48 protein-coding genes (2 of these 48 running past the window's edge) are annotated in these 57,460 nt (G+C 69.8%); 37 read left to right on the top strand and 11 right to left on the bottom strand.

Annotated features, from left to right (window positions below; translation table 11 throughout):
* The 7 genes from pilQ to CURTO8I2_RS07845 form a co-directional block, all read left to right on the top strand.
* On the top strand, positions 1–1,843 hold the 3' portion of the coding sequence (pilQ, locus tag CURTO8I2_RS07875) for a type IV pilus secretin PilQ (RefSeq protein WP_159680120.1). The gene continues 56 nt to the left of window position 1, outside the view; the window shows 1,843 of its 1,899 coding nt (coding positions 57–1,899); the start codon falls outside the window, past its left edge; it ends in the stop codon at positions 1,841–1,843.
* A 144-nt stretch (positions 1,844–1,987) separates the two neighbouring features.
* Positions 1,988–2,986: a MoxR family ATPase gene (locus CURTO8I2_RS07870; protein WP_159680118.1), complete on the top strand. Its 999-nt coding sequence runs from the start codon at positions 1,988–1,990 to the stop codon at positions 2,984–2,986.
* Positions 2,983–3,894 carry a DUF58 domain-containing protein gene (locus CURTO8I2_RS07865; RefSeq protein WP_159680116.1) on the top strand — a complete coding sequence of 304 codons (912 nt, stop codon included), beginning with the start codon at positions 2,983–2,985 and terminating at the stop codon, positions 3,892–3,894. Before CURTO8I2_RS07870 ends, CURTO8I2_RS07865 begins: the two co-directional genes overlap by 4 nt.
* Before the next feature lie 8 nt (positions 3,895–3,902).
* Positions 3,903–4,355, top strand: a complete 453-nt coding sequence (locus tag CURTO8I2_RS07860; protein ID WP_159680114.1) for a DUF4381 family protein — start codon at positions 3,903–3,905, stop codon at positions 4,353–4,355.
* Entirely contained in the window at positions 4,355–5,371 is a 1,017-nt protein-coding gene (locus CURTO8I2_RS07855; protein WP_159680112.1) for a VWA domain-containing protein, read from the top strand. The genes CURTO8I2_RS07860 and CURTO8I2_RS07855 overlap by 1 nt, the downstream gene beginning before the upstream one ends.
* Entirely contained in the window at positions 5,368–7,116 is a 1,749-nt protein-coding gene (locus CURTO8I2_RS07850) for a VWA domain-containing protein (protein ID WP_159680110.1), read from the top strand. Before CURTO8I2_RS07855 ends, CURTO8I2_RS07850 begins: the two co-directional genes overlap by 4 nt.
* Positions 7,113–8,813 (top strand): BatD family protein, encoded by a 1,701-nt coding sequence (locus CURTO8I2_RS07845; protein WP_159680108.1) that lies wholly within the window; start codon positions 7,113–7,115, stop codon positions 8,811–8,813. Before CURTO8I2_RS07850 ends, CURTO8I2_RS07845 begins: the two co-directional genes overlap by 4 nt.
* A gap of 182 nt (positions 8,814–8,995) precedes the next feature.
* Here the strand turns inward: CURTO8I2_RS07845 and CURTO8I2_RS07840 are convergent, their stop codons facing one another.
* Positions 8,996–9,562: a Dps family protein gene (locus CURTO8I2_RS07840; protein ID WP_159680106.1), complete on the bottom strand. Its 567-nt coding sequence runs from the start codon at positions 9,560–9,562 to the stop codon at positions 8,996–8,998.
* Positions 9,563–9,646: 84 nt separating this feature from the next.
* Between CURTO8I2_RS07840 and hrpA the strand changes: the two genes are divergently transcribed.
* The gene (hrpA, locus tag CURTO8I2_RS07835; RefSeq protein WP_159680104.1) at positions 9,647–13,627 is read left to right on the top strand and encodes an ATP-dependent RNA helicase HrpA; all 3,981 of its coding nucleotides are present in this window, start codon (positions 9,647–9,649) and stop codon (positions 13,625–13,627) included.
* Here the strand turns inward: hrpA and CURTO8I2_RS07830 are convergent.
* Positions 13,620–14,117, bottom strand: coding sequence for a hypothetical protein (locus tag CURTO8I2_RS07830; RefSeq protein ID WP_159680102.1), 498 nt, complete (start codon positions 14,115–14,117; stop codon positions 13,620–13,622). The genes hrpA and CURTO8I2_RS07830 overlap by 8 nt on opposite strands.
* Positions 14,118–14,151: 34 nt before the next feature.
* The gene (locus tag CURTO8I2_RS07825; RefSeq protein ID WP_159680100.1) at positions 14,152–14,676 is read right to left on the bottom strand and encodes a hypothetical protein; all 525 of its coding nucleotides are present in this window, start codon (positions 14,674–14,676) and stop codon (positions 14,152–14,154) included.
* 60 nt (positions 14,677–14,736) lie between these two features.
* Here CURTO8I2_RS07825 and CURTO8I2_RS07820 point away from each other — a divergent pair, with 60 nt between their 5' ends.
* The gene (locus tag CURTO8I2_RS07820) at positions 14,737–16,899 is read left to right on the top strand and encodes a bifunctional (p)ppGpp synthetase/guanosine-3',5'-bis(diphosphate) 3'-pyrophosphohydrolase (protein ID WP_159680098.1); all 2,163 of its coding nucleotides are present in this window, start codon (positions 14,737–14,739) and stop codon (positions 16,897–16,899) included.
* A gap of 66 nt (positions 16,900–16,965) precedes the next feature.
* On the top strand, positions 16,966–18,504 hold the full coding sequence (locus CURTO8I2_RS07815) for a hypothetical protein (RefSeq protein ID WP_159680096.1): 1,539 nt from the start codon (positions 16,966–16,968) through the stop codon (positions 18,502–18,504).
* On the opposite strand, the gene CURTO8I2_RS07810 is transcribed toward CURTO8I2_RS07815, so the two are convergent.
* Both CURTO8I2_RS07810 and CURTO8I2_RS07805 read right to left on the bottom strand, forming a co-directional pair.
* A complete protein-coding gene (locus CURTO8I2_RS07810; protein WP_159680094.1) occupies positions 18,491–19,816 on the bottom strand; it encodes a glycosyltransferase in 1,326 nt (441 codons plus the stop codon). The genes CURTO8I2_RS07815 and CURTO8I2_RS07810 overlap by 14 nt on opposite strands.
* Positions 19,816–20,961 (bottom strand): glycosyltransferase, encoded by a 1,146-nt coding sequence (locus tag CURTO8I2_RS07805; RefSeq protein ID WP_159680092.1) that lies wholly within the window; start codon positions 20,959–20,961, stop codon positions 19,816–19,818. The genes CURTO8I2_RS07810 and CURTO8I2_RS07805 overlap by 1 nt, the downstream gene beginning before the upstream one ends.
* 275 nt (positions 20,962–21,236) lie before the next feature.
* Here CURTO8I2_RS07805 and mrcB point away from each other — a divergent pair, with 275 nt between their 5' ends.
* Genes mrcB through lepB form a run of 5 tightly spaced genes read left to right on the top strand, consistent with a single transcriptional unit; the run spans position 21,237 to position 27,763 of the window.
* Positions 21,237–23,717 carry a penicillin-binding protein 1B gene (gene mrcB, locus CURTO8I2_RS07800; RefSeq protein ID WP_159680090.1) on the top strand — a complete coding sequence of 827 codons (2,481 nt, stop codon included), beginning with the start codon at positions 21,237–21,239 and terminating at the stop codon, positions 23,715–23,717.
* Positions 23,717–24,250, top strand: coding sequence for a hypothetical protein (locus CURTO8I2_RS07795; RefSeq protein WP_159680088.1), 534 nt, complete (start codon positions 23,717–23,719; stop codon positions 24,248–24,250). The genes mrcB and CURTO8I2_RS07795 overlap by 1 nt, the downstream gene beginning before the upstream one ends.
* A gap of 20 nt (positions 24,251–24,270) precedes the next feature.
* Positions 24,271–26,358 carry an ATP-dependent DNA helicase gene (locus CURTO8I2_RS07790; protein ID WP_201295554.1) on the top strand — a complete coding sequence of 696 codons (2,088 nt, stop codon included), beginning with the start codon at positions 24,271–24,273 and terminating at the stop codon, positions 26,356–26,358.
* On the top strand, positions 26,355–27,092 hold the full coding sequence (gene tsaB / locus CURTO8I2_RS07785; RefSeq protein WP_159680084.1) for a tRNA (adenosine(37)-N6)-threonylcarbamoyltransferase complex dimerization subunit type 1 TsaB: 738 nt from the start codon (positions 26,355–26,357) through the stop codon (positions 27,090–27,092). Before CURTO8I2_RS07790 ends, tsaB begins: the two co-directional genes overlap by 4 nt.
* Before the next feature lie 26 nt (positions 27,093–27,118).
* A complete protein-coding gene (gene lepB, locus CURTO8I2_RS07780) occupies positions 27,119–27,763 on the top strand; it encodes a signal peptidase I (RefSeq protein ID WP_159680082.1) in 645 nt (214 codons plus the stop codon).
* Positions 27,764–27,784: 21 nt separating this feature from the next.
* On the opposite strand, the gene CURTO8I2_RS07775 is transcribed toward lepB, so the two are convergent.
* Both CURTO8I2_RS07775 and gshB read right to left on the bottom strand, forming a co-directional pair.
* On the bottom strand, positions 27,785–28,660 hold the full coding sequence (locus CURTO8I2_RS07775; protein ID WP_159680080.1) for an energy transducer TonB: 876 nt from the start codon (positions 28,658–28,660) through the stop codon (positions 27,785–27,787).
* 20 nt (positions 28,661–28,680) lie between these two features.
* A complete protein-coding gene (gene gshB, locus CURTO8I2_RS07770) occupies positions 28,681–29,643 on the bottom strand; it encodes a glutathione synthase (RefSeq protein ID WP_159680078.1) in 963 nt (320 codons plus the stop codon).
* Positions 29,644–29,827: 184 nt separating this feature from the next.
* Between gshB and pilG the strand changes: the two genes are divergently transcribed.
* The 7 genes from pilG (at position 29,828) to CURTO8I2_RS07735 (ending at position 41,611) form a co-directional block, all read left to right on the top strand.
* Entirely contained in the window at positions 29,828–30,232 is a 405-nt protein-coding gene (pilG, locus tag CURTO8I2_RS07765; protein ID WP_159680076.1) for a twitching motility response regulator PilG, read from the top strand.
* Positions 30,233–30,249: 17 nt separating this feature from the next.
* Positions 30,250–30,615 carry a response regulator gene (locus tag CURTO8I2_RS07760; protein ID WP_159680074.1) on the top strand — a complete coding sequence of 122 codons (366 nt, stop codon included), beginning with the start codon at positions 30,250–30,252 and terminating at the stop codon, positions 30,613–30,615.
* Positions 30,615–31,172, top strand: coding sequence for a chemotaxis protein CheW (locus tag CURTO8I2_RS07755; RefSeq protein ID WP_159680073.1), 558 nt, complete (start codon positions 30,615–30,617; stop codon positions 31,170–31,172). The genes CURTO8I2_RS07760 and CURTO8I2_RS07755 overlap by 1 nt, the downstream gene beginning before the upstream one ends.
* Positions 31,173–31,212: 40 nt before the next feature.
* Positions 31,213–33,234 carry a methyl-accepting chemotaxis protein gene (locus CURTO8I2_RS07750; RefSeq protein WP_159680071.1) on the top strand — a complete coding sequence of 674 codons (2,022 nt, stop codon included), beginning with the start codon at positions 31,213–31,215 and terminating at the stop codon, positions 33,232–33,234.
* A 73-nt stretch (positions 33,235–33,307) separates the two neighbouring features.
* Entirely contained in the window at positions 33,308–39,628 is a 6,321-nt protein-coding gene (locus tag CURTO8I2_RS07745) for an Hpt domain-containing protein (RefSeq protein ID WP_159680069.1), read from the top strand.
* Positions 39,621–41,147, top strand: coding sequence for a chemotaxis protein CheB (locus CURTO8I2_RS07740; protein WP_159680067.1), 1,527 nt, complete (start codon positions 39,621–39,623; stop codon positions 41,145–41,147). The genes CURTO8I2_RS07745 and CURTO8I2_RS07740 overlap by 8 nt, the downstream gene beginning before the upstream one ends.
* On the top strand, positions 41,144–41,611 hold the full coding sequence (locus tag CURTO8I2_RS07735; RefSeq protein WP_159680065.1) for a chemotaxis protein CheW: 468 nt from the start codon (positions 41,144–41,146) through the stop codon (positions 41,609–41,611). The genes CURTO8I2_RS07740 and CURTO8I2_RS07735 overlap by 4 nt, the downstream gene beginning before the upstream one ends.
* Positions 41,612–41,624: 13 nt before the next feature.
* Here CURTO8I2_RS07735 and CURTO8I2_RS07730 read toward each other — a convergent pair whose 3' ends face one another.
* Entirely contained in the window at positions 41,625–42,362 is a 738-nt protein-coding gene (locus tag CURTO8I2_RS07730; protein WP_159680063.1) for a 16S rRNA (uracil(1498)-N(3))-methyltransferase, read from the bottom strand.
* A complete protein-coding gene (gene bioA, locus CURTO8I2_RS07725) occupies positions 42,353–43,756 on the bottom strand; it encodes an adenosylmethionine--8-amino-7-oxononanoate transaminase (protein WP_159680062.1) in 1,404 nt (467 codons plus the stop codon). Before bioA ends, CURTO8I2_RS07730 begins: the two co-directional genes overlap by 10 nt.
* Positions 43,757–43,809: 53 nt before the next feature.
* Between bioA and nudE the strand changes: the two genes are divergently transcribed.
* From nudE to CURTO8I2_RS07700, 5 genes are all read left to right on the top strand, one after another.
* Entirely contained in the window at positions 43,810–44,361 is a 552-nt protein-coding gene (nudE, locus tag CURTO8I2_RS07720; RefSeq protein WP_159680060.1) for an ADP compounds hydrolase NudE, read from the top strand.
* A complete protein-coding gene (gene cysQ, locus CURTO8I2_RS07715) occupies positions 44,354–45,178 on the top strand; it encodes a 3'(2'),5'-bisphosphate nucleotidase CysQ (protein WP_159680058.1) in 825 nt (274 codons plus the stop codon). Before nudE ends, cysQ begins: the two co-directional genes overlap by 8 nt.
* 118 nt (positions 45,179–45,296) lie before the next feature.
* The gene (gene mazG, locus CURTO8I2_RS07710) at positions 45,297–46,148 is read left to right on the top strand and encodes a nucleoside triphosphate pyrophosphohydrolase (RefSeq protein WP_159680057.1); all 852 of its coding nucleotides are present in this window, start codon (positions 45,297–45,299) and stop codon (positions 46,146–46,148) included.
* Positions 46,145–46,468 carry a YnfA family protein gene (locus tag CURTO8I2_RS07705; protein WP_159680055.1) on the top strand — a complete coding sequence of 108 codons (324 nt, stop codon included), beginning with the start codon at positions 46,145–46,147 and terminating at the stop codon, positions 46,466–46,468. The genes mazG and CURTO8I2_RS07705 overlap by 4 nt, the downstream gene beginning before the upstream one ends.
* Positions 46,469–46,534: 66 nt before the next feature.
* Positions 46,535–46,837 carry a DUF962 domain-containing protein gene (locus CURTO8I2_RS07700; protein ID WP_159680053.1) on the top strand — a complete coding sequence of 101 codons (303 nt, stop codon included), beginning with the start codon at positions 46,535–46,537 and terminating at the stop codon, positions 46,835–46,837.
* A gap of 112 nt (positions 46,838–46,949) precedes the next feature.
* Here CURTO8I2_RS07700 and CURTO8I2_RS07695 read toward each other — a convergent pair whose 3' ends face one another.
* Complete coding sequence (locus CURTO8I2_RS07695; RefSeq protein WP_159680052.1) at positions 46,950–47,294, bottom strand: DMT family protein; 345 nt, start codon at positions 47,292–47,294, stop codon at positions 46,950–46,952.
* Positions 47,295–47,444: 150 nt separating this feature from the next.
* On the opposite strand from CURTO8I2_RS07695, the gene CURTO8I2_RS07690 reads away from it, so the two are divergent.
* The 5 genes from CURTO8I2_RS07690 (at position 47,445) to CURTO8I2_RS07670 (ending at position 53,122) form a co-directional block, all read left to right on the top strand.
* Positions 47,445–48,158 (top strand): response regulator transcription factor, encoded by a 714-nt coding sequence (locus tag CURTO8I2_RS07690; RefSeq protein WP_159680050.1) that lies wholly within the window; start codon positions 47,445–47,447, stop codon positions 48,156–48,158.
* A 22-nt stretch (positions 48,159–48,180) separates the two neighbouring features.
* Positions 48,181–49,494 carry a HAMP domain-containing sensor histidine kinase gene (locus CURTO8I2_RS07685; RefSeq protein WP_159680049.1) on the top strand — a complete coding sequence of 438 codons (1,314 nt, stop codon included), beginning with the start codon at positions 48,181–48,183 and terminating at the stop codon, positions 49,492–49,494.
* A gap of 117 nt (positions 49,495–49,611) precedes the next feature.
* On the top strand, positions 49,612–51,135 hold the full coding sequence (locus CURTO8I2_RS07680) for an efflux RND transporter periplasmic adaptor subunit (RefSeq protein ID WP_159680047.1): 1,524 nt from the start codon (positions 49,612–49,614) through the stop codon (positions 51,133–51,135).
* Positions 51,132–51,890 (top strand): ABC transporter ATP-binding protein, encoded by a 759-nt coding sequence (locus tag CURTO8I2_RS07675; protein WP_159680046.1) that lies wholly within the window; start codon positions 51,132–51,134, stop codon positions 51,888–51,890. The genes CURTO8I2_RS07680 and CURTO8I2_RS07675 overlap by 4 nt, the downstream gene beginning before the upstream one ends.
* Entirely contained in the window at positions 51,887–53,122 is a 1,236-nt protein-coding gene (locus CURTO8I2_RS07670; protein ID WP_159680044.1) for an ABC transporter permease, read from the top strand. The genes CURTO8I2_RS07675 and CURTO8I2_RS07670 overlap by 4 nt, the downstream gene beginning before the upstream one ends.
* Positions 53,123–53,323: 201 nt before the next feature.
* Here CURTO8I2_RS07670 and CURTO8I2_RS07665 read toward each other — a convergent pair whose 3' ends face one another.
* Positions 53,324–54,037, bottom strand: coding sequence for an SGNH/GDSL hydrolase family protein (locus tag CURTO8I2_RS07665; RefSeq protein WP_159680043.1), 714 nt, complete (start codon positions 54,035–54,037; stop codon positions 53,324–53,326).
* 214 nt (positions 54,038–54,251) lie between these two features.
* Here CURTO8I2_RS07665 and CURTO8I2_RS07660 point away from each other — a divergent pair, with 214 nt between their 5' ends.
* The 5 genes in view from CURTO8I2_RS07660 to CURTO8I2_RS07640 are tightly spaced (at most 58 nt apart) and all read left to right on the top strand, a layout consistent with a single transcriptional unit that may run on beyond the window.
* Positions 54,252–54,632, top strand: a complete 381-nt coding sequence (locus tag CURTO8I2_RS07660; RefSeq protein WP_159680041.1) for a diacylglycerol kinase — start codon at positions 54,252–54,254, stop codon at positions 54,630–54,632.
* A 58-nt stretch (positions 54,633–54,690) separates the two neighbouring features.
* Positions 54,691–55,467, top strand: coding sequence for a TerC family protein (locus CURTO8I2_RS07655; RefSeq protein WP_236551032.1), 777 nt, complete (start codon positions 54,691–54,693; stop codon positions 55,465–55,467).
* A gap of 4 nt (positions 55,468–55,471) precedes the next feature.
* The gene (gene lgt, locus CURTO8I2_RS07650) at positions 55,472–56,371 is read left to right on the top strand and encodes a prolipoprotein diacylglyceryl transferase (protein ID WP_159680038.1); all 900 of its coding nucleotides are present in this window, start codon (positions 55,472–55,474) and stop codon (positions 56,369–56,371) included.
* 36 nt (positions 56,372–56,407) lie between these two features.
* A complete protein-coding gene (locus CURTO8I2_RS07645) occupies positions 56,408–57,202 on the top strand; it encodes a thymidylate synthase (protein WP_159680037.1) in 795 nt (264 codons plus the stop codon).
* On the top strand, positions 57,199–57,460 hold the beginning of the coding sequence (locus tag CURTO8I2_RS07640) for a hypothetical protein (RefSeq protein ID WP_159680035.1). The gene runs 293 nt beyond the window's last position; 262 of the gene's 555 nt are visible here — the first part of the coding sequence; its start codon is at positions 57,199–57,201; its stop codon lies off the right edge, out of view. The genes CURTO8I2_RS07645 and CURTO8I2_RS07640 overlap by 4 nt, the downstream gene beginning before the upstream one ends.

The raw sequence follows: 57,460 nt of genomic DNA, 5'->3' as shown, positions 1-57,460 counted from the left end.
CGGCGCGCTCGGTCTTGCGATAGGACTGGTGGCGACGTTCAGCGGCGCCCAGGCGGCGCAGGGACCGACATCTGCGTCAGCGCTGCCGCTGCTGCAGGCATCTGTCGCGGCGACGCAGCCGGCGGGCGCGGTTGCGGTGACGGACATCGATTTCCGGCGCGGCGATGGCGGTTCCGGCAAGCTCGTGCTGCGCTTCGATGGAGACGGGGCTGCCCCCGATCTGCGGACGCAGGGTGGCAACGTGGTCATCAACCTCGGTGGCGCCACGCTTCCCGCCTCGTTGCAGCGTCCGCTCAACGTGACGGATTTCGCCACCCCGGTGCAGCGCATCGATGCCCGTCAGGGTGCCGATGGCTCGCAGGTCGTGCTCAGTGCGCGCGGCGAGTTCGAGCCGATGGCCTACCAGAGCGGTCGCGACTACATCGTCGAGATCATTCCGCGGACCACGGCAGGCGCCGAGCGTGCGGTCGGCGCGGCCACGGCGGCTGCGACGATGGGTCAGGCCGCGTCCGCCACCGTCTCCGACGTCCGCGCCTACAGTGGTGCGCCCGTCACGTTCAACTTCCAGGACGTGCCGGTGCGCACGGTCCTGCAGCTGATCGCCGACGAGTCGAACCTCAACATCGTGGCCAGCGACAGCGTGACCGGCAACGTGACCCTGCGCCTGCAGAACGTGCCGTGGGACCAGGCCCTGGACATCGTCCTGCAGGCCAAGTCGCTCGACAAGCGTCGCAGCGGCAACGTGGTCTGGGTCGCGCCGCAGAGCGAGATCGCGGCGTTCGAGCAGGCCAAGGAAGACGCGCGCCTTGCGATCGAGGAACGCGCGGAGATGACCACGGAGTACATCCCGATCAGCTACGGCAATGCGGAGGACATCGCTAAGCTGCTGACGGAGGAGAGCAAGAGTGGCTCGGGCAGTGGTGGTGGCGCCAGTGCGGCGGGCGGTGCCTCGCAGCAGCGCGGATTTCTATCGTCGCGCGGCAGCCTCAGCTTTGATCGCCGGACCAACACACTCCTCGTCATCGACATCCCGAACCGCGTGGCGGAGGTGAAGCGGCTCGTCAACATGCTTGATAAGCCTGTCGACCAAGTCGTGATCGAAGCGCGGATCGTGATCGCGAACGAGTCGTTCGCGCGTGATCTTGGCGCCCGGTTCGGGGTTAGCGCCAGCAAGCAGCGCGTCAATATCGGTGGCGCCCTGGGTACGACGGAGGACGGTGGGCCGCTCGCGCCGCTTGGTTTGAACGTTGATCTGCCGATCGAATCGGGCCCTTCGCTCGCGTTCACGATTCTCGGCAATACGATCAACTGGGCTGTCGAGCTTCAGGCCTTGCAAACCGAACAGCGCGGTGAGGTGATCTCCAATCCTCGCGTCGTGACCAGCAATCAGCGCGAAGCCGTGATCAGCCAGGGGCAGGAGATCGGCTATCTGACTATTACCGGCGGACAGAGCAACAGCATCCCGACGGTAGAGTTCAAGGATGTCCTGCTCGAACTCAAGGTGACCCCGACGATCACCAATGATGGACGTGTGTTCCTGGCGATGGACATCAAGAAGGATGAAGTGACGGGTGAGGTCAACTACCCTGGCATCGGGACCGTGCCGCTGATCAGCAAGCGTAACGTCACCACAGCTGTTCTGATCGATGATGGTCAGACCGTTGCAATCGGCGGCGTGTATGAGTTCGCCGATCGCGCTTCGTTGTCCAAGGTGCCCTTCCTGGGCGATCTGCCCATCATTGGTAATCTGTTCAAGAGCCGTGGCCGATCCAGGGAAAAGGCGGAGTTGCTGATTTTCGTAACGCCGAAGGTCATGCGGGTGGCGCAGCGTCCAATCAACTGACCAGCGCGGTCAGCGATGCAAGTAGCGACGGGGCCTTCGGGCCCCGTTCGCGTTTCCGGATCTCCGGTTTGGCTGGCGTTGTGAACTGACGGCGCGGGTTCCGGTCAAACTGGGTCTCTGCGCGATAGGCGTTGGCGACCGAGGATGGCGATGGACCTGGAGGATGGAGCTGCGGGTGACCTGCATGCGCGGTTCGTGGCGCTGCGTGATGCGTTGTCGGACGAGATCATCGGGCAGGCGGCTCTGGTCGAGCGGCTGCTGGTCGCATTGCTGGCGGATGGGCATCTGCTCGTCGAAGGCGCGCCGGGGCTTGCGAAGACGACGGCCGTGCGGGCATTGGCGGCGCGGCTGGATGCGGAGTTCGCGCGTGTGCAGTTCACGCCGGACCTGCTGCCTGCGGATCTCACCGGCACCGAAATCTGGCGTCCGCAGGACGGCCGCTTCGAGTTCCAGGCCGGTCCCATCTTCCATCCGCTGCTGCTGGCCGATGAGATCAACCGGGCACCGGCCAAGGTGCAATCCGCGCTGCTGGAAGCGATGGGCGAGCGGCAGGTGACCGTGGGCCGCGAGACCTACCGGTTGCCGGATCTTTTCCTGGTGATGGCGACCCAGAATCCGATCGAGCAGGAAGGCACTTTCCCGCTGCCGGAAGCGCAGCTGGACCGGTTCCTGATGCACGTGCGCGTGGGATACCCCGAGGCAGAGGCGGAGGCCCGCATCCTGCAGCTCGCGCGTGACCGCGCGCTGGCCCGGCTCGACGATGTGTCGACGCAGGTCGAGCGGATGCCGCTCGCGCAGCTGTTCGCGGCGCGTCGGGCGGTGCTGGCGATGCACGTGGCGCCAGCGGTCGAGCGCTATCTCGTCGAACTGGTGCTGGCATCGCGCGATGCGGGACGCTACGACGCCGCGTTGGCGGCACGTATTGCCTGGGGCGCCAGTCCACGCGGCTCGATCGCGTTGGAACGCTGCGCACGTGCGACCGCCTGGCTGGCGGGACGCGACTTTGTGACGCCGGACGACGTGCGCGCCGTGGCGCCCGACGTCCTCCGCCACCGCGTGCTGCCGAGCTACGAGGCGACGGCCGAAGGCTGGGACGGCGAACGCCTCGTGCAGGCGCTGATCGAACGGGTGCCGCTGCCGTGAATCCCGCCGAGCCGGCTTCCGCGCCCGGCATCCGGCCCTCGCTGGCGGAGCTCGTGGCACTGCGTCCGCTCGCCCGTCCACGCGGCGTGGTGCGGCGTGCACGCAGCGGCGTGCGTGCGCTGGCGCCCTCGCCGCAGCGCGGGCAGGGCATGGAGTATGCGGAGTCGCGCGAGTACGTGGCCGGCGACGATGCGCGGCACATCGACTGGCGTGTGACCGCGCGTACCGGGCGCCCCCATACCAAGACCTTCCAGCGCGAACGCGAGCGACTGACCCTGCTCGTCGCCGATACCGCCGCGGCGCTCTACTTCGGCACGCGGGTGCGGTTCAAATCCACCCAGGCCGCACGTGCCGGCGCGATCGCCGCCTGGGTGGCGGCCGCTGACGGCGATCGCATTGCCGCGCTGCGCGGGTCGGTGCTGGAAGCGCCCGTGCCACCCGCGGGCGGCACCCGCGGTGCGCTGCGCGTCCTGCACGCGTTGGCCCGCTGGTACGAGGCGCCGCCCGCTGGCGACGCCGGACTGGGCGTGGCGATCGACCATGCCCGTCGCCTGTTGCGTCCGGGTTCGCGCCTGCTGGTGCTGGCGGATGCAGACAGCGTGGCGGCGGTGCCGGCGCGCGACTGGGCCGCAGTGGGCGCGCACTGCGATGCGCTGGTGCTGTTGCTCGACGATCCGCTGGAACGCGTACCGCCACGCGGACGTCTCGGCTTCGCGCATGCCGGCGGCCGGGTCGATCTCGATCTGGCGGGCGCCGCACAGCGCGAGCGCTGGCATGCCGCGTTCGATGCGCCACGCGATACGGCGATCGCCCATCTCCGACGCGCCGGCATCGGCGTCGAGTCGTTGTCCAGCGATGCGCCGAGCGATGCCTGGCTGCCTGTCTTCGTCCGGGGTCGGCCGGTCTGATGGCCACGATGCCCGACCTCGTCCTGCGCGACATCCATCAGTCGCCCGCGCCGTCGTGGTGGCCGCCCGCACCGGGCTGGTGGTGGCTGGCGGCTGCAATCCTGGCGCTGGTGTGCGCCCTCGTGGGTTGGCGGCTGTTCCGGGCCTGGCAACGGCGGCGATGGCGTCGCCTGTTCGATGCCGAGGTCGCATCCGCGTCCGACGCGGCCGGCCGGATCGCAGCGATGTCGTCGCTGTTGCGCCGCGCGGCGCGGCGTCAGCGCGCTGATGCCGACCGGCTGCGCGGGGACGAGTGGCTGCGGTTCCTCGATGGCGGCGTACCGGATGCCCCGTTCTCGACGGGCGCGGGTAGCCTGCTCCGCGATGCGGCGTTCCGCCGGGATACCGACGCCCTGGACCTCATTGCACTTGCAGCGGTCGCACGTGGGCGGTTCGTCGAGCTGATGCAGGGGCGCCCCTGATGACGGGCGAGCCGGCCGGCTGGTTGCAGGCGCTGCGCGAGGTCTTCGCATGGCCGTGGTGGCTGCTCGCGATCCCGCTGCCGGCGCTCGCGCGACGTGTATTGCCGGCAGCCACGCAGACTGGCGGCGCGCTGCGCGTGCCCTATCGCGGACTGGGCGCGCTGGCGACCGCCGGCCACGCGCGCGGCGCCTCGGGTGCGCCATGGCTGCTGTGGGCGGCATGGTGTCTGCTGTGCATCGCTGCCGCGCGTCCGGTCCAGTGGGGCGAGGTCGAGCAGCCGCCACGCAGTGCCCGTGATCTGATGCTCGCCGTCGACCTGTCGGGCAGCATGAGCGAGGAAGACATGGTCGTCGGGCGACGCCCGGTGGACCGGCTCACTGCCGCGAAGGCGGTCATCGCCGATTTTCTCGAGCGCCGCGCCGGGGACCGCATCGGTCTGATCGTGTTCGGACAGCGTGCCTACGCGATGACTCCCATGACGCTGGATCGCGACAGCGTGCGTCAGCAACTCGATGCGACCGTGGTCGGTCTGGTGGGGCGTGAAACCGCGATCGGCGATGCGGTCGGTCTGGCAGTCAAGCGCCTGCGGGATGCGCCGCGCGGCCAGCGTCTGTTGATCCTGCTTACCGACGGGGTCAGCAATGCGGGTGTGCTGACCCCCGACAAGGCCGCCGAGCTGGCGCGCGATGCCGGGGTACGCGTCCACACGATCGCGTTCGGCAGCGATGCCGGCGCCGGCAGCATGTTCGGCTTCCAGATGCCCGGCAGCGAGCCGGCCATCGACGAGGCCGCGCTGCAGCGCATTGCCGATACCACCGGCGGTCGGGCATTCCGTGCGCGCGACACCGGCGAGCTCGCCGGCATCTACGGCGAGATCGATCGCCTGGAGCCGGTGGACCAGCCCGGGCCGGCGTTGCGGCCGCGCATCGAACGGTATCCGCTGCCACTGGCCGCAGCGTGTGGGTGCCTGCTGTTGAGCCTGCTCGTGCCACTGCGTCGCAGGGCGGTCGCATGAACGTGCTGGATGCCCTGCAGTTCGCGCGGCCTGCCTGGCTGTGGGCGGGGCTGGTCCTGCCGCTGCTGGCGGGGATCTGGTGGCGACGCCGACGGACCGCGGAGGCCTGGCGCGAGGCGGTGGATCCGCATCTGCTCGCCCATCTGCTCGAGGCGCGCCCGGACCGTCGGGGCGTATTCGGTCTGGTCGCATGGCTGTTTGCCGGGCTGCTGGCGGTCCTGGCGCTGGCGGGTCCCGGCTGGCGCGAGGTCGCCGTCCCGCTGGATGCCCGGGGCGCGGCGCCGCTGGTCGTCGCGATCGACCTGTCCACGGCGAGTACCGCGAGCGACCTGCCGCCGTCGCGCCTGCTGCAGGCGCGCGCGAAGCTGGCGACCCTGCTGGCAAAGCGCGATGCAGGGCAGGTCGCGCTGGTGGCGTACGCCGACGACGCGTTCACCGTTGCGCCGTTGACCGACGACGCGCGCAACGTGGCGCTGTATCTCGATGCGCTGTCACCGGAGATCATGCCGGTCGACGGCCACCGCGCCGACCGTGCGATCGCGCACGCCACACGCCTGCTGCGGCAGGGGCAGGCCCTGCGCGGTGACATCCTGCTGGTGACCGGCGATGCGGACACGGTTGCAGCGGCGGAGGCGGGGATCGCCGCACGCATGGGCTATCGGGTCTCGGTGCTCGGGCTCGGCACGGCGACAGGCGCGGCCTATCGCGATGCCGACGGTGCGCTCGCGCATGCGCGTCTCGACGAAATCGCGCTGCGCGCACTTGCGGTCGCCGGGGAAGGCCGATATCGGGCGCTGTCGATCGACGACGGCGATCTGCGCGCACTCGGCGTCCTGACGCCGGATGCGACTGCAGGCGCGGCGTCTGTCCACAGCGACGCCAGCGTGCGCCGCGTACTCGACGAAGGCTACTGGCTGGTGCTGCCGCTGCTCGCCCTGGTGCTGCTGGCGTTCCGGCGCGGGTCGGCGTTCGCCTGCATTGCCGCACTTGCGCTGCTGCCGGCACTGCTTCCGCTGCCCGCGCAGGCCCAGGCGCCGGTTGCGACACCCTGGCAGCGCGCCGACCAGGTGGCCGATGGCCGGATGCGCGCGGGCACATCGGCCTATCGCGGCGAGCGCTACGACGAAGCCCTCCAGGCTTGGACCGGATTGCCCGGCGCCGATGCCGCCTACAACCGGGGCAATGCGCTGGCGCGGCTGGGGCGTTTCGACGAGGCGATCGCAGCCTACGATGCGGCGCTGTCGCAGCAGCCGGGCATGGCCGATGCGCAGGCCAACCGCGATGCCGTCGAGGCCGCGCGCAACCGCAAGCCGCCGCCGGGGCAGGGGCAGGATCCACGCGCGCCTCAGCAGCCACGCGACCAGGGCGACAGCCAGCCGAAACCGGGCGACGCCGGCGATCCCTCGGATAGCCAGCCCGGTGATACGCAGGGGCAAGGCGATACGCGTCCGCCGCCGGACGAACCGGAACCGCAGGCATCCGACACCCCGCCGCCGGCCGACGCACAGGCGCAGCGCGACGCCGATGCGCAGCAGCGCGAACAGATGCAGCGCGCACTCGAAGGTCGGACGGAGCCGTCCGACGAAGACACCACGGACGCCGGCGCGACCGGCGCCGACACCGGCGACGAACGCGAGCAGGCGAACGCGGCGTGGCTGCGGCGGGTGCCCGACGATCCGGGTGGATTGCTGCGGGCCAAGTTCCGGCTCGAACACGAACGTCGCGCCACCGGAGGCGATCGATGAAGGCTGCATGTTGCACACGCGCACGGTCCGTGGCGTGGGTCGTCGTGATGCTGGTGCTGTCGGGTCTTGTTGGCGTGGCCCACGCGCAGACCCGCGCCTGGCTCGACCGCGACCGCATCGCGCTCGGCGAAACGACCACGCTCAACGTCGAAACCGACGGCGCTGGTGACACGCCCGACTGGGCGCCACTGGCGCGCGATTTCGACGTCAGCGGCCATACCAGTCGACGCGAAGTCGAGATCACCGGCGGTCGCCGCGTCACGCGCTCGCTGTACGGCGTGGCGCTGCGGCCGCGTCGCGAAGGCGTGCTCACGGTGCCGGCCCTGCAGGTCGGCGGCGCACGTACCGCACCGCTGTCGCTGAGCGTGGCCCCGGCCGCCGTCACCGCCGCGCGCAATGGTGCGCCGGCCTTCATCGAGGCGGACATCGACGTGCAGTCGCCGTACGTGCAGCAGTCGGTCGGATATGTGCTGCGGCTGTACTACGCGACGCCACTGCTGTCGGGCAGCCTCGACCAGCCATCGCCCGAGGGCGCATCGATGCAGCGCATCGGCAGCGACGTGCAGTACAGCCGCGACATCGACGGACGCCGTTACAGCGTCGTCGAGCGCCGTTACCAGATCGTGCCCGAGCGCAGCGGCACGCTCTCGATCCCCGGTGCGCGTTTCGAGGGGCGTGGCGCGGGTGGCGGCATGTTCGACGACGTGTTCAATCGCGGCCCACGCGAGCTGTCGGCCAACGGACCGCCCAGCGTGCTCGACGTGCGCGCGATGCCCGCGAACGCACCGCAGCCGTGGTTGCCGCTGTACGGCGTGCAGGCGCGCTGGGTGGAAGCACCGACGGAAGGCCGCGCCGGCGAGGCGAGTACGTTCGTGCTGGAAGCGGTGTTCGATGGCGCGGTCGGCACGCAGTTGCCGGAGATTGCGCTGCCGCCAGTGCAGGGCGCGCAGGTGTTCGCCGAGCCGCCGCAGTACGACGAGAGTTTCGAGGACGGCCGCCCGCGGGTGCGCCTGACCCGGCGTTACGCGGTGGTGCCGCGTGCGGAGGGCGTGGTGCCGGTGGCTGCACCGCGGATCGCCTGGTGGGACGTGCGAGCGGGCGCCGCGCGGACCAGCGGTCCCCCGGCGATTACGCTGGCGGTCGCGGCGGGCGCGACACCGGGCAGCGCGACGCCGCAGGCGGACATGGCTGCGGCGGCGCCGTCCGCCCAGGCATCGCCATCCGCGGGACGCGCGGGGCTGTGGCCCGCGCTCGCAGCGCTGCTCGCGGCGCTGTGGCTGGCCACCGCGTGGCTGGCGTGGCGGCTGTATCGCCACCGCCCGAACGCTGGCCTGCGCGCCGGCAAGGCAGCCGTCTCGGCTGCCGGGACGGCGTCACCGCAGGCGCCCGCGACAACCGGTCAGGCCCACCGGCGCCTGATGCATGTCCTGCAGACCGGATCGCCCGCCGACGTCGAGGCGGCCCTGCGCGCGCTGTGCGATCCCCCGGCGATGGATCTCGACACGCTGGCCCGGCGTCTCGAATCCGGTGCACAACGCGAGGAAATCGGTGCATGGCAGCGGGCGCGCTGGACCGGAGGCGACCTGCCGGCCGTGCGGCAGGCGCTGCGCACGGCGTTCCGCGGCGGTGCGGTGTGGCGTGAAGCGCCCGCACGGGAGGACAGCCCGGACCTGCCGCCGTTGTATCCGCGCCGCTGAGCGCGCCCTTGCGCAGCGTGCAGGCCCACCGCATCGCCGCAGTCTCCCGGACCTCGTGCGCGGGCCGGCATGCCACCGGGGTCGGGTCCTCGCCCAGGGGACAGGCAGCGGACAGGCGACATGGAAATGCGCCCGCAAAAACGCCCGGTCGAGCCGGGCGTGTGTAGTGCAGGGGATCGGGCTTACTGCAGCAGGGAGCGCAGCATCCAGGCGTTCTTCTCGTGGGTCTGCAGACGCTGCGTCAGCAGATCCTCGGTCGGATCGTCGTCGGCGTCATCGGCGACGTCCAGCGCCTTGCGCGCGCTGCGGCACACCGCTTCGTTGCCGATGACCAGCTGGCGCACCATCTCGCGCCAGTCCGGTGCCTTCTCCAGGCCCGGCTCTTCCTTGATCGACGACAGCGCGATGAATTCGCCATAGGACCCCGGCGCGTTGTAGCCCAGCGCACGGATCCGCTCGGCGATCTCGTCGAGCGCGTTCCATTGTTCGGTGTACTGGCCTTCGAACATCACGTGCAGGGCGTTGAACATCGGCCCGGTGACGTTCCAGTGGAAGTTGTGGGTCTTGAGGTACAGCGTGTAGGCATCGGCGAGAAACACCGACAGATGCTGCGCGACCGCCTTGCGATCGGCGTCGCTGATCCCGATATCGATGGCCGGCGCCTTGGACTGCGCGTCGGGTGACGCAACCGCCGGGGCGACCGGTGCCGTCGTGGACTTCTTGGGCTTGCTCGCTTTCGTCTTGGCCATGGCAGGACTCCGGTAGTGAGGGGATTGCGCCCACAATAGGGGCGCATCCGTTGTGGATATGTGACTTGAGGGCGGGTTCCAAGCGTGACGCAGCATTCCAGCGACAAGGCGGTGAACGGCGCGTTGAAGCACGCCCAGTCCGCGATCGAATCCGCCTCGACGCGCGACCGCGGTCGGCTGCTCGGACTGCTCGGCCGCTGGCGCCGGGCGCCTGAAGACGCTGCCACGCGCGAGGCCTTCGAGACCCGTCTGCAGGCGTCGATCCGGCAGCGCGAGACACGCGCCGCGCAGCTGCCGCGTGCCGAGGTCGATCCGGTGTTGCCGATCGCCGGCAAGGCGGATGAGATCGTCGCGCTGATCCGCAGCCACCAGGTCGTCGTCGTCGCCGGCGAAACCGGTTCGGGCAAGACCACCCAGCTGCCGAAGCTGTGCCTGGCCGCCGGTCGCGGCGCGGCCGGTCTGATCGGCTGCACCCAGCCGCGCCGCATCGCCGCGCGCACGGTGGCCAAGCGCGTGGCCGAAGAACTGCAGGTGCCGAGCGGCGGACTGGTCGGCTACCAGGTCCGCTTCAACGACAACGTCAGCGATGCGACCGCGATCAAGTTCATGACCGACGGCATCCTGCTGGCGGAGATCGCATCCGATCGTTGGCTGTCGGCCTATGACACGATCATCATCGACGAGGCGCACGAGCGCAGTCTCAACATCGATTTCCTGCTGGGCTATCTGAAGCAGCTGCTCGGCCGGCGTCCCGATCTCAAGCTCATCGTGACCTCGGCGACGATCGACACTGCGCGTTTCGCCGAGCATTTCGACGGTGCGCCGGTGGTCGATGTCGAAGGTCGCGGTTTTCCGGTCGAGGTGCGCTACCGGCCGCTGGAAGGCGAGAGCGACGACGCAGGCGAACGCAGCGTGCTCGACGGCATCGTGTCGGTCTGCGACGAGATCATGCAGATCCGTGGCACCGGTGACACGCTCATTTTCCTGCCCGGCGAGCGCGAGATCCGCGATGCGCACCAGGCGCTCGAACGCCGCAAGTACCGCCACACCGAGGTGCTGCCGCTGTACGCGCGGCTGTCGGCGAAGGACCAGGACCGCGTGTTCAATCCGGGCCCGCAGCGACGCATCGTGCTGGCGACGAACGTCGCCGAAACCTCGCTGACGGTGCCGCGCATCCATTACGTCGTCGATCCCGGGCTCGCGCGCGTCAAGCGCTACAGCCCGCGGCAGAAGCTCGACCGCCTGCATATCGAGCCGATCAGCCAGGCCAGCGCCGACCAGCGCAAGGGCCGCTGCGGCCGCATCGCGCCGGGCACGTGCTTCCGCGTGTTCTCGGAAGCCGATTTCGCATCGCGTCCCGCCTACACCGATCCGGAGATCCGCCGCGCGTCGCTCTCGGGGGTGATCCTGCGGATGCTGTCGCTGGGCCTGGGCGACATCGAGTCCTTCCCCTTCGTCGAGCCGCCGGATCCGCGCGCGGTCGCTGACGGTTGGCAGCAGCTTGCCGAGCTCGGTGCGATCGACGGCGAACGCAGGCTCACCGCGACCGGCCGCACGATGGCCAAGCTCCCGGTCGACGCCAAACTCGCGCGCATGCTCGTCGCCGCACGTGCGCATGGCTGTCTGGACGAGATGCTCGCGATCACCTCGTTCCTTGGCATCCAGGATCCGCGCGAGCGGCCGTCCGATCAGCGCGGCGCGGCCGACGCCGCGCACGCGCAGTTCGCCGATGCGAAATCCGAATTCGTCGGCATCGTGAAGTTGTGGGACGGCTACCGGCAGGCGCATGCCGATCTCACCCAGTCGCAGCTGCGCAAGTGGTGCGACCGCAACTTCCTCGGCTTCCTGCGCATGCGCGAGTGGCGCGAACTGCATCGGCAGCTGCGGCTGCAGTGCGAGGAACTCGGGTGGTCGATCGAGGCGCGTGCCAACGCAGTTGTGGACGCGGATCCGCGTATGGCGGCAAAGGCGGAAGCAGCGGCATTCATCGCTCTGCATCGCGCGTTGATCGCCGGCCTGCCGACCCAGGTCGGCCATCGCGCCGATCCCGGTGGCGGTGGGCGCGTGTCCGGACAGTACGAAGGCCCGCGTGGACGGCGCTTTCAGCTGTTTCCCGGTTCGCCGCTGTCGAAGAAGCCGCCGCCGTGGGTACTGTCGGCGACGTTGCTGGACACCGAGAAGGTCTGGTCGCTGACCAACGCGGCGATCGAGCCGGACTGGGTCATCAGTGAGCTCGATCATCTGCTGGCGCGGCGCCACCACGATCCGCGCTGGTCGCGTTCGCAGGGGCGCGTGGTCGGCAGCGAGCAGATCAGCCTGTTCGGCCTCGTGCTCGCACCGAAGAAGCCGGTCGATTATGGGCGGCTGTATCCGGACGAATCGCGCGCGCTGTTCCTGCGCGACGGACTGGTCACCGGCGAGATCAACACCCGCGCGAACGTCGTCGAGCGCAACCTGCGCACGCTCGCGCGCGCACGCGAAGAGGAAGCCAAGCAGCGCCGCTCGGGACTCGTCGTCGACGAAGAATGGATGGCGCAGTGGTACGCGCAGCGATTGCCCGCCGACGTGTTGTCGGCGCAGGCGCTGGATGCATGGTGGCGCAAGGCGCCCGAGGCCGCGAAGCAGGCCTTGGCGTGGAGCCGCGACGATCTGCTGGTTGCCGATGGCGTGGACGCCGATCTGTTCCCGGCGTTCATCGCGCTGGGTGAAGCGCGTCTCGCGGTGTCGTACCGGTTCGAGCCCGGTGCAGTGGACGACGGCATGACGGTTTCGGTGCCCTTGCATCTGCTCAATGCGATCGATCCGGTGCGGTTGTCCTGGCTGGCGCCCGGTTTCGTCGAGGACAAGGCGGCCGCGCTGATCCGCAGCCTGCCGAAAGCGCTGCGTCGCAATTTCGTGCCCGCGCCGGATTTCGCCCGTGCATTCGCGCAGGCCTGGCGCGACGGCGATGCGGATGCGTTCACCGGCACGCTGGCGCGTTTCCTGAAGAAGCTCGCCGGCGTGGACGTTACCGCGTCGGATTTCGACGAGACGGCGCTGGAGGCACATCTGCGCGCGAATCTGCGTCTGGTCGACACCGGGCGCGACCGCAAGGGCGCGACCGTGCTCGCCGAGTCGCGCGACCTGGACGATCTGCGTCGCCGCTTCGGTGAGCGCGCCGCACGTGCATTCGCCTCGCACGCCGCCGACGGTCTGCAGCAGGCGGGGCTGACCGCCTTTCCGGAGACGCCGGTACCGGTCTCGATTCCCGGCGCCGGCGGCTTGCCGGCATACCCCGCGCTGCAGGACGACGGCGAGACCGCGTCCCTGGCGGTCCACGCCGATGCGTCGCATGCGCGGCGCCTGCATCCCCAGGGCGTGCGGCGCCTGCTGACGATCGCGCTGGCGGACCGCGTGCGCCATGCGCGCAAGCAGCTGCCGGTCGCACCGAAGACCGCGTTGCTCTACGCGGCGATCGAATCCGCCGCACCGCGCGCCGGCAAGCCCGGCGATCGGCTGCGCGAGGATCTGGTCGACGGTGCACTGGCCGCGCTGCTCGCCGACGGTCTCGAGACGATCCGCGACGTCGATGCCTTCACGGCGCATCGCGACGCGGTCGGCAAGGCGCTGTTCGGTGAGGCGATGGCGCGCCTGCAGCAGGCCGAGGCGATCCTGGACCGCGTCGCCGAGGTGCGCGCGAAACTCGAATCGAAACTGATGGGCTGGGCCCGCGCGAATCTCGACGACATGCAGGCCCAGTTGCACGCGCTGGTGCCGCCGGGCTTCCTGCGGACGGTGCCGGCGACGGCGCTGTCGGAATACGCGCGCTGGCTGCACGCGCTGTCGTTGCGCGCCGAGCGTGCGCAGCGCGATCCGCAACGCGACCAGCAGCGGATGCTGGACGTCAAACCGTTCGTCGACGCGCTCGTCGATGCCGCCTCACGTGGCCGTGGCGACGCGCCCGACTGGCAGGCGCTGCGCTGGGATATCGAGGAACTGCGGGTCTCGCTGTTCGCCCAGGAACTCGGTGCCAAGGGCGGTGTCTCGCCCAAGAAGCTCGCGACCCGGGTGGCGGCGCTTACCTGACGCGTTCGACGCGCGACCGCAGGTTGTAGCCGGCGACGCGCATCCACCAGCCGCCGAGCCGGGCGGGCTCGATCTCCACAACAGGTGATTCCGCGCGGCCGCCGTCGAGCGAGGCCTCGTTGACCTGCCTCCAGACCTGGCCGTTCGCCAGCGTGTATTCGCGCCCACGCCTGAAGCCCTCGAAGCGGCCGACCAGCGTGCTGGTCACCGGTTCGGGGGCCACCTTGGATGCGGTCTGCGACGCGGCGGCTTCCTCTCGTCCCGCGGCGCGCGCTTCGGCAAGTTGTGCCTCGGTGGCCGGAGCCGCGGTCATCTGGCTCGCCAACCATTGCTCCAGCGCACGCAGCTCGACGGGGTCGAGTTTGTGCAAGCCGGATGTCCGGAACTGCGCGCTGCCCATGCGTGACTCGAGCGTGGACGTCTGCGCCCAGGCGCTGGCGCCTGTGCATGCGAGCGTGAGGGCGAGTGCCAGAGTGGAGAGTGCGCGCATCGGTGGGCTCCTGTTGAAATCCGTGTCGGTCGGCTCAGCGGACGCGTTCGACCTTGGCCTGCGCGTTGTACCCGTCGACCTGCAGCCACCAGACGCTCAGCAGTCCGGGGCGTATACGCACGCCGACATCCTGGCCGCGCGCGCCGGCGATCGAGGCATTGTCCGTCTGCCGCCACACCTGTCCATTGGCCAGCGTGTATTCGCGCCCACGGGCGAATCCCGTGAATGCGCCGGGGATGGTGCTCTCCACCGGTTCGCGCGACGCGGCCGGCCGCACGCCCTGGTCCGCGGCCACCGCCGCCTCGCGGCGACCGTCCTCACGCGCCTGCGCGATGCGCGCCTCGACGTCGGCCGATGCCGGTGCATCCGTGGCGGACGTGCCCATCTCCCGGGCAAGCAGGGCGTTGAGGCGTGCGAGCTCGGCTTCGTCGAGCTTGCCCAGGCCCGCGGCGCGGAACTCGGCATCCGTCAGGCGATCCTCGATGCGCGTCTGCTGTGCGTAGGCGGGCAAGGCCGCGGCGAGCGCCGCTGCGATCAAGACACTGTGGACTGCACGCATGCTCTGTTCCTCTGGTCGGGGCGCCGCTAGTGTAGACCGTCCTGCCCGCATCGAGCGGCCATGCCCGAGCGTCCGGACAACCTGCGCGATCGCCTGCTGGCGCTGCCGACCATGGCCGCGTCGGGACCATCCTTGCGCGCATTGCTGGCCTCGCTGCCGACCGATGTGGAGATCGCCGAGGACGATGCAGCGGTGCTGCTGGATACCGTGAGCTCGCTGGGCCTGCTCGGCGCCGATACCGAAGTGGTCGCGACCGCCGTCGCCGATGCCGTGCCGGCCTGGCGTGCGGCGCTGACGGCGCGGCTGCCGGCGATCGCGCAGCTGCTGGACGGCCTGGCCGCCGCGCACCAGGTCTGGTCGCTGCACGCCGAACATGCGAGCGCGGGCAATCCCGAAGGCCTGCGGCGACTGTTGCTGGCCTTGATCCGCGATCTGCGGCTGGTGCTGGTGCTGCTGGCCCGGCAGCTGGCGCTGATGCGCGTGGCGGCGCGCAGCGAGGACGACGGCGCGCGCCGTGCGCTGGCGTCGCTGACCCGCGACATCCACGCGCCGCTGGCGAACCGGCTGGGCATCTGGCAGCTGAAGTGGGAACTCGAAGACCTGGCCTTCCGCTGTCTCGAACCCGACACGTATCGCCGCATCGCCGGCCTGCTCGACGACAAGCGCACGGGTCGCGAACGCCACATCGAAGCGGTCCGCGTGCAGCTCGGCGAGGCGCTGGCCGCGCAGGGCGTGCGCGGCGAGGTCGCCGGCAGGCCCAAGCACATCTACAGCATCTGGAAGAAGATGCAGCGCAAGCAGGTGCCGATCGGCGAGCTCTACGATCTGCGCGCGGTGCGGGTACTGGTCGATGACATTCCGGCCTGCTACGCCGCGCTCGGCGTGGTGCATGCGCTGTGGACGCCCATTCCCAGCGAGTTCGACGACTACATCGCCCGCCCCAAGCACAACGACTACCGCTCGCTGCACACGGCCGTCATCGGTCCCGAAGGCAAGACGCTGGAGGTGCAGATCCGCACCCGCGAGATGCACGAGGCGTCCGAGCTCGGCGTGGCCGCGCACTGGCGTTACAAGGAGAGCGGCGGTTCGCAGCGCGCCTCGTCCGCGGGCGCCGCCGCGCTCGAGCGGCGCATCGAGTGGATGCGCCGCCTGCTCGACGCGCACACCGAACCCGGAGGCGAGGGCGACCCATCGCTGGCCGGCGCGCTGGGCAACGCGCTCGTCGAAGACCGCGTGTTCGTGCTCACGCCCAAAGGCGAGATCGTCGACCTGCCGCGAGGCGCGACGCCGCTGGATTTCGCGTATCACGTGCACACGATGGTCGGCCACCGCTGCCGCGGGGCCAAGGTCGACGGACGCATCGTGCCGCTGGATTACGTCCTGCACAGCGGCGAGCGCGTCGAGATCCTCACGGCCAAGACCCCGTCGCCGCGACGCGACTGGCTGGTCGCCGCCAATGGATTTCTGGCGAGCGCGCGATCGCGCGAGAAGGTACGCAACTGGTTCCACAAACTCGACCGCGCGCGCAATCTGCAGGCGGGGCGGGAACTGCTGGACAAGGACCTGCGCCGGCTCGGTCTGCTGCACGCGGATCTGGCGCCGGTGCTGCCGCGCTTCAACGTCTCGTCGGTCGACGATCTGCTGGTGCTGGTCGCGCTGGGCGATGTGGGGCCCAACCAGATCGGCCGCGTGCTGCTGGAACTGGAACGCGAGCGGGAAGCGCCCGCCGAGGCTGCCGCGCCGACACTGCCGCTCCGTCAGCCGCGGCGGCTCCCCAAGACTGCCGATTCGGAGTTCCACGTCGTCGGTGTCGACAATCTGCTGGTGCAGGTCGCGCGCTGCTGCCGGCCGGTTCCGGGCGAGCCGATCGCCGGCTACCTGACCCGGGCGCGCGGCGTGACCGTGCACCGCCGTGACTGCCCGTCGTTCCTCCGGCTGTCGGCCAGCGCGCCGCAGCGCGTGCTGCCGGTGGAGTGGGGGCGCGCGAGCGGTGGGCACGCGTCCGACATCGTCGTCGAGGCCGTCGACCGCCGGCATCTGCTCAAGGACCTCAGCAACGCGATCGCGCAGGAAGACGTGCACGTGCTGTCGATCCAGAGCGAGTCGCTGGGCCTGTCGCGGGTGCGTCTGCAGTTGCGGGTGAGGGTGGCGGATTTCGGCCAGCTCGCGCGCCTGCTCGGCAAGCTCGACGGCATGCCCGGCGTGGATGCCGCACGCCGGTGACGCGGACGTTCATGGCGGTCTTCCATACTGCGCCGCGTGCGACGCGAATCCGACAGACCTGATCCCGTGACGCCGCCACCGCGTGAGCGGCTGGCGCGTGTGGCGTCGCGTGCGCGCACCGCGGCCGTCGACGCTGCGGCGCGTCGGCGCGGCGCGTGGATCGCGGCCGGCGTGCTCGCGGTCGTCCTGGTGCTGGTGGTGTGCGTGCGCTTGTTCCTGGTGGACCGCCTGTGGCCGGAGACCCGCGTCCAGGCACTGCTCGATGACGCCGCGGCCGCCACCGCCGCCGGGCATCTGACGGCCGCCGATGGCGATGGCGCACGCCAGCTCTACGAAGCGGCGCTCGCCCTGGATCCCGATGACGTCCGCCCCCGCGCAGGTCTGTCCGACGTCGCGCGCGCTGCGGTGGTGCAGGCGGCGGCAGCGGTCGAGGACGGCCGCTTCGACGACGCCCACGCGGCGCTGCGACTCGCCAGCGAGCTGTCCGCGCCGCGCGAGCATGTCGACGCGGTCGCGACCACGCTGCGGCGCAAGGAAGCGGCCGGCGCGGGACTCGATCGGCTCGTGGCCGCGGCGCAGGCTGCACAGGCCGCGGGCGATCTCGACGGCGGCACGCACAGCGCGCTGCCGCTCTACCGCCGCGTGCTGGCGCTGCAGCCCGACAATGCGGATGCGTTGCGGGGGCGCGAGGATGCGCTGGCGTCGCTGCTCGACGACGCGCGGCGTGGCCTGCGCGAAGGCGGCCTGCGCGACGCGGCCGACACGATCGCGCGCGTCCGCGCCTACGATGCCGGCCATGTCGATCTGCCCGACACCGAAGCACGACTGACCGAGGAACTCGATGCACTGCGCCGCCGCGCGGCGCGCAATCTGGAAGCGGGCCGTGTCGAACGCGCGGTCGCCGAATGGCGCACCCTGCTCGCGTTCGATCCGGACGATGCGCGCGCACAACGCGGACTGCAGGACGCGGGCGCGGCCTATGCGCATCGCGCCGAACGCTTCGCGCGCGACTTCAACTTCGCCGACGCCGATGCACAGTTGCGCGAAGCCCGCGCCCTGGCGGCCGACAGCGAAGCGGTACGCGTCGCCGGCGAGCACGTCGAACGGTCGCGCGCGCGACATGCGCGCCTCGGTCCGCAGCTGCCAGCGGGCGCGCGCCGCCAGCGGGTGGACGCGCTGCTGGAGCAGGCCACTGCTGCCGAGGCCCGTGGCGATCTGCTGACGCCGCCCGGCGACAGCGCCTACGACAAGATCCGCGCGGCGCGTCTGGTCGCGCCGGACGATCCGGCGGTCGCGCGCGCGTCCTCGCGCCTGCTGCCCTCGGCGCGGCAGTGTTTCGACGCGGGACTGCGCGCGAACAACCTGGCACGTGCACGCGCATGCCTGGATGCCCGCGAAGTGCTCGGCGACGCAGGCAGCGCGGTGCGCGAAGCACGCCGGCGGCTCGCGCAGCGCTGGCTGGCGATCGGCGACGAACGTCTGGGCGCCGGCAACCTCGCCGGCGCGGAAGCCGCGCTCGCATCGGCTCGTGACGTCGATGCAGGGGTGCCGGGGCACCGGGAATTCGCGCAGCGCCTGCGCACGGCCTCGATCAACCCGAATTGACATCCGGCCGGGTGCGGGTCGGCATTCGAGCCAGTGCGGCGTCCAGGCGCGCGGCGATTGCGGGCCAGCTGACGTCCGATACCGCAGCCGGGGACAGATCGAGTGTCGAATCCAGTGTCTGGACGGATTTCTCAGCCAGTCTGTGCCGCAGGCAGTCCGCGATTGGCCCCGCTAGGTTGGGACAGTTCCAGCCGCGCCGAAGATCCGTGATGACGCGGGACACCGGATCGTCTCCCGGCCCCAGATTCAGAAGCGGGCGGCCTGCCCCGAGATATTCGTTCACCTTGCCGGGAATCTGGGTCCTGTCGTCGTTCGCGATGTTGACGAGCAGGTCGGCACTGCGCTGCAGGTCCAGGATCGCGCCATGCGGCCGGAATCCGAGAAGCCGTATCTGCGCAGGCGCACGCCGCGCCGCTTCCAGAATGGACTCGGGAACCGTGATCGCAGCGATCGTGAGTCTCGCTTGCGGCACTGCGAGCAGGCCCTCCAGCAGCGCATCGGGACGACGGAACTGGTAGAAGCTGCCGGTGTAGAGCAATTCCAGCCGATCAGGGTCGAAGGGCACGCCGACGCTGGCCACCGGCACGCGCCGTGAATCGTGCCCCTGTGGCAGCACGAGACAAGCGCCCTCACGGCCGTGGCGCTTCTGCATCAAGGTGACAGTGGCGTCGGTCGTCACCGTCAACAGGTCCGCTTCCGCACACATGGCCCGTTCGAGTTTTTCCGACCGGTGTCTCCACCTGGCGGGCGTGTAGGACGCGAGCACGGGATCCCCGAGATCGGCAATCCAACGGAATCCACGGCGTTTCGCCAGCAGCGCGAGTTCGATCGTCGTCGCCGGCTCATGGGAGCTGATTACCACGTCGGGAGACACCGTCTCTAGCAACCGGCGCAGTGCACGCCGACCCCAAGGGCGCCACTCTCCGCGGATATCCGGGAAGTGGACGCGTTGCGCGACCGCCTGGATGCCTTCCGACACGTTCTGTTTCCAGTTCCGCGGCGGGCGGATGACGGTCGCGAGCGAGCCGTCGGGCGGTGCATCGTCCTGGGGGGGCAGACGTCCTGCGTCAATCTTCCGCTGCCGTCGCTTGCGCAGATGGGCAAGCATTCCGCGCACGGGCCCGGGATACGTCCGATGTATCCGGATGCGTGCCGGCAATTCGGGCAAACCAGGAGTCTCGCCGCCAAGATCGGCGGTCAGCACGTGGACTTCGTGCCCCAGCAGGTCCAGTTCCCTCGCGAGATAGGTCCAGCGCAGCGATTGCGGTGAAGGGCTCGGCGGGAATTCGTAGGCGATCAGCAGCAGGCGCATCAGATGGCGGGATCCGGAGAGGGAAGCGATGCTGCCACGGCGTCGCGCGCCGCGTCCGCGGTGAAGTGTCGTCGGGTGAGGTCCTGGCCGGCCTGCGAAAGCCGCACCCACATCGCGTCGTCGGAGCAGAGCGCTGCCACCGCGCTGACGAACGCTTGCGATGAGTCGGCAATCAGCGCGTGTTCGCCGTCGACGAGATGGAGTCCTTCGGCGGCGCATTCGGTGACCACCATCGGCAGCCCATGCGACATGCCGAGATTCACCTTGCCTTTGACGCCGGCGCCGAAGCGCAGCGGCGCCACGCCCAGTCGGACGCGTTGCAGCAATGGCGTGAGATCGGGGACATGTCCGTGGACCACGACGCCCGGATCTGGCTCTCGTACCACACGGTCGAGACCTTCGCCTGCGAGGTGCAATTCGAGGGCGGGCAGGATCTTCCGCATCGCCGGGAAGAGGTCCGTAAGCAGCCAGGACACCGCATCGAGATTGGGTGGATGTGCTGCGCCGCCCACGAACAGGATGCCCGCGCGCCGCTCCGGCCCGGGCGCGCCCGTCATCGGTTCGTGCAGATTGGAGACCACGCGCACCAGCGCACGCGGGCGCTCACGTGCCAGCAGTGCCTGCTCATGCGGACTGACGACCCAGCAGGTATCCGCGGCATCGACCATCGCCAGTTCGCGCTTGCGCGTTTCGGCAGACAGGCGCAGCAGATGACGATCCGCGTTGCGTTCGGCTTCGCGGTGCTCCCGCAAGTGGTGCAGGTCCACGGTGTCGAGGATCAGCCGGCTGCGGGGTGCAATTCGCCGCAGCAGTGGGAACACGGCTTCTGCCAGGTGGTACCGACTGACGATGACCGCGGCGTAACGCGGAGCGTGTTCGACCAGCCAGCGGGCTTGCTGCAGAGCACCGGGTACGTGCACGACATGGATGCCGTCGGCTGCGAGCGCGTCCGCGTAATGCCCGCCGGGAACGCCGTCCTCGGGCAGGAAATCGACGCCGTACCCCAATTCGACCATCAGCGCCATCAGACGACGCGCGCGCATCGATCCCGAGTCGCGGTCGGGACGCGGCGTCGAGACATCGATCACCAGGATACGGACCGGCGCGGCGCCCGTGCCGGCTTCGGTGCTGGCGTCGTGCGCCACCGCTGCGGCGGTCGGTTGCGGCGGCTCGGCGCCTCGCGACCGGTTCGCGACACGCTCCCAGAGTCCACGCCATCCACGCGCATGCAGCGCCAGTCGCAGACGGTGGCATCGCGCCGAGAGTCTCTGGAAGTGGTAGCGCAGAAGCACGGGCACAGCGTTGATCCGTCAGTCTGAATGGATGGCGACCTCGCCCTCGGAGCACGCCGTGACGCTGCGCTAGACTCGCGCCGCTGCCCATTGTCGCATTCCGCGTCGGGCGACGGCTGACTGGTGCCATGGCCCGGATCGATTACGAAGACGACGACACCGACGATCTGAACGACGACGCGCCACCGGTGTGGCGCCGGCGCGCGGTGACTGCGGTGCTCGCCGTGGTCGGCCTCGGCCTCGGTTTTCTGATTCCCTACACGCTGTACTTGAACAGTCAGGTCAGCGAGAAGTTCGGTGCACTGACCTGGCAGGTGCCGACCCGCGTCTACGCGCGGCCGCTGCAGCTCACGCCGGGCGTGGCGATGAATGCCGCGACGCTCAAGACCGAACTCGATGCCGCGGGCTATCGCGAAGGCGACGGCGTCAAGCCGGGCACCTACGCGAGCGAGGGCGGGCGCTGGACGATCTCCAGTCGCGGCTACCGTGATGTCGACGGCGCGGTCGCGCCCGGTCGCGTGCAGGTGACGTTGTCGGGTGGCCGCGTGTCGCGGTTGCGCGATGGCGCCGGCGAGCGCGCGCTCAAGGTCGCGCGCATGGACCCGGCGCGCATCGCCACGCTCTACGGCCAGCGCCAGGAAGAGCGCCGGCTGGTGCGCATCGACGAGGTGCCGCAACTGCTGACCGACACGCTGCAGGCGGTCGAAGACAAGGATTTCGCCCATCACCACGGCATCGACCTGAGCGGCATCGTCCGTGCGGCGATGATCAACATGCGCGCCGGCGAAGCGCGCCAGGGCGCCAGCACGCTGACCCAGCAGCTCGCGCGCAGCGGCCTGCTCGGCATCGGCCGCGAGCAGACCTACACGCGCAAGTTCAACGAAATCCTCTACGCGATGCTGATCGAGGCCCGCTACGGCAAGGGCCCGATCCTCGAGGCGTATCTCAACCAGGTGTATCTGGGCCAGCGCGGCGCGCAGGCGATCCACGGCGTCGCCGCGGGTGCGGAATTCTGGTTCGGCCGTCGTCTCGACGATCTGGAAACCGAGCAGGTCGCGCTGCTGGTCGGCATCATCCGCGGTCCCTCGCATTACGACCCGCGCCGCAATCCGGAGCGCGCGCGGGAGCGTCGCGATTTCGTGCTCGGCAAGATGCTCGAATCCGGGTTGATCGACCAGGCCGCGCACGACCGTGCGGTCAAGCGTCCGCTGGGCGTCACCGAGACGCCCGGCAGCATCGCCGCGAACCGCTTCCCGGCCTATGTCGACCTCGTGCGCCGCCAGCTGGCGCGCGACTATCCGACCGGCGAACTGCAGGGCGCAGGCCTGTCGGTGATGACCGCGATGGCCCCTTCCGCGCAGGCCTACGCCGAAGGTTCGACGGTGCGGACGATCAAGGACCTGACCACTGGCAAGCGCCCGCCGCTGCAGACGGGCCTGGTCGTCACCGATGTGCATTCGGGCGAAGTAGTGGCGGCGGTCGGCAGCCGCGATCCGGTCGAACACGGCTTCAACCGCGTGGTCGAGGCCCACCGTCCGGTCGGCTCGCTGCTCAAGCCATTCGTGTATCTGCTCGCGTTCGGCAATCCGTCGCAGTACTCGCTCGCGAGCTGGGTCGACGATTCCCCGGTGACGATCACGCTGGAGAACGGTCGGCGCTGGTCGCCCGGCAATTCGGATGGCCGCAGCCACGGCACGGTGCGGATGATCGATGCGCTGGCACGCTCCTACAACCAGGCCACCGTGCGCGTCGGCGAAGCCGTCGGTGCGCGCGCGCTGGCCGACCTGGTGCACGTGCTCGCCGGCGTGCGCGCCACACCGAATCCCTCGCTGACGCTCGGCTCGATGGACCAGAGCCCGTACGCGATGGCCCAGCTCTACCAGTTCCTCGCCTCCGGTGGCGAAATCCAGCCGTTGCGCGCCGTGCGCGGGGTCATCGACGAGCAGGGCCGGGTGGTGAACCGCTACGACAATGCGCCGCGCCCGGCGCAGGAAGGCGACGCGATCGCCGCGCGTCTGGTGACGCTGGCGCTGCAGCATGCGGTGACCTCGGGCACCGGCCGGCAGCTGGTCAGCGACGGCCTGGGCCGGCTCAATGCCGCCGGCAAGACCGGCACCAGCAACGACGGGCGCGACAGCTGGTTCGCCGGCTGGACGGGCGATCACCTGGCCGTGGTGTGGGTCGGCAACGACCAGAACGAGCAGACCGGCCTCTACGGCGCGACCGGCGCGATGCGTGTGTGGTCGGGCATCTTCTCGCGCCTGCCGAGTGCGCCACTCGAAGTCGGCGATGCGGGGCTCGAATGGCAGTGGGTCGCGCAGTCCAACAGCACCGACGCCGACTGCCCCGACGCGCGCCGCTTCGCCTTCGTCGCCGGTTACGCGCCGCCGTATCAGCCGTGCCCGACCTACGATCCCAACCAGACCTTCGTCGACGCGAACGGCAATCTCGTCGATGCGACGGGCGCGCCGGTGCAGCAGGAGCGCCGCGGCTGGCGCGAGTTCTTCGGCTTCGGCCGTGATGAGGAGGCCGCGTCGCCGGCCGATACCGCGCCGCCGGCCCCCGTGCCGGCCCCTGCGCCTGTACCGCCTGTCGAGGAGTCACCCTGATGCATCCGTTCCGTCTCGCGTTCCGCCTGTCCGCACTGTCCGCCGCGCTCGTGCTCGTCGCCTGCGCCAGCCCGTCGCCGACCACCGCCGACACCGCGCCGGTCTCGACCATTCCGCCGGCGACCATGGTCCAGGCGATCCGTGCATCCGCGGGCGATGGCGACGGCGAACTCGCCGTGCAGCCGCTGCGTGATCCGATGGTCGAAGACCTGCGTGCACGCGCGGTCACGCTGGAAGCGCAGGGCGATCTGGCGGGCGCCGTCGCCGCACTCGACGAAGCGATGACGATCGTCGACAGCGATCCCGCCCTGCTGCAGGAGCGCGCCGAACTCGCGATCCTGCAGAACGATCTGCCCCGGGCCACGCAACTGGCCGAACGCGCCTACGCGCTCGGCGCGCAGGTGGGGCCGTTATGCCGGCGCCACTGGGTCACACTCGAACAGGTGCGCCTGTCGACCGGCGATGCCGAAGGCGCGACCCAGGCGCGCGGCCAGGCCGACGGCTGCCGTGTCGCCGGGCCCAATCGCTACTGATCGCGCCATCGGCCGGGCCCGTGCTCGACGCGCGTGACGCCCGCCTCGCGGACCGCAGCCGCGAGGCGCTTGTCGAAGGCGGCCTGCTGGCGGAACGGATTCCCGCGTTCCGGCCGCGCGTCGCCCAGCAGTCGCTGGCGATGGCAGTCGCCGATGCGATCGACCAGCGGGCCACGCTGCTGGCCGAGGCCGGCACCGGCACCGGCAAGACCTTCGCGTATCTGGTGCCGGCGCTGCTGTCGGGGCTGAAGACGATCGTCTCGACCGGCACACGCGCACTGCAGGACCAGCTGTTCCACCGCGATCTGCCGCGCGTACGCGATGCGCTCGGCAGTGGACTGCGCAGCGCGCTGCTCAAGGGCCGCGCGAATTACCTGTGTCTGTATCGCCTCGAGCAGGCGCGCGGCGAACCGCGGCTGGCTTCGCGCGAACAGATCCACCAGTTCCAGCGCATCGCCGCCTGGGCCGGGCGCACGCGCATGGGCGACATGGCCGAACTCGACGGCCTGCCCGAAGACACGCCGCTGCTGCCGCTGGTGACCTCGACCGTCGACAACTGTCTCGGCAACGACTGTCCGTTCTGGAGCGAGTGCTTTCTCGTGCAGGCGCGCCAGCGCGCGCAGGCAGCCGATGTGGTCGTGGTCAACCACCATCTGCTGCTGGCCGATCTGGCACTGAAGCAGGAAGGCTTCGGCGAAATCCTGCCGGGCGCGCAGGTGTTCATCGTCGACGAGGCCCACCAGCTGCCGGAACTCGCCGCGCAGTTCTTCGGCGAGGGCATGAGCGCGCGGCCGCTGGTCGAGCTGGCGCGCGATGCGATCGCCGAATGCAAGGACGTGCCCGGCGCGTTGCCGGTGCTGCAGTCGCCGGCGCATGCGCTGGAAGAGGCGACGCGCACGCTGCGCACCGCGATGGAGGGGCTGCCGCCGCGTGGCACCCGGTACCGCGCGCTGTACGAGCCTGCGGTGGAGGACGCACTGCATGCACTCGACGATGCGCTGCTGCATCTGCGCGACGCGCTCGGTCCGCTGCGCGAAGCGTCCCCGGGCTTCGACAGTTGTCATGCCCGCGCGCAGGCGTTCGTCACCAGGCTGCGGCGGTGGAACGACGGTAGCGTGGCGGCGGAGTCGCTGTTCGACGACGAAGAGTCCCCGGTCGACATGGCCGAGCCGACGCCCGACGACGCAGGTGTGCTGTGGTACGAACTCACGCCACGCGGCTTCCGCCTGCAGCGCACGCCGCTCGATGTCTCGGCGCCGCTGCGCGCGCATCGCGAAGCCTCGGGCGCGGCGTGGATCTTCACGTCGGCGACGCTGGCGGTCGACGGCCACTTCGACCACATCGCCGAGCGCCTCGGCATCGAAGCGCCGCAGACCCTGCTGACACCCAGCCCCTTCGACTGGCCGCACCAGGCGCTGTGCTATCTGCCGCCGAAGCTGCCGCAGCCGTCGGCGCAGGACTACACGCGCGCCGTGGTCGATGCGGTGCTGCCTGTGCTCGAAGCCTCGGCAGGTCGTGCGTTTCTGCTGTTCGCGTCGCATCGCGCCCTGCGTGAGACCGCGGCGCTGCTGCGCGACGGCAGCCGCGACTGTCCTTGGCCGCTGTTCGTGCAGGGCGAGGCGCCGCGCCACGTGCTGCTGCAGCGCTTCCGCGAATCGGGCAACGGCGTGCTGCTGGGTGCGGCGAGTTTTCGCGAAGGCGTCGACGTGGCCGGCGGCGCGCTGAGCGTCGTGGTCATCGACAAGCTGCCGTTCGCCGCGCCCGACGATCCGGTGTTCGAGGCCCGGCTCGACGCGATCCGGCGCGGCGGGGGCAATCCCTTCCGCGACGAGCAGCTGCCGCAGGCGGTGATCGCGCTCAAGCAGGGCGTCGGCCGGTTGATCCGCACCGAGTTCGATCGCGGTGTGCTGGTGCTGTGCGATCCGCGCCTGCTCGGCCGCAGCTACGGCAGCGTGTTCCTCGATTCGCTGCCACCGCTGCCACGCACGCGCGAAATCTCGACGGTCGCCGCATTCTTCGCGCGCGACGCGACGCCCGTGCCTGCGACAATGGCGTTCGATCCGACGCCCGACTCCCCACTTCCGACGCCAGACGCCCGACCGTCATGAAACTGCTCGCATTCGAAACCGCCACCGAAGCCTGCTCGGTCGCCGTCTGGGACGACGGTCGCGTGCTGGAGCGCTTCGAGATCGCGCCACGCCGGCATGCCGAGCTCGCGCTGCCCTGGGCCGAGGCGCTGTTGGACGAGGCCGGCATCGCCCGCAACCAGCTCGATGCGGTCGCGGTCGGTCGCGGTCCCGGCGCGTTCACCGGCGTGCGTCTGGCGATCGCGCTGGCGCAGGGCGTCGCCCTCGCGCTCGATCGCCCGGTCATCGCGTGCTCCACTCTCGAAGTGCTGGCGATGCGCGCGCAGACGGCGCCGGACGCGTCGGTGCTGGCTGCGATCGACGCGCGCATGGGCGAGGTCTACAGCCAGGCGTTCGCGCAGGATGGCGCGCGGCTGCGCGCGCTCGGGCCGGCCCGTGTGTCCGCCCCGGGTGCGGTGGACCTGCCCGGTGACGCAGGCGGGTGGTCGGGTGTTGGCACCGGATTTTCGGCCGTCGACGACGCCCTGTCGTCGCGTCTGGGCGCGCGGTTCGCGCAGGTCGATGCGACCGCGCTGCCACGTGCGGCCGATCTCGCGCGGCTGGCGGCGGCGGCCTTCGCGCGCGGCGAAGCGATCGCGCCCGAACGCGTCGAGCCTGCGTATCTGCGCGACAACGTCGCGCTGACCCTCGTCGAACAGGTCGCCCTGCGGGCTGCACGCCGCGCCGCGGCGTCCGGCACGTCCGGCCCGGCCTGAGCCACGCATCGTTTGGAGACCGCGAGATGACCGCGACGCCCCCGACTCCCTCGCCCTGGCGCGCCGGTCCGCGCGGGGTCCGCGTGCGGCGCTGGTTGCGCCGCGAAGGCCTGCCGCTGGTTTGCCTGCTCGGGCTGCTGCTGGTCGCACGCTCCTCGCTGGCGAACCATTACTACGTGCCCAGCGGTTCGATGGAACCCACCCTGCTGCCGGGCGATCGCGTGGTCGTGGACATGCGCGCCTACGGCCTGCGCGTGCCGTTCACGCAATGGGCGGTGTGGGGCGGCGACACGCCTGCGCGCGGCGACGTGGTGGTGTTCCGGTCACCATCGGACGGCACGCGCCTGATCAAGCGCGTGGTGGCGGTGGGCGGTGATCGCGTCGATCTGGTCGCTGGACGGCTGGCCATCAACGGCGCGCCGCTCGCCGGCCGGCCCGATGCGCCGGAAGACTTCGGCGACGTGCAGGTGGTGCTTAATCTCGATGCCGGCGGCGGTCCCGATCTGCGCGGCCTGCACGTGCCCGAGGGGCAGGTGCTGGTGCTCGGCGATCATCGCGGTGCCAGCATCGACGGCCGCTACTTCGGTTTCGTGCCCGCGGCCGCGATCTACGGCCAGGCGCGCGGCGTGTTCTGGCGGTCGGGCGACGGCTTCGGCTGGCGGACCTTGTAGGGACCAGCGCCCGCAGCACGCTCAGCGGTCGTCGATCAATTCGCCGCCCGGCAGGAAGTTCCACGTGCGGGTGACATGCAGCACGTCGACTTCGTCGCCGGTGGCCGGCAGCGGAGGGTACGGTTCGGCGAGCCGCGCGATGCGCAGCGCCGCGTCGTCGAGCAGGGGGGCGCCGCTGCTGCGGATGATGTCAGCGCGCTCGACCGAACCGTCGCGGCGGATCGCCACGCTGATCACCAGTTCGCCGGCCAGCCGACGGCGCCGCGCTTCGTCGGGATAGTTGAGGTTGCCGACGCGCTCCACCCGGTCGACCCATTGCCGCAGGTACGCCGCGTAGGCGTACTCCTGGGTGCTGGCCGAGACGAACTTGCGCTTGGGCCGGCGCGCGTAGCGCTCCGAACGCATGTGGATCTCGGCGGCCAGCCGCGCCATTTCCAGATCGCGCTCGATCTTCTCCGGTCCGCGCGGCAGCGTCGACGGATCGCTCTGGCGGGTTGGATCCTCGCTCGGCAGCGTGGTCTCGCCGCGCGTGCTGGCGACGACGCGCTCGCGCGGCGGCGGCTGCGCATCCGGCGACTGCGCGCGCACTTCCATCGGCGCGACGCCGGTGGTGTCCTGCGGCACCTGGCCGAGCTGGGCCTCGCGCGGCCGGTTGGTGCGCTCGTGTTCGCCACCGCCCTGGTTGCTGGCCTGGGCGAGAAAGTCGGCCTGCGCCTGGGTCAGCGGGCTCGTGGTTTCGGTGAGGATGACGTCGAGCGTCGGCATCACCGGCGCGGCGTCCTCGGTCGCGAAGCCGATGCCCAGCACCAGCAGGCCGTGCACCAGCAGCGACAGCACCAGTGTCGCCCCCAGGCGCGCGCCGTCGTCGATCTGCGGTGGCGGCGCGGCGGCCTGCATCGTCTGCGACGCGGCGCGCGTCAGGGCGTGCGCGACGCGACCGGGCCGCGTTCGATGGCATCGAACAGCAGACCGGCAATGTTGGTGCCGTAGGCCGCATCGATTTCGCGGATGCAGGTCGGACTGGTGACGTTGACTTCGGTCAGCCAGTCGCCGATGACGTCGAGACCCACGAAGCGCATGCCACGCGCGGCGAGTGTCGGGCCGACCTGCGCCGCGATCCAGCGGTCGCGCTCGCTCAAGGGTCGCGCTTCGCCACGGCCGCCGACCGCGAGATTGCCGCGGAACTCGTCGCCCTGCGGAATCCGCGCCAGGCAGTAGTCCACCGGCACGCCGTCGATCAGCAGGATGCGCTTGTCGCCCGCCGTGATCTCCGGCAGGTACCGCTGCGCCATCGCGAGGCGACGACCACCGTCGGTGAGCGTTTCGAGGATCACGTTGAGGTTGGCGTCGCCGGCGACGGCGCGGAAGATCGAACGGCCGCCCATGCCGTCGAGCGGCTTGAGCACCGCGTCACGGTGTTCGGCGACGAAGGCCTTGAGCAACGCCGCGTCGCGACTGACCAGCGTCGGCGGACAGCACTGCGGAAACGCCAGCGCGCCGAGTTTTTCGTTCATGTCGCGCAGACCCTGCGGATCGTTGACGATCTGCGCGCCCTGGCGCTGTGCCACGCCGAGGATCTGCGTGTCGCCGATGAATTCCGGGTCCACCGGCGGATCCTTGCGCATCAGCACCACGTCGCCGGCGCCGAAGCGGCGCATCGTGGGCGTGCCGAGCGTGTACCAGTCGCCGGCGTCCTCGCGCACCGTCAGGGGCGCCGTCCGCGCGACCGCGTCGCCGCCGGTCATCGACAGTCCGCCCGGGATCACGTAGTGCAGCCGATGGCCACGGCGCTGCGCTTCGAGCAGCATCGCGAACGTCGAGTCCTTGGCGATCTTGATCGACCCGATCGGGTCCATCACCACGACGACATCCAGGGACATGTGCAGGACCTGCGGGAGCTGGGGCGCCCGATCTTATCAGGGGCGGTTCCCGTGCCGCGCCGCCGCATTTCGAGGCACTGCGCACAAAGCGTGTGAAATTCTTGACAGCTCGACGCCGCGCCGCGGTATAACTCCGTCCTGCACCGGCGTGCGAAGTCCCGCGCCGCGCACCAGGGGAGATTGCATGACCAGTGACGACAAGCCGTCCTCCGGCAGCCTCGACGGGCTGCGGGTGATGGTGATTGACGACTCGAAGACCATCCGCCGCACCGCCGAGACGCTGTTGCGTCGCGAAGGCGCGGAGGTCGTCACCGCTGTCGACGGATTCGAAGCGCTCGCGAAGATCGCCGACCAGAAGCCGCAGATCATCTTCGTCGACATCATGATGCCGCGGCTGGACGGGTATCAGACCTGCGCGCTGATCAAGAACAACCAGGTGTTCCGCAACACGCCGGTGATCATGCTGTCGTCGAAGGACGGGCTGTTCGACAAGGCCCGCGGCCGCATCGTCGGCTCCGAGCAGTACGTCACCAAGCCGTTCACGCGCGAGGAACTCCTCGACGCGATCCGTACGCACGTCAACGCCTGATCAGGGGAGAGCAGGGCATGGCACGCATCCTGTTGATCGAGGATTCGCCGACCGATACCGCGGTACTGACCCAGTGGCTGGAACGCCATGGGCACCAGGTCACCGCGTCGGGCAACGCCGAGGACGGCATCGCCGCGTGCAAGCGCGAGCGCCCCGACCTCGTACTGATGGACGTCGTCCTGCCGGGCATGAGTGGCTTCCAGGCCACGCGTGCGCTGGCCAAGGACGCCGAAACCGGCGGCATCCCCGTGATCATCATCAGTACCAAGGGCATGGAGACCGACCGCATGTGGGGCATGCGCCAGGGCGCGAAGGGCTACATCGTCAAGCCGCCCACCGAGGACGCGCTGATCAGTCAGGTCAACGCGGTTCTGGCGGGCTGATGTCCGCCGTGCAGTCCGACGCGCCCGCGACGGGCGCGTTCGCCGTCCTTGCCGAGTACGAGCGGCGCAGTCTGGCGCACAGCGTCGGCCTGCCCGACCAGCTCGATGCGCCCGGCCTGTGGCGCGGCGTCGGCTACCGCATCGGCCGGCGGATGCTGGCCTCGTCGTTCGACGAGGTCATCGAGATCCTGCCGATGCCGCCGGTGACGCCGGTGCCCGGCGCGCAGCCGTGGGTGCTCGGCGTCGCCAACATCCGCGGCAGCCTGCTGCCGATCGTCGATCTCAAGCAGTTTCTCGAAGGCGAGCGCACGGTGCTGCAGGAAAGCCAGCGCGTGCTGATCGTGCGCCAGCCCGGCGGCGACGTCGCGCTGACGATCGACGAACTGTTCGGCCAGCGCAGTTTCCTCGAGGAAGACGAGGTGTCGGCCGATCGCATCGCCGAAGGCCGCTACGGCCACTTCGTCGAACGCGCTTACGCGCACGCCAACGCGACCTGGGGCGTCTTCAGCCTCGAACGACTCGGTCGCACCCCGGAATTCAGACACGCCGCGGCCTGATGGCCGTCGTCGCACACCGCATCAGGAACGGACAGCACGCATGAGCACAGCCGCCGATACCCTTGTCGTCAAACGCCGCACCTTCGGCACGAACTTCTGGGTCGTGTTGCTCATCGTCGCCGGCGCGATCCTGGTCCTCAACACCGGTTACGGAACCTGGAAAGCCTCGCGTCTGGGCGGTGCGAGTACCGCGGCCTCGAACCTGCGCGTGGACAGCCAGCGTCTGGCCAACCAGGGCAGCGATGCGGTCCGCGGCAACGCGGCCGCGTTCGCCACGTTCAAGGCCACGCGCGCGCAGATCGACGGCGACATCCAGCAGCTCAACGCGAACTTCGGCGACACCACCGGCGTGGCCGGGCCCGTCGCCAAGGTCACCGAGACCTGGACGCCGCTCGCCGCCAGTGCGCAACGGCTCGCCGACAGCGAGGCCGCGGTGACCGCATTCGCCGGCCAGGCACAGCGTTTCAGCCAAGGCGTGCCGCAGCTGCAGGCCCTGCTCGACGAACTGGTGCGCGCGATGTCGAGCAGCGGCTCGCCGTCCTCGCAGGTGTACATGGCATTGCGCCAGGTGGTGATCGCCGGCGACATGGCGCGCCGCGTGACCGAAGTGCAGGCCGGTGGCGCCGGCGCGGCGATCGCGGGCCAGGGCCTGCGTCGCAATGCGGAAGATTTCCAGCAGGTCATGACCGGCCTGCGCGAGGGCGATCCGTCGCGCGAACTGCAGGCGCTGACCAACGGCAACGCGCTCGCCGCACTGACGCGCGCCGACGAGACCTGGGCGCGCATGCGCGCCGAGCTCGAGGCGATTCTCGGCAGCAGCGAGCAGCTGTTCCAGGCGCAGGCCGCCGCCGGCGCGCTGGTGGCCGGTTCCGACCAGCTGCTGACCGACAGCGAATCGCTGTTCAACGCATTCACCGCTTTCGGCTCGCTGACCGACCGCAGCATCCTCGGCAACATCTGGATCAGCATCGTGTCCGGCCTGATCGCGCTGGTCGCCATCGCCGGTCTGCTCGTGTCGCTCAACCGCGCGCAGCGCGAGCGCTACGAGACCACGATGGAACTCAACAACCGCAACCAGGAGGCCATCATGCGCCTGCTGGACGAAATGGGATCGCTCGCGGAAGGCGACCTCACGGTCAAGGCCACGGTCACCGAGGACATGACCGGCGCGATCGCCGACTCGATCAACTTCGCGATCGAGCAGCTGCGCAGCCTGGTGCAGACGATCAACGACACCTCGGTGCAGGTCGCCTCCAGCGCGCAGGAAACCCAGGCCACCGCGATGCATCTGGCCGAGGCCGCCGAGCATCAGGAACAGGAAATCAATTCGGCATCGGACCGGATCAACGAGATCGCGGTCAGCATCGACCAGGTTTCGAAGAACTCGGCCGAGTCCGCCGACGTGGCGCAGCGCTCGGTGCAGATCGCGACCAAGGGCGCGGGCGTGGTGCGCGAGACGATCGCCGGCATGGACTCGATCCGCGACCAGATCCAGGAGACTTCGAAGCGCATCAAGCGCCTGGGCGAAAGCTCGCAGGAGATCGGCTCGATCGTCGAACTGATCAACGACATCTCCGAGCAGACCAACATCCTGGCGCTCAACGCGGCCATCCAGGCCGCCTCCGCCGGTGAGGCGGGCCGCGGCTTCGCGGTCGTGGCCGACGAAGTGCAGCGTCTCGCGGAACGCGCGACGAATGCGACGCGCCGCATCGAAACGCTGGTCCAGACGATCCAGTCCGACACCAACGAGGCCGTGACGTCGATGGAGCAGACGACGTCCGAAGTGGTCGCCGGTGCGCGTCTGGCGGAAGACGCCGGCACCGCGCTGGGCGAGATCGAAAGCGTCTCGACCAGCCTCGCCGACCTCATCCAGGGCATCTCCTCGGCCGCGCACCAGCAGTCCTCGGCCGCGACCAACATCACCACGGCGATGCACACGATCCAGTCGATCACCAAGCAGACCTCGCAGGGCGCGAACCAGACCGCGGCGTCGATCGGCAACCTGGCGCAACTCGCCGCCGACCTGCGTCGCTCGGTCGCCGACTTCAAGCTGCCGGCCTGAGCCACGGAACGGATTTCATGACCGTCTGTTTCATTTGCGCGCATGCGCGCGGCGTCCTTCGCGGAGCCGCCGCATGAGCGGCCTGCGCGTCGCCCTCGACCACACCATGCTCGGCTGGATCAAGCCGGAGCTGGACGAAGTGCTGCGGCAGGCGCGGATCGAGCTGGAAGGCTTCGTCGACGCGCCCGACGATCCGGGCCGCATGCGTCTGTGCGCCGGGTATCTGCACCAGGCGCAGGGCACGCTGCGCATGGTCGAGCTGTATGCCCCGGCCATGGTCGTGGAGGAAATGGAGCGGCTGGCCGATGCGCTGCGCGACGGTGCGACGGCCGACCGCGACATCGCGTCCGCGGCCCTGTTGCGCGGCATGCTGTTGCTGCCCGATTACCTCGAGCGCCTGCAGGGCGGCCATCGCGACATCCCGATCGTGCTGCTGCCGCTGCTCAACGAACTGCGCGCCGCGCGTGGCGAGACCGGGCTGAGCGAGAGCATCCTGTTCGCGCCGGATCTGGCGCGCGCGGTGCCCGAAGACGCGCCGGTCGACGATGCCGGCCTCGATCCCGAAGCCGCGCTGCGCCAGGTGCGTGTCGCGCTGCAGGCCTGGCCCGCGGCGGGCAGCCCGGGCGATATCGGTGCACTGGTCACCGGCCTGTCGGCGTTGGCGGCACAGGCCGCTGCCGACACGCAGCGCCGCATGCTCTGGGTCGCCTCGCGCGTGGCGGAGGCCCTGTCCGACGGCGCGTTCGCGCCCGCCGTGCATCCCGCATTGCGGCAGGTGTTCGCCAGCGTGGAGCGCGAAGCGCGCCAGTACGCGCAGGCACCGCGTCTCGATGCCGCGCTGGCCGATGCCGCGCAGGAACCCACGCGCCAGCTGCTCTACCACGTGGCCCACAGCGATGCCGCGCATCCGGCGCTCGAGGCGTTGCGCGAGGCGTTCGCGCTGGAGGCGCAGCTGCCCAGCGCGGCCGAACTCGAACACGCCCGCGGCAGCCTCGGTGGCCGCAACCGCGCGTTGCTGGACACGGTGTCAGCGGCCGTCAAGGAAGACCTGCTGAGGGTCAAGGACGCACTGGACCTGCACCTTCGCACCGGCTCGACGGACATCGCCGGCCTGCAACCGCAGGTCGAAGTGCTGGCCGGGGTGGCCGACACGCTCGGCATGCTCGGCCTGGGCGCGGCCCGTACCGTGGTGCAGCAGCAGCGCGACACGATGCGCGACATCGTCGGCGGCGACATGCCGGCCAGCGAGGACACGCTGCTCGATGTCGCCGGCGCGCTGCTCTACGTCGATGCGACGCTGGACGACCAGGTCTCGCGTCTCGGCGCCGAGGTGACCGACGGCACCGACGATTCGCTGGCCGTCGAAGCGCAGCAGTCCATGACGATCCTCGTCCGCGAGGCGATCGCCAATTTCTCCGATGCGCGCCAGGCGCTGGTCGCGTTCGTCGAGACCAGCTGGGACCACGCCGAGCTGCAGGAAGTGCCGCGCCTGCTGGCCGAGGTCGGTGGCGCGCTGTCGATGCTCGAACTGCCGCAGGCGACCGGTTATCTGGACGGCGTGCGCCTGTACGCCGAGCGCGAGCTGATCGCGCGCCAGCGCGTGCCCAATGGCCGCCAGCTCGATACCTTCGCCGACGCGCTGGCGAGCCTGGAGTACTACCTCGAGGCGCTGCGCGAGCAGCGCCCCAATCGCGCGGACATCCTCGACATCGCGCGCAGCAGCCTGGAGGCGCTGGGCTACTGGCCGCTTCCCGCGGCGGACGCGGCGTCGGAGACCGCCGGCGCACCGGATCCGTTCGAGGACGGCGACGGTGCCCCGGGCGTCGATCTGGACCAGCTCGCGCGCGGTATCGACGTCTGGGAGCCGCCGGCCACCGTGGCGCCGGCATCGGCACCGGTATCGACAGCCGGGCCGGTGGAGACGCCGCACCCGTCGACGCCGTCGATGTCGCCCGCGCGCAACGTCGCCGGTGGCTTCGAGGATGTCGGCGACGAGATCGACGACGAAATCCGCGAAGTGTTCCTCGAGGAGTTCGCCGGGGAGATCGAGAATCTCGATGCCCTGCTGCCACCCTGGCGTGCGCAGCCGGACAACATCGAGCGGGTGCGGCCCATCCGGCGCGTCTTCCACACCCTCAAGGGCAGTGGACGATTGGTCGGTGCGAAGGCACTCGGCGAATTCAGCTGGTCGATCGAGACCATGCTCAACCGGGTGATCGAGGGGCGCCCCGCCACGCCGGCCGTGGTCGAAATGGTCGACCAGGCCTTCTACACGCTGCCCGAGCTTCTGGCCGTGCTGCGCGGGGACGGCACCTTACGCGCCGACCTCGACACGATGCAGGCCAACGCGGCCCGTATCGCCGCCGGCGACGACGCCATGCCGGCGCGACCCGCCGCACGCGTCGTCGCAGCAGACAGCGCTGAAGTCGGGACCGTCGCGGCATCGCCGGCCATCGACGGATCCGGGGCCGCGACGGTTGCAGCCGCGCACGAGGACGCGGCCGTCGACGACGCCGAGACGACGCCGGTCGCAGCCACGGACGAGGTCGACACGGTGCCCGCGTCGGTGGACGCGCTGCTGCTGGAAATTCTCGACACCGAAGTCCAGGGCCACCTGCAGACCGTCGGCGACTGGCTCGGCGCGATCGATGCCGGCATGCCTGCCGATGGCGAACGCCTGCTGCGCGCGCTGCACACCATGCACGGCGCGTTCGCGATGGCGGAAGTGCCCGCGATCGGCCTGCTGCTCGGCCCCGCAGAGGAGTATGCGCGGCGCCTGGTCGCGGCAGGCACGGCGCCCGAGGCCGACGTCACGCCGGTGCTCGACGCCGTCTGTGTCGCAGCCCGCGAAGCATTGCGGCAGCTGCACGCGCCCGAACCCCGCATCGCAGTGCGCACCGCACTGGCCGCACAGGTGAGCGCACTGCGCGACCGGCTGCCCGAGGCGCCGGTCGAACGCTTCGAATTCGATCTGCCCGACGACTTCGATGCGTCGGGCGATCTGTCGGATCCGACGCGTGCCGATGACGATCAGACTGATCAGGAGGCACCGGAAACGCTCGAAGCCGAGCGACTCGAAGCGGAACGTCTCGCGCAGATCGAGGCCGAAGCAGCCGAGGCGGCGCGTCTCGACGCCGAGCGGCTCGAAGCGGAACGTCTCGCGCAGATCGAGGCCGAAGCAGCAGCGGCGCGTCTCGAAGCCGAGCGGCTCGAAGCGGAACGTCTCGCGCAGATCGAGGCCGAAGCAGCCGAGGCGGCGCGTCTCGAAGCCGAACGGCTCGAAGCGGAACGTCTCGCGCAGGTGGAGGCCGAGGCAGCAGAAGCGGCGCGCCTTGAAGCCGAGCGGCTCGAAGCGGAACGTCTCGCGCAGATCGAGGCCGAAGCAGCCGAAGCGGCGCGTCTCGAAGCCGAGCGGCTCGAAGCGGAACGTCTTGCGCAGGTGGAGGCCGAAGCAGCCGAAACGACGTCCGACCTCGCGCGCACGGACGAACCGCACGCCGACGGCGACCGTCCGGCGGCGCAGGACGCAGACACGGATGCTGCCGACGGGGCACGTCACGAAACCGCCGCGCGTGTCGCACGCGACACCTTCGAACGACTGCGTCGACAGGCGCAGATCGACGCCAGTGTGCTCGTCTCCGAGCGCGCGCGTTTCGAACAGCTCGAAACGGCGCGTCGCCTGCGCGACGCCGAGTCGGCAGCGTTGCAGCCGCCCGTGTCCGACACGGTCGACGTCGCACACGGCGACGAGGCGGCTGATGCCGGCGGCGCCCCGGATGACATCGGTGCGACGACGGTGCGTGATGACGAAGCAGCGCCGGTCAGCCTGAAGGCCGATGTGGATGACGACGGCGCGTCGCACACCGAGGTCGAGACGATCGACATCGGAGAGGACGGCGCCGACGCGGCTGCAGAGACCGACCTCGAATCCGCCGCAGCGGAACCGGTCGAGCCCGTGGACGGCGCGATGCAGGCGCCCGCAGACGGCGAGCCGTTGCCGGACGCCGGCATCTCCGTGGATGTCGATGCCCTGCCGCCCAGCGGAGAGGATCCCGACGCGCCGCTGGCACTCGACGGCCTGGATCCCGAACTGATCGACATCTTCGTCGAGGAAGGCATCGACCTGCTCGACCATTCCGATGCGCTGCTCGCGCAGCTGCGCACGGCGCCCGACAACCGCGATGCGGTGGCCGGTCTCCAGCGCGACCTGCATACGCTCAAGGGCGGCGCGCGCATGGCCGGCCTGATGGAGATCGGCGAGCTCGGGCATGCGATGGAGACGCTGCTCGAGTCCGTCGCCGAGCGTCGACGCACCCTGCGCCGTGGCGACGTGATGCTGCTCGAGCGTGGGTTCGACCGCCTGCATACGATGGTCAGCCGCGCGGGCGAGCGCCGGGCGATCGGGCCGTCGCAGGCGCTGGTCGATGCGTTCAACGGCAAGCCCGGCGGCGACGCCCCGGCTGCAGTGCCGACGCCGGCCAGCGAAGCGCCGAAGATCGAACTGGCGCCGCTGTCCGCACCGCTGCCGCTCGACGGCGACGGCGGCGAAGAAGACGAGACCGCGTTGCGTGGCTCGCAGGAGCAGGTGCGCATCCGCGCCGACCTGCTCGACAAGCTGGTCACCTACGCCGGCGAAGTCGCGATCTATCGTGCGCGTCTGGAACAGCAGCTCGGCGCGTTCCGTGGTGCGATGAACGAACTCGCGCAGACCAATACGCGTCTGCGCGATCAGCTGCGCCGGCTCGACATCGAGACCGAGGCGCAGATCGTCGCCCGGTACCAGCGCGAAGGCGAGACCACCGACACGACCTTCGATCCGCTGGAGCTCGACCGGTTCTCCACGCTGCAGCAGCTCTCGCGCGCGCTCAGCGAGACCGCGTCGGACTTCGGCAGCCTGCAGCAGATGCTCGACGACCAGACGCGCCAGTACGAGACGCTGCTGACCCAGCAGTCCCGTGTGAGCTCGGATCTGCAGGAAGGCCTGATGCGCACGCGCATGGTGCCGTTCGACGGCCTCGTGCCGCGGCTGCGTCGCGTGGTCCGCCAGGCGGCCCAGGACACCGGCAAGCAGGTCCAGCTGCGCCTCGAAGGCACGCAGGGCGAGCTAGACCGCAACGTGCTCGAACGCATGGTGTCGCCGCTGGAGCACATGCTGCGCAACGCGGTCGCACACGGCCTCGAAGCGCCCGACGCGCGTCGCAGCGCCGGCAAGCCCGACGAGGGCAGCGTCCATATCGCGGTGCGTCGTGAGGGTTCGGAAGTGGTGCTCGAAGTCGGCGACGACGGTGCCGGTCTCGACCGCGCCGCGATCCGCCGCCGCGCGGAGGAACGCGGTCTTCTGCAGGCGAATGCCGACGTCACCGAGTTCGATCTCGATGCGCTGATCCTGCAGCCCGGCTTCTCGACCGCCACCGAAGTCAGCCGGCTGGCCGGCCGCGGCGTCGGCATGGACGTCGTCGCCAGCGAAGTGCGCCAGCTCGGCGGCACGTTCGACATCCGCTCGCGCGACGGTGCGGGCACCACGTTCACCCTCCGTCTGCCGCAGACGCTGGCCGTCACCCAGGCCGCGTTCGTGCGTATCGGCGAGACCAGCTTCGCGGTGCCGATCGCCTCGGTGCGCGGCGTGGGCCGTATCGCCCGCGCGGATGCGCAGCCGGGGGCGATCTACCGTTACGGCGGCGAGGACTACCCGCTCTACGACCTGGGTCGCCTCGTCGGCCAGCCTTCGGCGCGCGCCGAAGGGCAGCTGCAGATGCCCTTGCTGCTGATCCGCGCCGGTGAACTGCGCGCGGCGGTGGCGGTCGACGAAATCGTCGGCAACAAGGAAATCGTGGTGAAGCCGGTGGGGCCGCAGATCACCTCGATCCCGGGCATCTTCGGCGCGACGATCATGGGCGACGGCCGCGTGGTCGTCATCCTCGACATCGCGCCGCTGGTGCGTCGCCACGGTGCACAGGCCGCCCAGCCCGACGCGCCCGTGCAGGCCGCGGAGCCGGTGGTCGAACGTCGCGCGGTGCCGCTGGTGATGGTCGTCGACGATTCGGTGACGATGCGCAAGGTCACCGGGCGCGTACTGGAGCGACACAACTTCGAGGTGGTGACCGCGAAGGATGGCCTCGATGCGCTGGAGCGCATGGACGAGCGCGTGCCGGACCTGATGCTGCTCGACATCGAGATGCCGCGCATGGACGGCTACGAACTGGCGACGCACATGAAGGCCGATGCGCGGATGCGCGACGTGCACATCATGATGATCACCTCGCGTACCGGCGAGAAACATCGCCAGCGCGCGTTCGAGATCGGCGTCGACCGCTATCTCGGCAAGCCCTACCAGGAGCCGGAATTGCTGCGCCATGTCTACGAACTGTTGAAGCTGGAGCGCGACGATGACTGACGCGGTCCGGACCGTGGTGCTGGCACGCGCGGGTGCGGCCTGCGATCGCGTGATCGAGGGCCTGGCTGAAGCCGGCGCCGAACTGGTCGCGACGCTCGATCCCTCGCAGCACGCGGCGGACGCCGTCGAGGCGCTGTCGCCGTCGGCGCTGGTCGTGGTGCTCGAACCCGCCGACGAAGACGCGCTCGAAGCCTTCGAGCCGGCGTTCTCCGTGCCCGGCCGGACCGTGATCTTCGAGGAAGCCGCGCTGGTGCTCGAACGCAGCGGCTGGGACGCCGCCCGCTGGGTGCGGCATCTGGCCGCGAAGCTGCGCGGGGGCGGGGATGTGCTGCCGCCGTCGGCGGCCACCGATACGCCGGTCGAAGACACGGCGTTGGCGCTGGAGCTCGACGCGCACCGCGATGTGCCATCGTTCGTCGTGGACCCGGCGCCGGAGGCCGCGGAGAGCGCGGCGTCATCCGCGCTGGTATCCCCGTCCGACGACGCGGTACATCTCGCATTCGATCCGGTCGCGGCCGAATTCGACGCGCCGCCGAGCGTGCAGACGCCCGCGGTTGAATTCAGTTTTGATTTCGAACTCGCCGAGTACGACGAGACCAGTTACACGCCGCCGGCGGTGCCGCCGGGCGAAGTGCGCGATCTCAACGAGAATCTGGCGGCGTGGTCGGACGATTTCACGACCTCGATCGAGCCGCCGGCCGCAGCGCCGTCCGCAACGGAGGCGGGCGACGAAGCCAGCGTCGGTCAGGCGTCTGAACCGACGGTCGACCCGGTGTCCGAACCGCTGACGCTGCTCGACGACGATGCACTGCCGTCGTTCCGTACCGCAGCGGCGGCCGGGGACGATGCGCCGGTCGCCGCGACGCCGGCCAAGACCCTGCAGCGGGATCTGTCGGAGCTCGAATCGCGCATCTCGGGATTGAGCCTCACCGACACCGACAGCTACGGCCACGGGGCGATCAAGGGTGTGGTGCTGATCGAAGGCGGGCTGGGCGGCCCCGATGCGGTGCGCCAGCTGCTGGGCGCGTTGCCGGAAGGCTTCCCGCGCCCGGTACTGGTGCGGCTGCAGCTCGACGGCGGACGCTACGACCGGCTCGTGCGGCAGATGGAGCGGGCGACCGCGATGCCGGTGCAGCTGGCGGAGGCCGGCATGACGGTCTCGCCGGGCGAAGTCTATTTCCTGCCGCCGGATCTGCTGCCGACGGCGGTCAAGGGCGAGCTGCAGTTCGCGGAGACTGCGGATGTGGCCGGTCTGGCCGACGCGGTGCCCGCCGACGACAGCGCGCTGCTGTTTCTCAGCGGCGCCGATGCCGCGCTGGTGGACGTGGCCATGGGCCCTGCCTGGCAGGGCGCGCTGGTGGGCGGCCAGAGCGAAGAAGGCTGCTACGACCCGGGCGCGGCCCGCGCGGTGGCGCAGCGCGGCGGTCCCTCGGGCAGTCCGACCGACATCGCCGACTGGTTGATCGCACGCTGGATGCCCAGCGAGCGGCATTTCGATTCCGGAGGCTTGTCGCTGTGAGTGCCCATCAAGAAATCCGGGGCGTCCTGATCCGCGCCGGTGCGACCCAGTTGCTGCTGCCCAATGCGACGATTTCCGAGGTGCTCTCGTACTCCCCGCCCGAAGCGGTGGCGAACGCGCCCGACTGGCTGCTCGGCCGTCTGCGCTGGCGCGGCTGGCGTCTGCCGCTGGTGGCGTTCCCTGTGCTCTCGAAGCAGGGCAACGAACACGCCGAACTCGCCAGCAAGGTAGTCGTGCTCAAGACGCTGGGCGGCGACGCGCGTCTGCCGTTCTTCGCGCTGCTGACCGAAGGCTTTCCGCGGCTGGTGACGATTTCCGAGGAACACCTGCTCGACGAATCCGACGGCGACGGCGACGCGCTGCCGTTCGCGGTGCGCGCCCGCGTGCGCCTCAACGACGACATTGCGCTGATTCCCGACATCGACCTGATCGAACAGTCGGTGCGCGAGGCGCTGGCCGCCTGAGGCGCCGCCGGCGCTAGCCGGCCAGATCTCCGAAGCGGGCCTGCAAGGCCGCGATCGCGGCCATGCCGGCAGTCTCGGTGCGCAGGATCCGCGGGCCGAGCCGCAGTCCCCCGAAGCCCGCGGCCACCAGCGCCGCGCGGTCGTTCGCGGACCAGCCGCCTTCCGGGCCGATCGCGAGCACGATCCCGGCTGACGGTGGCGTCATCGTCGCGACCCCCGATCCGGCATCGGGATCGAGCAGCCAGCGCGACGCACCCGCCGGCAGATCGGCGAGTGCGGCCGCGAGGGCGCGAGGCGGTGCGACGTCTGGAATTCTCGAGCGCCAGCTTTGTTCGCAGGCCGACACCACCACGCTGCGCCAGTGCGCGAGTCGCTTGGCCGCGCGTTCGGCGTCGAGCTTCACTTCGCTGCGATCGCTCGAGACCGGCACGAACGCTGCGACGCCCAGTTCGGTTGCCTTCTGCAGGATCCAGTCCATCTTCTCGCCGCGCGCGATGCCCTGCACCAGGGTGATCGACAGCGGCGATTCCAGATCGATCGCGCGGCTGCCGGTGATCTGCGCCACCGCGCTGCGCTTGTCCACGCGCACCAGGCGTGCGTCGTGGTCGACGCCGTCGCCGTTGAACAGCACGCAGGCGTCGCCTTCGCGCAGACGCAGCACGCGCACCAGATGCGCGACGGCGTCGTCCGGCAGTTCGACACGCTGGCCGGCCGCGAGCGGGCGCTCGACGAACGCGCGGATCACGCGCATGCGGCGCCCGCCTCGATGGCCGACGCGGTGACCTCGGCCAGCAGCTGCAGCTGCGCGTCGTCGATGCAGTAGGGCGGCATCCAGTACAGGATGTCGCCGAGCGGACGCAGCAGCACGCCGCGCTCGACCGCATGGCGATAGGCGTGCAGGCCGACGCGCAGCGCCGGATCGAACGGCGTGGCCTTGTCGCCATCACGGCTGAGCTCGAACGCGACGACCATGCCGGTCTGGCGCGTGTCGGCGACATGCCGGTGCGCGCCGATCTGCGCCGCGAGTGCGGCCATCTTCGCGGCCGTGTCGCGGTTGCGTGCGAGTACGTCGTCGGTGCGGAAGATGTCGAGCGAGGCCAGGGCTGCGGCGCAGGCCAGCGGGTTGCCGGTGTAGCTGTGCGAATGCAGGAAGGCGCGTTCGCGCGAGGCATCGAGGAAGCCGTCGTACAGCGCCTGCGTCGCCAGCACCGTCGACAGCGGCAGGAAGCCGCCGGTCAGGCCCTTCGACAGGCACAGCAGGTCGGGCTGTACGCCTGCTTGTTCGAACGCGAACAGCGTGCCGGTGCGTCCGAAGCCGACCGCGATCTCGTCGGCGATCAGGAACACGCCGTGCACGTCGCAGAGTTCGCGCACGCGCTTGAGATACACCGGGTCGTGCATGCGCATGCCGCCGGCGCACTGCACCAGCGGTTCGAGGATCAGCGCGCAGATTTCGCCGGCGTGCGCGTCGAGCAGGTGCGCCAGCGCATCGGCCGCGTCTTCGGCGTGGCCGGCCGCGCTCTGGCCGGCGCGCGCGGTGTAGGCATCGGGCGAGGGCGCGAACACCGCTTCGCACAGCAGCGGTGCGTAGACGCGGCGATACAGCGGAATGTCGCCGACCGCGAGCGCGCCGAGCGTCTCGCCGTGATAGCCGTTCTGCAGCGCGACGAACTTGGTCCGGCGCGGCTCGTCGCCGCGGTTCTGGAACCACTGGAACGCCATCTTCAGCGCGACTTCGACGCCGGCCGAGCCGTTGTCGGCATAGAAGACCTTGGTCAGCGGCGGCCGACCGGGCTCGCGCGGCGCGACGGCAAGCAGCCGCTCGGCGAGTTCGACGGCGGCGGGATGCGTGCAGCCGGCCAGGATCACCTGTTCCAGCGTGCGCGCCTGGGTGGCGATGGCCTCGGCGATCCGCGGTTCGGCGTGGCCGTGCAGGTTGGTCCACCAGCTGCTGCCCGAATCCAGGATCTTCCGACCCCCGGCCTCGACCAGCCACGCACCGTCGCCGCGCACGATCGGCAGCATCGGCTGGATGTCAGGGTGCTCGCGCATCTGGGTGCAGGGGTGCCAGACCGCGGCGAGGTCGCGGGTCCGCCAGTCGTTGCCGTCGGCTAGAATGGCCGCATCGTGAATCTGTCCAGTCATCCGCGCATTATCGCTCCGCAACGCAGCCACCGTGCAGACGGGCGGGTGTCGGCATGAGCAAGACCCTGCCGATCATCCACGACGTCACCGAGCACGACGCGGCGCTGTACCGCATGGAACGGCTGGACCTGGAATTCTCCAACGGTGAGCGGCGCCTGTACGAGCGCCTGCACGGGCGCGGCCACGGCGCGGTGATCGTGGTGCCGATGCTGGACGCCGACACGGTGCTGCTGGTGCGCGAGTACGCCGCCGGCTTCCATCGCTACGAGCTGGGCCTGGTCAAGGGCCGGATCGATGCGGGCGAGACCGCACTCGAAGCCGCGAACCGCGAACTCAAGGAAGAGATCGGCCATGGCGCGCGCAGCGTCGAAGCGCTGCGGTCGATCTCGCTGGCGCCGCAGTACATGAGCCACCAGGCGACGCTGGTCGTCGCGCGCGATCTCTATCCCGAGCGGCTGGCCGGCGATGAGCCCGAAGAACTCGACGTGGTGTCGTGGAAGCTCGATGCGCTGCACGAGCTGATCCTGCTCGACGAGTTCTCCGAAGGCCGTTCGATCGCTGCGCTGTTCATCGTCCGCGACTGGCTGCGTCACCACGGTGGCTGACGCCGCCGGATCCGTCACCGCGGCGGTCCGCGACGGTGTCATCGCGATCGCGCGCGCCGCGGCCGATGCGATCCTCGCCATCTACGCCGAGGATTTCGATGTCGTCCGCAAGGCCGACGCCAGTCCGGTGACCGCGGCCGATCTGGCCGCCCATCGCGTCATCGTCGACGGCCTGCGCGCGCTGACGCCGGAGATTCCCATCGTGTCGGAGGAATCCGCCGTGGTGGTGCCCGCGGCGGAGCGCCGCGCATGGACCCGCATGTGGCTCGTCGATCCGCTCGACGGCACGCGCGAGTTCGTCAAGCGCAATGGCGAGTTCACGGTCAACATCGCGCTGATCGAAGACGGCGTCGCGGTGTTCGGCGTGATCCAGGCGCCGGTGACCGGTGCGCTGTGGCATGGCGCGCCCGGCTTCGGCGCGTTTGTGCGCGAGGGCGACCGGGACACCGCGCTGCACGCGCCGCGCCACGATCCCGCGGCGCCGGTCGCGCTGCGCGTGGCGGCGAGCCGCTCGCACCGGGACCCGCGCACGATGGCGCTGCTCGAGCGGATCGGCGAGGTCACGCCCGTGCCGCTGGGCTCGTCGCTGAAGTTCTGCCGGCTCGCCGAAGGCGGCATGGATGTCTATCCGCGCTTCGGCCCGACCAGCGAATGGGATACGGCGGCCGGTCAGGCGATTCTCGAAGGCGCAGGCGGCGCGGTGCTCGATCCACAGGGTCGCCCGTTCCGTTACAACCAGCGCGACACGATTCTCAATGGCGATTTCATCGCGCTGGGCGATCCGTCGTTGCCGTGGCGCGACTGGCTCGAGGCCTGAGCCCATGCGTGCGTGGACGGCGCACCGCCGCGCGCGCATGCAGCCCCGATGGAGACTTCCGTCCCGACGTCGCGCGCAAACGCGTGTCCACACCGCCTTGCCTCGCGCGAGGTGACGCATGACCGTTCCCAAGGAGTCCGACGTGACCGATGCCCCCGGCGACATCCGCCGCATCCTCGACATCATGGCGCGCCTGCGTGACCCGCAGCGCGGATGCCCCTGGGACGTCCAGCAGGATTTCGCGTCCATCGCCGCCTACACAATCGAGGAGGCCTACGAAGTCGCCGACGCGATCGATCGCGTTGACCTGCCGGGTCTGTGCGACGAGCTCGGCGATCTGCTGCTGCAGGTGGTGTTCCATGCGCAGATGGCGCAGGAGCAGGGCGCGTTCGCGTTCGGCGACGTCGTCGCTGCGATCAGCGACAAGATGATCCGCCGGCACCCGCACATCTTCGGCGACGTGGACGCGGGCGACGCCCAGACCGTGCTGCGCAACTGGGAGGCGATCAAGCGCGAGGAGCGCGCTGCGGCCGGGGACACCGACACCTCGGCGCTGGCCGGCATCGCGCGCGGGCTGCCCGAATGGCAGCGCGCGGTGAAACTGCAGTCCCGCGCCGCGCGCGTCGGCTTCGATTGGCCGAGTCCAGAGCCGGTGATCGCCAAGCTGCACGAGGAGATCGACGAGGTGCGCGTGGAGTTCGACGCGGTCGCTGCCGATCCGGACGACACTGCGGCGCAGGATCGGCTCGAGGAGGAACTGGGCGATCTGCTGTTCGTCGCCGCGAATCTCGCGCGGCACGCGAAGGTCGACGTCGGTGCGGCCCTGCGCCGCGCGAACCACAAGTTCGAGCGCCGCTTCCGCGCCATGGAAACGATGGCCGACGCCGACGGCGGTGCGCTCGCCGGACAGTCGCTGGACGCGCAGGACGCGTACTGGAATCGCGCGAAGCAGGCCGAGCGCGGGACATGAAGACGCTGCTGCTGTTCGTCGCCACCGCGGTCTTCGAGATCGTGGGTTGCTATCTGCCGTGGCTGTGGCTGCGCAAGGACGGCAGCGCCTGGCTGCTGCTGCCGGCGGCAGGGGCGCTGGCGGCGTTCGTGTGGCTGCTGACCCTGCATCCCACCGCGTCGGGTCGCGTGTATGCGGCCTACGGCGGCGTCTACGTCGCGGTCGCGTTGCTGTGGCTCTGGCGGGTCGACGGCATCGTACCGGGCCGCTGGGATCTGCTGGGCGCCGCGCTGTGCCTGTGCGGCATGGCGGTGATCATGTTCGCGCCGCGCAATGCCTGAAGCGGTTGACGCCTCCAGGCGCCGGTGCGATCAATGACGCGGACACCGCCTGCCCCGGGAGGACGCATGCGCCGCTTCGCCAGCTTCCGCGAGTTCTATCCGTTCTATCTCGGCGAGCACGCGCACCCGGTGTCGCGGCGCCTGCATTTCATCGGCAGTTGTGGCGTGCTGGTACTGCTGGCCATCGCGCTGTGGCAGCGCAATGCCTGGTGGGCATTGGCGGCCCTGGTCTGCGGCTACGCCTTCGCGTGGGTCGGGCACTTTTTCTTCGAGAAGAACCGGCCGGCGACCTTCAGGCACCCGATCTATTCCTTCATCGGCGACTGGGTGATGTTCAAGGACATCCTGACCGGCCGCATCCGCTTCTGAAGACGCGTGTCGCCGAAGGCGGAATGCCCCGACGCCCTGCGCCCTCCGGGAGCGGAGATGACCACTCGCGATGCAGGTGGCGGGGTGAGGAGCGTGCAGTCGCGGCGCCCGACTACTCCAGAAAAATCAGCCAGGCCGCGACCACGATCAGCGCGAAGCCCGCCCAGTGGTTCCATTTCAGCGGCTGGCCCAGATACCAGGTGGAGAAGCCCGCGAACACCAGCAGGGTGATGACCTCCTGCATGCCCTTGAGCTGGGGCGCCGAATACACCGCGGCGCCGATCCGGTTCGCCGGCACCATCAGCAGATATTCGAAAAACGCTATGCCCCAGCTGACGACGATGACCGTCAGGATCGGCACGCTGCGGTATTTCAGGTGCCCGTACCAGGCGAACGTCATGAAGATGTTCGAGCCCACCAGCAGCAGGATGGGCAGATAGCGCTCGTAGCCGGTCATGACGGGCTTCCGGATTGGGGAGAAGGCGCAGATCGTAGCGCCAAGCCCGCTGTGACGCGGTCGGGGCACGAAATCTTCACAACTCCTGCACTGCAAAAGTGGGAAATTCACAAAGCTTAATCCACACGCACCCAGCTACGGAGTCGTTTCATGCGCGCAGGTCAGGAACCCGGAGGCCTCGTCCTCATCGTCGAGGACAACCGCAATATTTCCGAGATGGTCGGGGAGTACCTGGAAGGTCGCGGCTTCGAGGTCGACTACGCGGCCGATGGCCTCGACGGCTACCGGTTGGCCACCGAGAACAACTACGACGTGATCGTCCTCGACCTGATGCTGCCGCGCCTGGACGGCATCGAGGTCTGCAAGCGTCTGCGCGAGGATGCGCGCAAGTCGACGCCGGTGCTGATGCTGACCGCGCGCGACACCCTGGACGAAAAGCTGACCGGCCTGAGCTCGGGCGCCGACGACTACCTGACCAAGCCCTTCGCGATCCAGGAGCTGGAGGCGCGCCTGCGCGCGCTGATCCGTCGCGAGCGCCGCCAGGTGGGCTCGGAAGTACTGAAGGTCGCCGACCTCGTGCTCGACCCGGCCAGCATGCGCGCCACGCGCGGTGGCACCGAGCTGCAGCTCTCGCCGATCGGCATGAAGCTGCTGACCATCCTGATGCGCGAGTCGCCCCGCGTGGTGAACCGCCAGGAGATCGAGCGCGAGATCTGGGGCAACAGCCTGCCGGACTCCGACACCCTGCGCAGCCACCTCTACAACCTGCGCAAGATCATCGACAAGCCCTACGACAAGCAACTGCTGCACACGGTGCAGAGCGCCGGGTACCGCATCGCCGACATCGAGCAGTCGCCGGCCTGAGCCGGCGACGCGACGTCCGACCATGCCCCAGGGGCTGCCCAACCGCATCCGTGATGCGTTCACGTTCCAGGCGGTGATCGCCGGAATGACGCTGATCGTCTGTGTGATGACCGCGGCCTTCATCGGGCGCGAGGTCGTCGCGCGGCAGTGGCTGCAGGCCGAAGCCGATGCCTGGTGGCAGGCCAAGGCCACCGATGCGTCGTATCCGCCGCCGTTCGGCGTCAACCTGCAGGGGTATTTCGTGCCTGCCGGGGGCGGTGAGCTGCAGGCGATCATCGGTGGCGACCGCGCGGTCGCCAATCTGCTGTGGTTCAAGGGCGCGCCGGAAGGGTTCTCGCCCAGGCGCGACACCGAGGGTGTGCTGCTGGTGGAGCGGCGCGAGGCCGGTACCCTGTACCTGGCCGCGTCGCTGTCGCTGTTCGATCGCATTCTCGCACTGGCCGCCGGCGGTCTTGCACTGCTGATGATGGCGACGATGTTCGTCGTCTCGTGGATGACCTATCGCACCTCCAAACGCATGGTCCTGCCGATCCACCGGCTCGCCGACGAGGTCGGTCGCTGGAATCCGTCCGACGACGACGACGGCGTGCCCGCGGCCCTCACCACGCAGGACGACGCCGGCCGCGAGGCGCGCGCGCTGACCAGTGCGCTGCACGGGCTCGGCGATCGCATCGGCGCATTCGTCCGGCGCGAGCGTGAGTTCACCCGCGATGCCAGCCACGAACTGCGCACGCCGCTCACCGTGATCCGCGTCGCCAGCGACATGATCGCGGCCGATCCCACCACGCCGCCGCACCAGCAACGTCCGCTGCTGCGCATCCGGCGCGCCACGCAGGACATGGAGGCGGTGATCGATGCGCTGCTGGTGCTGGCGCGCGAGCGGGGCGTGATGCCGCAGAGCGAGATCTTCGACGTGGTCGAGGTGGTCGAGGAGGAACTCGACAAGGTGCGGCCGCTGTTCGACGGTAAGCAGCTGACGTTGACGCTCGATATCCAGGCCCGGCCGCGCCTCGACGCGCCGCCGCGCGTACTCGGGGTCATGATCGGGCATCTGCTGCGCAACGGCTGGGCCTTCACCGAAGCCGGTGGCGTCGAGGTCGTGATCGAGCACGACCGCATCATCGTCCGCGACACCGGCATCGGCATGACTCCCGACGTGCTCAAGCGTGTCTACGACCCGTTCTACCGCGCCGATCCGTTCTCGCAGTCCGGCAAGGGCATCGGCCTGTCGATCGTGCGACGCCTGGGCACGCGTTTCGGCTGGCCCGTGGCGCTCGACAGCACGCCCGACGAAGGCACGACGGTCACCATCGTGCTGGGCGATCGTCTGGTCTGAATCGTCGCCGACCCGATGTCGGCGGATCGCACCGCGTATTCAAAAAATTCCGGAGCGCGGTCAACTCCGCGCCGTGCGATGCGTTAGCGTCTCCAGTTGCCCATCAAGACCGCATCCATGTCGACCCGTCCCAAGCCCCGTCGCCGCGCGCTGTCGCGGTTCGCGCCCGTCATCGTGATCGCCGTCGTCGTTGCCGCCGGTGCGTGGTTCTGGTCCCAGCGCAGCGCAGCCGGCGCAGAGGACGCGTGGCGGACGACGCCGGTGGAGCGCGGCGACATCCGGGTGGTGATCTCGGCCACCGGCACGCTCAGCGCGACTTCGACGGTCGTCGTCGGCAGCCAGGTGTCCGGCCAGATCACCGAGGTGCTGGTCGACTTCAACGATCCGGTCGAGCAGGGCCAGGTACTCGCGCGCATCGACCCGGCGACCTTCCAGGCGCAGATCGAACAGGGCGCGGCGCAGGTCAACAGCGCGCGTGCCTCGCTGACGCAGGCCCAGGCGACCCTGCGTAACGCGCAGCTCGACTACGAGCGCAAGTCGTCGCTCGCCGGCGAGCAGCTGGTGGCCCGCAGCGACGTCGATCTGGCGCGCGCCGCGCTCGACCAGGCGAAGGCGCAGGCGACCTCCGCGCAGGCGCAGATCGTGCAGCAGACCGCGTCGACGCGGACTTCGCGGATCAATATGGAGCGCACCGTGATCCGCTCGCCGGTCGACGGCACCATCCTGACCCGCTCGATCGAGCCCGGACAGACGGTGGCAGCCAGCCTGCAGGCGCCCGAGCTGTTCACCATCGCCGAGGACCTGCGCAAGATGCGCATCGAACTCGCGGTGGACGAAGCCGACATCGGGCAGGTGCAGGTGGGCCAGACCGTGACCTTCACCGCCGACGCCTTCAACGACCGCCGCTTCAACGGCACCGTCGAGCAGGTGCGGCTGGCGGCGACGACGACCAACAACGTGGTGACGTATCCGGTGGTCGTCGCGGTCGACAACGCCGACAGCACCCTGCTGCCGGGTCTGACCGTCAATGCCGAGATCGAAGTCAGCAACCGCGAGAACGTGTTGAAGATCGCCAACGCGGCGCTGCGCTATCGCCCGGCGGATGCCGCCGACATCGCCGCAGCCGAGCGTCCCGACGTTGGCAGCGCGCCGCGTGGCGGCGGGCTGGCCGACGATCTGGCGGCGGCCGCCGCGGCCATGCAGCTCACCGCGCCCCAGCAGGCCGCGTTCGACAGCGCGCTCGCGACGATGCGCGAGCGCTCGCAGGCGCCGCGTGCCGGCAATGCAGGCGGCACACGACGCGGCAGCGCTGGTGGCGGACCGCCGCCGGGCGTGGCGCAGGGCGGCGGCGGTGCGGATCCGAGCGTCCAGGCGCAGATCCGCCAGCGGATGATGGACCGCTTCCAGCAGACCTTCGCCGGCTTCACTGCAACGCTCGACGCGAACCAGCGCGCGCAGTGGAACCGGACGCTGGCATCGACCGTCGGCGCGACCCGCGTCACCGTCTACCGGCTGGTCGACGGGCGCCGGGAAGCAGTGCCGGTGCGTCTGGGCGCCAGCGACGGCAGCATGACCGAGGCCTCGGGCGGCCTATCGGAAGGCGACCTGATCGTCACCGGCGAGCGCGCGGCGGCCCGATGAGCGCGACCGTCGTTGCGCCGCAGTCCGGCCCCCGGCCCCCGGTCATCGAGACCCGCGGCCTGGAGAAGATCTATTCGGCCGGCACCGAGGCCGAAGTCGTCGCGCTCAAGGGTGTGGACATGTCGATCGCGCACGGCGAGTTCGTCGCGATCATGGGCCCGTCGGGCTCGGGCAAGTCGACGCTGATGAATCTCGTCGGCTGCCTCGACACGCCGACCGGCGGGCAGTACCTGTGCGACGGCATCGACGTCGCGACGCTCGATCGCGAGCAGTTGGCCGAACTGCGCCGCGACAAGATCGGCTTCGTGTTCCAGGGCTTCAACCTGTTGCCGCGGATGACCGCACTCGAGAACGTCGCCATGCCCCTCGGTTACGCGCGGGTGCCGAACGAGGAACGCGCGGAACGCGCGCGCGAAGCCCTGGCCTCGGTCGGTCTGGAGAATCGCGGCAGCCATCGCCCCAGCGAACTCTCGGGCGGGCAGCAGCAGCGCGTGGCGATCGCGCGCGCGCTGATCAACCGGCCACCGGTGCTGCTGGCCGACGAACCGACCGGCGCGCTCGACACCAGGACCGGTGAGGAGATCCTCGGCCTCTTCAAGCGGCTGCGCGACGACGGCCACACCGTGGTGCTGATCACCCACGATCCCGACGTCGCCGCGCACGCTGATCGCACCTTCGTCATGCGCGACGGCGAACTGCACGAGGAAGGCCCCTACGACACCCGCGCGCATGCGCACTCCGGAGCCGCGACATGACCTATCTTGACGTCCTGCGCACCGCGATCTTCGCGTTGCGGGGCAACTGGATGCGCAGCGCGCTGACGTCGCTCGGCGTGATCATCGGCATCGCGGCGGTCATCGTCATGGTGTCGGTAGGGCAGGGCACGCAGGGCGAGATCGACCGCATGGTGTCGGGTCTAGGTTCGCAGCGGCTCGACATCTCGCCGGGCTCGCGGCGCACGCCGGGCGGCGCGCGTCAGGCCGGCAGTAGTTTCTTCACGTTGAACGAGGGCGACGCCGAAGCGATCCGCGGCGAGATTCCCGAAGTGCAGTTGGTCTCGGGTTCGCTGCGCGGCAACAGCCAGATCGTGTTCGCCGAGAAGAACTGGGCGAGCAGCTGGCAGGGCGTACAGCCGGACTTCTTCGAGATCAACGGCTGGACGATCGTCGACGGGTCGGGTTTCGAACCGCAGGATTACAGCGGCGCCGGCAAGAACGTGATCATCGGCGAAACCGTGCGGCGCGAACTGTTCGGCGAGGACAGCGGCGTAGGCCAGACTGTGCGCATCGGCCGCACGCCCTTCGTGGTCGTCGGCGTGCTGAATTCGAAAGGACAGGGCGGCTTCGGCCAGGACCAGGACGACGTGATGATGGTGCCGCTCGAAACCGGGCGCCGGCGTCTGCTCGGCGCAATGGGCATGCCGGCCGGCGCGGTGATGCAGATCGCGTTGACGGTCGGCAATGCCGACGATCTGCCGTATGTGCAGGGCGAGGTGGAAGCGCTGCTGCGGCAACGTCACCGCATCGCGCCGGGCGCGGAGGACGACTTCAGCGTGCGCAACATCTCCGAGATCGTCGCGACGCGGACCGCGACCACGCGTCTGATGTCGCTACTGCTCGGCGCGGTCGCGACGATCTCGCTGATCGTCGGCGGGATCGGCATCATGAACATCATGCTGGTGTCGGTGACCGAGCGGATCCGTGAGATCGGCCTGCGCATGGCGGTCGGCGCCGGGCCACGCGATGTGCGTCGCCAGTTCCTCGCCGAAGCGATGCTGCTGTCGCTCGGCGGCGGCGTGCTGGGGATCGCGATCGGCGTCGGCGGTGCGTTGCTGGTGGGCCGCTTCAGCGATCTGCCGACCGCGCTCAACAGCCAGATCGTGCTGCTGGCTGCAGGTTTTTCGGTCGCGACCGGTCTGTTCTTCGGTTACTACCCGGCGCGCAAAGCCTCGGAGCTCGATCCGATCGACGCACTGCGGCAGCAATAGAATCCGCGGAAAAAAAAGGGCGCCCGAGGGCGCCCTCCATCAAAAATCGTTCGCATCACGCAGAATCGACAAAGATCTGCCGCGCTGTTAGGGGAGTCAGGTCGCAGGTCCGTGTCGAATGTGCAACGCACACGTCTCCTTGCCGCACGATGGCGGCAGGGTCCGGACGCGGGACCCCGCCCGCATCATCGGGTCATGCCGTCAACGGAGCAGGTAGGGCCCGATGATGTCGCGCCACATCGCATAGCCTGCGGCGTTCATGTGCAGGCGGTCGGCGATGAACAGGTCTTCGCGCGGTACGCCGTCCGCATCGAGCATCGGCGTGAACACGTCGATGTAGGCGATGTTGCGCTGGGTCGCCGCCCAGTCGCGCAGCGCATCGTTCGCAGCGCGCTGCACGTCCAGCAGATTCGCGCGCGAGGGGCTGGGCTTGATGCCCAGCAGGGCGATCGGCGTGCCCGGCAGGGTCGCTCGGATGCGGGTGACGAAGGCCTGCGTGTCGGCGAGGACCTGCGCGGCCGAGCGCCCTTCGGCGATGTCGTTGTCGCCGGCATAGAGCACGATCTGCCGCGGCCGGTAGCGCAGGGCGATCTCGTCGGCGTACCACACGGCGTCCCGCACCTGGGAGCCGCCGAACCCGCGATTGAGCACGGCGACTTCCGGAAAATCCGCGGCCAGCGTCGTCCACATCCGCACCGAGGAGCTGCCGGTGAAGACGATGGGGCGTCCGGGAGGCGGCGTCGCGGCGTCCTCCGCGGCGAAGCGCGCCATGTCGGTGGCCCATGCCGGCGACGACACCGGATCCAGGTCGGCGGTCACGCCACCGCCGGTGGCGCAGCCTGCCAGCACACCGGCGACGAGCAGCGCGGCGGCGCACAGGGTCCGACCGCGATGTAAGAACGGGATGAAACGCATGGGCTGCTCCACGAAGATCCGCCGGCCAGTCAAGCAGCCGCCGCCCGTCAATGCAAACCGGTGAGGCGGTCGCTCCGCGGGTGATGTGTCAGAATTGCCGCACCGCGACTGCCCCACGGCCCCGCCTTCCATGTCATCGACTGTTCCGCGGCCCGTGTACGGCCGCAGTGTGGCGCGCATCGCGCGACATGTCGTTCGACGGGCGCGTTGAGTCGTGGCGGACGGGATCGGTCATCGCCCCCGTGGGTTCGGGCGCATGCTCCAGGCGACGGTCTGGTCCTGCCAGGGTCTGCGTGCGGCCTGGCTGCACGAGTCGTCGTTCAGGCTCGAGGTCTACCTGCTGGTGGTGCTCGCGCCCCTGGCACTGTGGCTGGGCGACAGCGGTGTCGAACGGGCGCTACTGCTCGGCAGCTGCCTGCTGGTGCTCGCCGTGGAGCTGCTGAACTCTGCGATCGAAGCGGTGATCGAGCGCTACGGCGCTGAATTCCACGAACTCGCGGGCCGGGCCAAGGACATGGGCTCGGCTGCGGTGTTCGTCACGATGGTCCATGTACTGGTGGTGTGGGGCCTGATCCTGCTGCCGCGCTGGATGTGAGCGCAGCGGCGGCCGGTCGCCACGCCGATCGAATCTCAATGAGGATGTGTCACCGATGATGGAATTGCTCACCGACCCGCAGGTCTGGATCCTGCTGATCACGCTCAGTGCGATCGAGATCGTGCTCGGCATCGACAATCTGGTCTTCATCTCGATCGCGGTGTCCAAGCTGCCGGTCGAGCAGCGCGAGTTCGCGCGCAAGTTCGGCATCGCCGTAGCCTGCATCACGCGGATCGGCCTGCTGCTGATGCTGGCGTGGCTGGCGGGTCTGACCGAGCCGCTGTTCGAACTGTTCGGGCGTGGCATCTCGGTGCGCGACCTGGTGCTGATTCTCGGCGGCCTGTTTCTGATCGTGAAGGGCGCGATGGAGATCCGCGAGCAGCTCAAGGGCGAGGACGGCGAAGCGCACGGCACGGTCGGCAAGGCGACTGCGTCGTTCGGCGCAGTCATCGCGCAGATCGCGGTCATCGACATCGTGTTCTCGCTGGACTCGGTGATCGCGGCGGTCGGCATGGCCGGCGACTACGTGCCGGTGATGGTCTGCGCGATCCTGCTGGCGGTGGCGGTGATGCTGCTGGCGGCACAGCCGCTGGGCAAGTTCATCGACGCCAATCCGACGGTCAAGATGCTGGCGCTGACCTTCATCGTGCTGATCGGCATGTATCTGCTGCTGGACGGTTTCGGGGTGCACATCCCGAAGGGCTACATCTACGGTTCGATGGGGTTCTCGGCTGCCGTCGAGCTGCTGAACCTGTGGGCCAAGCGCAACGCGATGCGGGTGCGCGGCGCGTCGACGCCGCCCGTGGACGAGCCGACCCATCCACTGCCGCGCTGATCCGATGACCATCCTCCACCAGATCGATCCGATCGCCGTCCAGCTGCCGCAGCTCGGCGCGTTCCATCCGTCGGTGCACTGGTACGGCGTGATGTACCTGCTGGCCTTCGGCGTCGCCTGGTTGCTTGGTCGCAGCCGCATCCGTGCCGGACGCCTGCCGGGCGTGAATGTCGAGCAGTTCGGCGACCTGCTGTTCTACGGCATTCTCGGCGTGATCCTCGGCGGCCGCATCGGCTACGTCCTGTTCTATGCCTTCGGCGACCTGCTGCAGAACCCGCTGATGCTGTTCAAGGTCTGGGACGGCGGCATGAGTTTCCACGGCGGCCTGCTCGGCGTGCTGGTCGCGGCCTGGTGGTGGACGCGCCGGCAAGGCCTGCACTTCTTCGACGTCATGGATTTCGTCGCGCCGTGGGTGCCGCCGGGGCTCGGCTTCGGCCGACTCGGCAACTACATCGGCGCGGAACTGTGGGGCAAGTACACGCAGGCAGGCTGGGGCGTGGTGTTCCCGACCGATCCCGCCTTCCGCGGCTGGTCGGCAGAGCGCCTGCAGAGCGAGTTCGCAACCGGTGCGCTGGACCAGTTCGCGCGGCATCCGTCGCAGCTCTACCAGGCGTTTCTCGAGGGCCTGGTGATGTTCACGGTGCTGTGGTGGTTCTCGCGCAAGCCGCGGCCGCGTTATGCGGTGTCCGGCCTGTTCGCGCTGCTGTACGGCGTGTTCCGCTTCATCGTCGAGTTCGTGCGCGTGCCCGATGCCGAGCTCGGCTATCTGGCGTTCGGCTGGCTGACGATGGGGCAGGTACTGTCGCTGCCGCTGATCGCGCTGGGCCTGTTCCTGCTGTGGAAGTCGCGCAGTGCGCCGACCCTGCAGGCGGTGCCGCCCGCGGCAAGCGTCGACACGAAATAAGCGACGCGAGTCGCTTTGCATGATCCGGAGATCGCGATGAAGCAGTACCTCGATCTGCTGCAACACGTACTCGAGCACGGCGCGGAGAAGTCCGACCGCACCGGCACCGGCACGCGCAGCGTGTTCGGCTGGCAGATGCGCTACGACCTCAACGCCGGTTTCCCGCTGGTGACGACCAAGAAGCTGCACCGGCGCTCGATCATCCACGAGCTGCTGTGGTTCCTGCAGGGCGACACCAACATCGCCTATCTGCGCGAGCACAAGGTCAGCATCTGGGACGAGTGGGCCGACGCCGATGGCGAACTGGGTCCGGTCTACGGCAAACAATGGCGGCGCTGGACGACGGCCGACGGCCGCACCATCGACCAGATGCAATGGCTGGTCGACGAGATCCGCCGCAATCCCGATTCGCGTCGTCTGGTGGTCAGCGCCTGGAACGTCGGCGAGTTGTCGGAGATGGCGCTGATGCCGTGTCACGCGCTGTTCCAGTTCTATGTCGTCGACGGCAAGCTCAGCTGCCAGCTCTACCAGCGCAGCGGCGACATCTTCCTCGGTGTGCCGTTCAACATCGCCAGCTACGCGCTGCTGACCCACATGGTGGCGCAGGTCTGCGGGCTGGGCGTCGGCGATTTCGTGCACACGCTGGGCGATGCGCATCTGTATTCGAACCACTATGACCAGGCGCGCGAACAGCTGACCCGCACGCCGCGCGCGCTGCCGACCTTGCGGCTCAATCCGGACGTCACCGATCTGTTCGGGTTCCGCTTCGAGGACATCACGATCGAGGGCTACGACCCCGCGCCTGCCATCAAGGCGCCGATCGCGGTATGACCATCGCGCGCATCACGTTGGCGCTCGTCGTATCGCTGGCCGCTGCGGGTTGCCAGCAGATGGCGGCGCGCGGGAACGCGGTGGCGACCGCACCCGCAGCGTGCGCCGGCGCATCGCCTGTCGATGCCGCGGAGACGTTCTTCCGGCAGGTCGTCACGTTGAATCCGCGCGGGCTGCCGTCGGCCGAGGCGATGCGCACGCTCGGTCCGCTGCTGTCGTCCGGCATGCAGGCTTCGATCGCGCATGCGCGCGTCCGCC

Origin of the sequence: Luteimonas sp. 9C (genome assembly GCF_902506295.1) — a bacterium.
In the GTDB taxonomy this organism is placed as follows: domain Bacteria; phylum Pseudomonadota; class Gammaproteobacteria; order Xanthomonadales; family Xanthomonadaceae; genus Luteimonas.
This window is presented reverse-complemented; position numbering and strand designations above follow the sequence as displayed.

Coding starts and splice junctions, on each gene's coding strand:
- CURTO8I2_RS07870 (WP_159680118.1), top strand. CDS start 1,988: ATGGCGATGGACCTGGAGGATGGAGCTGCGGGTGACCTGCATGCGCGG.
- CURTO8I2_RS07860 (WP_159680114.1), top strand. CDS start 3,903: ATGCCCGACCTCGTCCTGCGCGACATCCATCAGTCGCCCGCGCCGTCG.
- CURTO8I2_RS07855 (WP_159680112.1), top strand. CDS start 4,355: ATGACGGGCGAGCCGGCCGGCTGGTTGCAGGCGCTGCGCGAGGTCTTC.
- CURTO8I2_RS07850 (WP_159680110.1), top strand. CDS start 5,368: ATGAACGTGCTGGATGCCCTGCAGTTCGCGCGGCCTGCCTGGCTGTGG.
- CURTO8I2_RS07845 (WP_159680108.1), top strand. CDS start 7,113: ATGAAGGCTGCATGTTGCACACGCGCACGGTCCGTGGCGTGGGTCGTC.
- CURTO8I2_RS07840 (WP_159680106.1), bottom strand. CDS start 9,562: ATGGCCAAGACGAAAGCGAGCAAGCCCAAGAAGTCCACGACGGCACCG.
- CURTO8I2_RS07830 (WP_159680102.1), bottom strand. CDS start 14,117: ATGCGCGCACTCTCCACTCTGGCACTCGCCCTCACGCTCGCATGCACA.
- CURTO8I2_RS07825 (WP_159680100.1), bottom strand. CDS start 14,676: ATGCGTGCAGTCCACAGTGTCTTGATCGCAGCGGCGCTCGCCGCGGCC.
- CURTO8I2_RS07820 (WP_159680098.1), top strand. CDS start 14,737: ATGCCCGAGCGTCCGGACAACCTGCGCGATCGCCTGCTGGCGCTGCCG.
- CURTO8I2_RS07810 (WP_159680094.1), bottom strand. CDS start 19,816: ATGCGCCTGCTGCTGATCGCCTACGAATTCCCGCCGAGCCCTTCACCG.
- mrcB (WP_159680090.1), top strand. CDS start 21,237: ATGGCCCGGATCGATTACGAAGACGACGACACCGACGATCTGAACGAC.
- CURTO8I2_RS07795 (WP_159680088.1), top strand. CDS start 23,717: ATGCATCCGTTCCGTCTCGCGTTCCGCCTGTCCGCACTGTCCGCCGCG.
- tsaB (WP_159680084.1), top strand. CDS start 26,355: ATGAAACTGCTCGCATTCGAAACCGCCACCGAAGCCTGCTCGGTCGCC.
- lepB (WP_159680082.1), top strand. CDS start 27,119: ATGACCGCGACGCCCCCGACTCCCTCGCCCTGGCGCGCCGGTCCGCGC.
- CURTO8I2_RS07775 (WP_159680080.1), bottom strand. CDS start 28,660: ATGCAGGCCGCCGCGCCGCCACCGCAGATCGACGACGGCGCGCGCCTG.
- gshB (WP_159680078.1), bottom strand. CDS start 29,643: ATGTCCCTGGATGTCGTCGTGGTGATGGACCCGATCGGGTCGATCAAG.
- pilG (WP_159680076.1), top strand. CDS start 29,828: ATGACCAGTGACGACAAGCCGTCCTCCGGCAGCCTCGACGGGCTGCGG.
- CURTO8I2_RS07760 (WP_159680074.1), top strand. CDS start 30,250: ATGGCACGCATCCTGTTGATCGAGGATTCGCCGACCGATACCGCGGTA.
- CURTO8I2_RS07755 (WP_159680073.1), top strand. CDS start 30,615: ATGTCCGCCGTGCAGTCCGACGCGCCCGCGACGGGCGCGTTCGCCGTC.
- CURTO8I2_RS07750 (WP_159680071.1), top strand. CDS start 31,213: ATGAGCACAGCCGCCGATACCCTTGTCGTCAAACGCCGCACCTTCGGC.
- CURTO8I2_RS07745 (WP_159680069.1), top strand. CDS start 33,308: ATGAGCGGCCTGCGCGTCGCCCTCGACCACACCATGCTCGGCTGGATC.
- CURTO8I2_RS07740 (WP_159680067.1), top strand. CDS start 39,621: ATGACTGACGCGGTCCGGACCGTGGTGCTGGCACGCGCGGGTGCGGCC.
- CURTO8I2_RS07730 (WP_159680063.1), bottom strand. CDS start 42,362: ATGCGCGTGATCCGCGCGTTCGTCGAGCGCCCGCTCGCGGCCGGCCAG.
- bioA (WP_159680062.1), bottom strand. CDS start 43,756: ATGACTGGACAGATTCACGATGCGGCCATTCTAGCCGACGGCAACGAC.
- nudE (WP_159680060.1), top strand. CDS start 43,810: ATGAGCAAGACCCTGCCGATCATCCACGACGTCACCGAGCACGACGCG.
- mazG (WP_159680057.1), top strand. CDS start 45,297: ATGACCGTTCCCAAGGAGTCCGACGTGACCGATGCCCCCGGCGACATC.
- CURTO8I2_RS07705 (WP_159680055.1), top strand. CDS start 46,145: ATGAAGACGCTGCTGCTGTTCGTCGCCACCGCGGTCTTCGAGATCGTG.
- CURTO8I2_RS07700 (WP_159680053.1), top strand. CDS start 46,535: ATGCGCCGCTTCGCCAGCTTCCGCGAGTTCTATCCGTTCTATCTCGGC.
- CURTO8I2_RS07695 (WP_159680052.1), bottom strand. CDS start 47,294: ATGACCGGCTACGAGCGCTATCTGCCCATCCTGCTGCTGGTGGGCTCG.
- CURTO8I2_RS07690 (WP_159680050.1), top strand. CDS start 47,445: ATGCGCGCAGGTCAGGAACCCGGAGGCCTCGTCCTCATCGTCGAGGAC.
- CURTO8I2_RS07685 (WP_159680049.1), top strand. CDS start 48,181: ATGCCCCAGGGGCTGCCCAACCGCATCCGTGATGCGTTCACGTTCCAG.
- CURTO8I2_RS07680 (WP_159680047.1), top strand. CDS start 49,612: ATGTCGACCCGTCCCAAGCCCCGTCGCCGCGCGCTGTCGCGGTTCGCG.
- CURTO8I2_RS07675 (WP_159680046.1), top strand. CDS start 51,132: ATGAGCGCGACCGTCGTTGCGCCGCAGTCCGGCCCCCGGCCCCCGGTC.
- CURTO8I2_RS07670 (WP_159680044.1), top strand. CDS start 51,887: ATGACCTATCTTGACGTCCTGCGCACCGCGATCTTCGCGTTGCGGGGC.
- CURTO8I2_RS07665 (WP_159680043.1), bottom strand. CDS start 54,037: ATGCGTTTCATCCCGTTCTTACATCGCGGTCGGACCCTGTGCGCCGCC.
- CURTO8I2_RS07655 (WP_236551032.1), top strand. CDS start 54,691: ATGGAATTGCTCACCGACCCGCAGGTCTGGATCCTGCTGATCACGCTC.
- lgt (WP_159680038.1), top strand. CDS start 55,472: ATGACCATCCTCCACCAGATCGATCCGATCGCCGTCCAGCTGCCGCAG.
- CURTO8I2_RS07645 (WP_159680037.1), top strand. CDS start 56,408: ATGAAGCAGTACCTCGATCTGCTGCAACACGTACTCGAGCACGGCGCG.